Annotated in this window: 51 protein-coding genes (1 of these 51 cut by a window edge); 24 read left to right on the top strand and 27 right to left on the bottom strand. The window is 59.9% G+C overall.

The genetic code is table 11. The annotated features are described in order from the left end of the window. From HBO23_RS31670 to rpsU, 4 genes are all read right to left on the bottom strand, one after another. Positions 1 to 2,174: the 5' portion of an EAL domain-containing protein gene (locus HBO23_RS31670; protein WP_170040786.1), read on the bottom strand. Its footprint begins 1,570 nt before the window's first position; 2,174 of the gene's 3,744 nt are visible here — the first part of the coding sequence; the start codon lies at positions 2,172 to 2,174; its stop codon lies beyond the left edge, outside the window. Between the two features lie 137 nt (positions 2,175 to 2,311). After that, positions 2,312 to 4,162 carry an RNA polymerase sigma factor RpoD gene (gene rpoD, locus HBO23_RS31665; protein ID WP_017138049.1) on the bottom strand — a complete coding sequence of 617 codons (1,851 nt, stop codon included), beginning with the start codon at positions 4,160 to 4,162 and terminating at the stop codon, positions 2,312 to 2,314. Between the two features lie 67 nt (positions 4,163 to 4,229). Next, complete coding sequence (dnaG, locus tag HBO23_RS31660; protein WP_017138050.1) at positions 4,230 to 6,200, bottom strand: DNA primase; 1,971 nt, start codon at positions 6,198 to 6,200, stop codon at positions 4,230 to 4,232. Between the two features lie 452 nt (positions 6,201 to 6,652). Further along, a complete protein-coding gene (rpsU, locus tag HBO23_RS31655; protein ID WP_002551877.1) occupies positions 6,653 to 6,868 on the bottom strand; it encodes a 30S ribosomal protein S21 in 216 nt (71 codons plus the stop codon). Positions 6,869 to 7,071: 203 nt separating this feature from the next. On the opposite strand from rpsU, the gene tsaD reads away from it, so the two are divergent. Then, on the top strand, positions 7,072 to 8,097 hold the full coding sequence (gene tsaD / locus HBO23_RS31650; protein ID WP_017138051.1) for a tRNA (adenosine(37)-N6)-threonylcarbamoyltransferase complex transferase subunit TsaD: 1,026 nt from the start codon (positions 7,072 to 7,074) through the stop codon (positions 8,095 to 8,097). A gap of 34 nt (positions 8,098 to 8,131) precedes the next feature. Here tsaD and plsY read toward each other — a convergent pair whose 3' ends face one another. Next, on the bottom strand, positions 8,132 to 8,701 hold the full coding sequence (gene plsY / locus HBO23_RS31645; RefSeq protein ID WP_170040785.1) for a glycerol-3-phosphate 1-O-acyltransferase PlsY: 570 nt from the start codon (positions 8,699 to 8,701) through the stop codon (positions 8,132 to 8,134). Positions 8,702 to 8,774: 73 nt separating this feature from the next. Between plsY and folB the strand changes: the two genes are divergently transcribed. Next, positions 8,775 to 9,128 (top strand): dihydroneopterin aldolase, encoded by a 354-nt coding sequence (gene folB / locus HBO23_RS31640; RefSeq protein ID WP_017138053.1) that lies wholly within the window; start codon positions 8,775 to 8,777, stop codon positions 9,126 to 9,128. Further along, the gene (gene folK, locus HBO23_RS31635) at positions 9,119 to 9,637 is read left to right on the top strand and encodes a 2-amino-4-hydroxy-6-hydroxymethyldihydropteridine diphosphokinase (RefSeq protein ID WP_138449758.1); all 519 of its coding nucleotides are present in this window, start codon (positions 9,119 to 9,121) and stop codon (positions 9,635 to 9,637) included. The genes folB and folK overlap by 10 nt, the downstream gene beginning before the upstream one ends. Before the next feature lie 180 nt (positions 9,638 to 9,817). Here folK and HBO23_RS31630 read toward each other — a convergent pair whose 3' ends face one another. From HBO23_RS31630 to HBO23_RS31580, 11 genes are all read right to left on the bottom strand, one after another. Further along, positions 9,818 to 11,047: a multifunctional CCA addition/repair protein gene (locus HBO23_RS31630; RefSeq protein WP_170040784.1), complete on the bottom strand. Its 1,230-nt coding sequence runs from the start codon at positions 11,045 to 11,047 to the stop codon at positions 9,818 to 9,820. Positions 11,048 to 11,110: 63 nt separating this feature from the next. Beyond that, positions 11,111 to 12,676: a SpoVR family protein gene (locus HBO23_RS31625; RefSeq protein WP_017138056.1), complete on the bottom strand. Its 1,566-nt coding sequence runs from the start codon at positions 12,674 to 12,676 to the stop codon at positions 11,111 to 11,113. Continuing rightward, entirely contained in the window at positions 12,673 to 13,944 is a 1,272-nt protein-coding gene (locus HBO23_RS31620; RefSeq protein ID WP_017138057.1) for a YeaH/YhbH family protein, read from the bottom strand. The genes HBO23_RS31625 and HBO23_RS31620 overlap by 4 nt, the downstream gene beginning before the upstream one ends. Positions 13,945 to 14,057: 113 nt before the next feature. After that, positions 14,058 to 15,980: a PrkA family serine protein kinase gene (locus HBO23_RS31615; RefSeq protein ID WP_026013778.1), complete on the bottom strand. Its 1,923-nt coding sequence runs from the start codon at positions 15,978 to 15,980 to the stop codon at positions 14,058 to 14,060. 285 nt (positions 15,981 to 16,265) lie between these two features. Then, positions 16,266 to 16,595, bottom strand: coding sequence for a thiosulfate sulfurtransferase GlpE (gene glpE / locus HBO23_RS31610; RefSeq protein ID WP_017138059.1), 330 nt, complete (start codon positions 16,593 to 16,595; stop codon positions 16,266 to 16,268). 9 nt (positions 16,596 to 16,604) lie between these two features. After that, a complete protein-coding gene (locus HBO23_RS31605; protein ID WP_099550419.1) occupies positions 16,605 to 17,453 on the bottom strand; it encodes a symmetrical bis(5'-nucleosyl)-tetraphosphatase in 849 nt (282 codons plus the stop codon). Then, positions 17,453 to 17,833 (bottom strand): Co2+/Mg2+ efflux protein ApaG, encoded by a 381-nt coding sequence (gene apaG / locus HBO23_RS31600; protein ID WP_017138061.1) that lies wholly within the window; start codon positions 17,831 to 17,833, stop codon positions 17,453 to 17,455. Before apaG ends, HBO23_RS31605 begins: the two co-directional genes overlap by 1 nt. Before the next feature lie 231 nt (positions 17,834 to 18,064). Next, the gene (rsmA, locus tag HBO23_RS31595) at positions 18,065 to 18,877 is read right to left on the bottom strand and encodes a 16S rRNA (adenine(1518)-N(6)/adenine(1519)-N(6))-dimethyltransferase RsmA (RefSeq protein ID WP_056857851.1); all 813 of its coding nucleotides are present in this window, start codon (positions 18,875 to 18,877) and stop codon (positions 18,065 to 18,067) included. Further along, positions 18,874 to 19,863 (bottom strand): 4-hydroxythreonine-4-phosphate dehydrogenase PdxA, encoded by a 990-nt coding sequence (pdxA, locus tag HBO23_RS31590; RefSeq protein ID WP_169987480.1) that lies wholly within the window; start codon positions 19,861 to 19,863, stop codon positions 18,874 to 18,876. The genes rsmA and pdxA overlap by 4 nt, the downstream gene beginning before the upstream one ends. After that, positions 19,860 to 21,200, bottom strand: a complete 1,341-nt coding sequence (locus HBO23_RS31585) for a peptidylprolyl isomerase (protein ID WP_017138064.1) — start codon at positions 21,198 to 21,200, stop codon at positions 19,860 to 19,862. Before HBO23_RS31585 ends, pdxA begins: the two co-directional genes overlap by 4 nt. After that, on the bottom strand, positions 21,175 to 24,009 hold the full coding sequence (locus tag HBO23_RS31580; protein WP_170040783.1) for an LPS-assembly protein LptD: 2,835 nt from the start codon (positions 24,007 to 24,009) through the stop codon (positions 21,175 to 21,177). Before HBO23_RS31580 ends, HBO23_RS31585 begins: the two co-directional genes overlap by 26 nt. A 130-nt stretch (positions 24,010 to 24,139) precedes the next feature. Here HBO23_RS31580 and HBO23_RS31575 point away from each other — a divergent pair, with 130 nt between their 5' ends. The 3 genes from HBO23_RS31575 to HBO23_RS31565 are packed head-to-tail and all read left to right on the top strand — an operon-like array spanning position 24,140 to position 26,605. Continuing rightward, the gene (locus HBO23_RS31575; protein ID WP_170040782.1) at positions 24,140 to 25,165 is read left to right on the top strand and encodes a phosphotransferase; all 1,026 of its coding nucleotides are present in this window, start codon (positions 24,140 to 24,142) and stop codon (positions 25,163 to 25,165) included. Further along, positions 25,162 to 25,836 (top strand): N-acetylmuramate alpha-1-phosphate uridylyltransferase MurU, encoded by a 675-nt coding sequence (gene murU, locus HBO23_RS31570; RefSeq protein ID WP_170040781.1) that lies wholly within the window; start codon positions 25,162 to 25,164, stop codon positions 25,834 to 25,836. The genes HBO23_RS31575 and murU overlap by 4 nt, the downstream gene beginning before the upstream one ends. Before the next feature lies 1 nt (position 25,837). Next, positions 25,838 to 26,605, top strand: a complete 768-nt coding sequence (locus HBO23_RS31565) for a TerB family tellurite resistance protein (RefSeq protein ID WP_017138068.1) — start codon at positions 25,838 to 25,840, stop codon at positions 26,603 to 26,605. Between the two features lie 58 nt (positions 26,606 to 26,663). Here the strand turns inward: HBO23_RS31565 and HBO23_RS31560 are convergent, their stop codons facing one another. Continuing rightward, positions 26,664 to 27,638: an alpha/beta hydrolase family protein gene (locus tag HBO23_RS31560; RefSeq protein ID WP_170040780.1), complete on the bottom strand. Its 975-nt coding sequence runs from the start codon at positions 27,636 to 27,638 to the stop codon at positions 26,664 to 26,666. A gap of 77 nt (positions 27,639 to 27,715) precedes the next feature. Here HBO23_RS31560 and HBO23_RS31555 point away from each other — a divergent pair, with 77 nt between their 5' ends. From HBO23_RS31555 to trpE, 10 genes are all read left to right on the top strand, one after another. Beyond that, positions 27,716 to 29,710, top strand: coding sequence for a transporter substrate-binding domain-containing protein (locus HBO23_RS31555; protein ID WP_017138070.1), 1,995 nt, complete (start codon positions 27,716 to 27,718; stop codon positions 29,708 to 29,710). Positions 29,711 to 29,728: 18 nt separating this feature from the next. Beyond that, a complete protein-coding gene (locus tag HBO23_RS31550) occupies positions 29,729 to 30,358 on the top strand; it encodes a response regulator transcription factor (RefSeq protein ID WP_170040779.1) in 630 nt (209 codons plus the stop codon). A gap of 337 nt (positions 30,359 to 30,695) precedes the next feature. Beyond that, a complete protein-coding gene (locus tag HBO23_RS31545) occupies positions 30,696 to 31,808 on the top strand; it encodes an ABC transporter ATP-binding protein (RefSeq protein ID WP_017138072.1) in 1,113 nt (370 codons plus the stop codon). Positions 31,809 to 31,851: 43 nt separating this feature from the next. Then, a complete protein-coding gene (locus HBO23_RS31540) occupies positions 31,852 to 32,892 on the top strand; it encodes an ABC transporter substrate-binding protein (protein WP_170040778.1) in 1,041 nt (346 codons plus the stop codon). A gap of 166 nt (positions 32,893 to 33,058) precedes the next feature. Next, positions 33,059 to 34,291 (top strand): ABC transporter permease, encoded by a 1,233-nt coding sequence (locus HBO23_RS31535; RefSeq protein ID WP_017138074.1) that lies wholly within the window; start codon positions 33,059 to 33,061, stop codon positions 34,289 to 34,291. Between the two features lie 12 nt (positions 34,292 to 34,303). Next, positions 34,304 to 35,128, top strand: coding sequence for an ABC transporter permease (locus HBO23_RS31530; RefSeq protein ID WP_017138075.1), 825 nt, complete (start codon positions 34,304 to 34,306; stop codon positions 35,126 to 35,128). A gap of 196 nt (positions 35,129 to 35,324) precedes the next feature. Continuing rightward, positions 35,325 to 36,473: an iron-containing alcohol dehydrogenase gene (locus tag HBO23_RS31525; RefSeq protein ID WP_017138076.1), complete on the top strand. Its 1,149-nt coding sequence runs from the start codon at positions 35,325 to 35,327 to the stop codon at positions 36,471 to 36,473. A gap of 83 nt (positions 36,474 to 36,556) precedes the next feature. After that, positions 36,557 to 37,231 carry a ribulose-phosphate 3-epimerase gene (gene rpe, locus HBO23_RS31520; RefSeq protein ID WP_017138077.1) on the top strand — a complete coding sequence of 225 codons (675 nt, stop codon included), beginning with the start codon at positions 36,557 to 36,559 and terminating at the stop codon, positions 37,229 to 37,231. After that, positions 37,228 to 38,046, top strand: a complete 819-nt coding sequence (locus HBO23_RS31515; protein WP_017138078.1) for a phosphoglycolate phosphatase — start codon at positions 37,228 to 37,230, stop codon at positions 38,044 to 38,046. Before rpe ends, HBO23_RS31515 begins: the two co-directional genes overlap by 4 nt. 68 nt (positions 38,047 to 38,114) lie before the next feature. Continuing rightward, positions 38,115 to 39,596, top strand: coding sequence for an anthranilate synthase component I (trpE, locus tag HBO23_RS31510; protein WP_017138079.1), 1,482 nt, complete (start codon positions 38,115 to 38,117; stop codon positions 39,594 to 39,596). 75 nt (positions 39,597 to 39,671) lie between these two features. Here trpE and estP read toward each other — a convergent pair whose 3' ends face one another. Beyond that, positions 39,672 to 41,594: an esterase EstP gene (gene estP / locus HBO23_RS31505; protein ID WP_138449309.1), complete on the bottom strand. Its 1,923-nt coding sequence runs from the start codon at positions 41,592 to 41,594 to the stop codon at positions 39,672 to 39,674. A gap of 421 nt (positions 41,595 to 42,015) precedes the next feature. Here estP and HBO23_RS31500 point away from each other — a divergent pair, with 421 nt between their 5' ends. The 4 genes from HBO23_RS31500 (at position 42,016) to HBO23_RS31485 (ending at position 45,354) form a co-directional block, all read left to right on the top strand. Then, a complete protein-coding gene (locus HBO23_RS31500) occupies positions 42,016 to 42,609 on the top strand; it encodes an aminodeoxychorismate/anthranilate synthase component II (RefSeq protein ID WP_053258301.1) in 594 nt (197 codons plus the stop codon). Between the two features lie 9 nt (positions 42,610 to 42,618). Beyond that, positions 42,619 to 43,668 carry an anthranilate phosphoribosyltransferase gene (gene trpD, locus HBO23_RS31495; protein WP_017138082.1) on the top strand — a complete coding sequence of 350 codons (1,050 nt, stop codon included), beginning with the start codon at positions 42,619 to 42,621 and terminating at the stop codon, positions 43,666 to 43,668. Continuing rightward, positions 43,665 to 44,501, top strand: a complete 837-nt coding sequence (trpC, locus tag HBO23_RS31490; RefSeq protein ID WP_017138083.1) for an indole-3-glycerol phosphate synthase TrpC — start codon at positions 43,665 to 43,667, stop codon at positions 44,499 to 44,501. The genes trpD and trpC overlap by 4 nt, the downstream gene beginning before the upstream one ends. A gap of 157 nt (positions 44,502 to 44,658) precedes the next feature. Beyond that, complete coding sequence (locus HBO23_RS31485) at positions 44,659 to 45,354, top strand: lipoate--protein ligase family protein (RefSeq protein ID WP_017138084.1); 696 nt, start codon at positions 44,659 to 44,661, stop codon at positions 45,352 to 45,354. Here the strand turns inward: HBO23_RS31485 and crp are convergent. After that, the gene (gene crp / locus HBO23_RS31480; RefSeq protein WP_017138085.1) at positions 45,351 to 45,995 is read right to left on the bottom strand and encodes a cAMP-activated global transcriptional regulator CRP; all 645 of its coding nucleotides are present in this window, start codon (positions 45,993 to 45,995) and stop codon (positions 45,351 to 45,353) included. The two genes, HBO23_RS31485 and crp, sit on opposite strands and share 4 nt — an antisense overlap. Before the next feature lie 247 nt (positions 45,996 to 46,242). On the opposite strand from crp, the gene HBO23_RS31475 reads away from it, so the two are divergent. Beyond that, on the top strand, positions 46,243 to 46,665 hold the full coding sequence (locus HBO23_RS31475) for an OsmC family protein (RefSeq protein ID WP_017138086.1): 423 nt from the start codon (positions 46,243 to 46,245) through the stop codon (positions 46,663 to 46,665). 60 nt (positions 46,666 to 46,725) lie between these two features. On the opposite strand, the gene coq7 is transcribed toward HBO23_RS31475, so the two are convergent. The 6 genes from coq7 to hemJ all read right to left on the bottom strand — a co-directional run bounded on the left by coq7 (position 46,726) and on the right by hemJ (position 51,202). Next, positions 46,726 to 47,373 carry a 2-polyprenyl-3-methyl-6-methoxy-1,4-benzoquinone monooxygenase gene (coq7, locus tag HBO23_RS31470; protein ID WP_017138087.1) on the bottom strand — a complete coding sequence of 216 codons (648 nt, stop codon included), beginning with the start codon at positions 47,371 to 47,373 and terminating at the stop codon, positions 46,726 to 46,728. 137 nt (positions 47,374 to 47,510) lie between these two features. Beyond that, positions 47,511 to 47,849, bottom strand: coding sequence for a histidine triad nucleotide-binding protein (locus tag HBO23_RS31465; protein WP_003210943.1), 339 nt, complete (start codon positions 47,847 to 47,849; stop codon positions 47,511 to 47,513). A gap of 46 nt (positions 47,850 to 47,895) precedes the next feature. Continuing rightward, entirely contained in the window at positions 47,896 to 48,684 is a 789-nt protein-coding gene (locus HBO23_RS31460; protein WP_017138088.1) for an SDR family oxidoreductase, read from the bottom strand. Between the two features lie 64 nt (positions 48,685 to 48,748). After that, positions 48,749 to 49,714 (bottom strand): DUF805 domain-containing protein, encoded by a 966-nt coding sequence (locus tag HBO23_RS31455; protein WP_138449317.1) that lies wholly within the window; start codon positions 49,712 to 49,714, stop codon positions 48,749 to 48,751. Positions 49,715 to 49,786: 72 nt separating this feature from the next. After that, positions 49,787 to 50,749 carry a nitronate monooxygenase family protein gene (locus HBO23_RS31450; protein ID WP_138449319.1) on the bottom strand — a complete coding sequence of 321 codons (963 nt, stop codon included), beginning with the start codon at positions 50,747 to 50,749 and terminating at the stop codon, positions 49,787 to 49,789. A gap of 24 nt (positions 50,750 to 50,773) precedes the next feature. After that, entirely contained in the window at positions 50,774 to 51,202 is a 429-nt protein-coding gene (gene hemJ / locus HBO23_RS31445; RefSeq protein WP_017138091.1) for a protoporphyrinogen oxidase HemJ, read from the bottom strand. 136 nt (positions 51,203 to 51,338) lie between these two features. Between hemJ and argC the strand changes: the two genes are divergently transcribed. Both argC and erpA read left to right on the top strand, forming a co-directional pair. After that, positions 51,339 to 52,373 carry an N-acetyl-gamma-glutamyl-phosphate reductase gene (argC, locus tag HBO23_RS31440; RefSeq protein WP_017138092.1) on the top strand — a complete coding sequence of 345 codons (1,035 nt, stop codon included), beginning with the start codon at positions 51,339 to 51,341 and terminating at the stop codon, positions 52,371 to 52,373. Between the two features lie 165 nt (positions 52,374 to 52,538). Beyond that, positions 52,539 to 52,889: an iron-sulfur cluster insertion protein ErpA gene (gene erpA, locus HBO23_RS31435; RefSeq protein ID WP_170040788.1), complete on the top strand. Its 351-nt coding sequence runs from the start codon at positions 52,539 to 52,541 to the stop codon at positions 52,887 to 52,889. 78 nt (positions 52,890 to 52,967) lie between these two features. On the opposite strand, the gene HBO23_RS31430 is transcribed toward erpA, so the two are convergent. Next, positions 52,968 to 54,059 (bottom strand): anhydro-N-acetylmuramic acid kinase, encoded by a 1,092-nt coding sequence (locus HBO23_RS31430; protein WP_170040777.1) that lies wholly within the window; start codon positions 54,057 to 54,059, stop codon positions 52,968 to 52,970. 3 nt (positions 54,060 to 54,062) lie between these two features. Beyond that, positions 54,063 to 55,475 carry a peptidoglycan DD-metalloendopeptidase family protein gene (locus tag HBO23_RS31425; protein WP_170040776.1) on the bottom strand — a complete coding sequence of 471 codons (1,413 nt, stop codon included), beginning with the start codon at positions 55,473 to 55,475 and terminating at the stop codon, positions 54,063 to 54,065. 209 nt (positions 55,476 to 55,684) lie between these two features. On the opposite strand from HBO23_RS31425, the gene tyrS reads away from it, so the two are divergent. Continuing rightward, entirely contained in the window at positions 55,685 to 56,884 is a 1,200-nt protein-coding gene (gene tyrS, locus HBO23_RS31420) for a tyrosine--tRNA ligase (protein ID WP_170040775.1), read from the top strand. The last annotated feature ends 237 nt before the right edge of the window (positions 56,885 to 57,121 follow it).

Genomic DNA, 57,121 nt, shown 5'->3' with positions numbered 1-57,121 from the left:
CTACCAAGGGCTTCGGCTTCGCAGTAGCCGGTGATTTCGCTGAAAGCACGGTTGACGGCGCTGATGTTCTGCCGGGTGTCGGTGATCAATACCCCTTCGGCCGTGCTCTCGAACACCGTGGCGGCCTGTTGCAGTTTTTCCTGCATCACTTGGCGTTCGGTGATGTCACGGGCGATGGTCAGCATGCAGTCATCCTCGCCGATGGGCAGCGGCCGGCTGGACACTTCGCACAGGCGAATCAAGCCGTCGGCGCGGCGGATATGGCAGACGAAGTCACGCACAAAACCGTCGCGTTGCATCAGTTCCAGCATGTGCTTGCGTTCGTTGAGGTCGACCCAGATGCCCAGGTCCAGGGTCGACTGGTCGAGCGAGTTCGCACTGCTAAAGCCCGTCAGGCGGGTGAAGCCTTCGTTCACTTCAATCAAAAGCCCATCGCGTTGGCGGCTGAGCAGCAAACCGTCGGGTGAGGCGTGGAAGGCCTTGGCGAATTTCTCTTCGGAGGTTTGCAGCAGTTGCTGGGTTTCCTTGAGTTGGGTGATGTCACGCACCACCACCACCAAGGCTTCTGTGGTGTCGAGTTGGAACGGTTCGGCGGAGATCAGCCCGGTAAACGCCTGGCCATTGCTGCGCAGAAATGGCATTTCCAGGTTGCGGATGCTGGTGGTCTGCACACGTTGCAGCAGGTCGGGGCCGACGCCTTGAATGCCCCAGATGTTCAGCTCGGTGGCGGTTTTGCCCACGACTTGTTCGGCGCTTAGCCCAATCTGGTCCTCGAATGCCTTGTTCACCTCCAGCAGGCAGCCATCAGAGAGGCGGGCGATGACCAGGATGTCCGGGCATTGCTGAAACACCGAGGCAAACTTCTCTTCGGAAAGCTGCAAAGCCTCCTCTGTGCGCTTGGCTTCGCTGATATCGATCATCAAACCGCGCAACACCGGCTCATGGCCGTGCTCGATCAGGCTGACGATATCGCGCACCCACAAGCAACGGCCGTCGGCGGTAATCACTCGATAATCGAGGCTGTGATCGCGGTTGGCGCGGGTTTCCTGGAAGCAGAATGCCTCCGCTCGGGTCAGGTCGGCAGGGTGGATGATGTTGCGCCAGAAGCCTGGAATCAGCCAATGGGCGCGGGGATAGCCCAGCAGGTCTTCGGCGTGGGGCGAAACGTAGCTGTAGGTGAAGTCGGTGATGCTGGCTTCCCAGGCAATCGCGGACAGGCTCTCGACCAGGCCGCGATAGTGGTATTCGCTGCTGCGCAACTCTTGCTCAAGGGCGACTCGCCGGGCAATTTCCGAGCTGAGCCGGCGGTTGATGCGAATCACGATGGCCAACACGGTGCTCAGCAGCAGCACCGCCGGCAGGCCGTACATCAGCAAGTCGGCCCAGAAGGTGCGGTGATCGGTGAAGCTGCCGACCCAGTGTTGCTGGATCGCGTCGGTTTCGTCGGAGCTGAGGTCAGCGAGGACTTTGTCCAGGATGCCCACCAGTATTTTCTGGTCGCGCGGCACGCCCATCGCCAACTGGTACCGATAGGGCGTTTCGCCGCTGACGTATAAACCATCCAGCTTGAGCTGGCGCAGGCTCCAGACGCTGGAGGCGAGGTCGCCGACAACCGCATCCACTTCATCGGTGGCCAGGGCTTGCAGCGTCGAGCTGACGTTCGGCATGGCCACCAGGTTGAGGTCGGGATGGTGGGTGCGCAGTAATTCGTGCGGCGCGTAGTTTTCCACCACGGCGATCTTCAGGCCGTACAGGTCTTTAAGGTTGCGAGGTTTCGCGCCGCCCTCATGGGCGAGGATGACGATCGGGAAATCCAGGTACGGACGTGTAAAGGCCAGGTAATTCTGGCGTTCGGGCGTCGACATGATGCCGGGCAACAGGTCGAGCTGGTTGTTTTTCGCCTGTTCGAGCACGGCGGTCCAGTTTTCCGGCTCGATGAGCTTGATCCGCACGCCCAGGCGGTCCTGGATCAGGCGTACATAGTCGGCTGCGAGGCCTTGATAACGGCCATTTTCATCACGGTATTCGAAGGGCGGCCAAGAAGCGTCCACCCCCAGGCGCAGCTCCTGATGGTCCGCCAGCCAGCCACGCTCATCATCAGTAAGAGTCAACGCGCCAGCCGTTGCGGTCCAGGCGAGCAGCGACAGCAGTATCACGGTCGGCAGTCTGGGCATAACGGTCTCGTTATGGCACGGGGAATGTTTCGAGTGTAGACGGGCATTGCGGGGGAGGGGGTGTTGCGGGGGAAGTTAATCCATAGAAAGTAATCTATGGAAAACAAAACCCCCGGCCTGGGCCGGGGGTTCTGGTATCACTCGTCGAGGAAGGAGCGCAGATGCTCGCTTCGCGTCGGGTGGCGCAACTTGCGCAGTGCCTTGGCTTCGATCTGACGGATCCGCTCGCGGGTCACGTCAAACTGCTTACCGACTTCCTCAAGGGTGTGGTCGGTATTCATGTCGATGCCGAAACGCATGCGCAGTACCTTGGCTTCACGGGCAGTGAGGCCGGACAGTACGTCGCGAGTCGCTTCTTTAAGGCTCTCAACAGTGGCGACATCGATTGGCGACTGCATGGTCGAGTCTTCGATGAAGTCACCCAGGTGGGAGTCTTCGTCATCACCAATCGGCGTTTCCATGGAGATCGGCTCTTTAGCGATCTTCAATACCTTGCGGATTTTATCCTCAGGCATTTCCATGCGTTCGCCCAGCTCTTCCGGGGTCGGTTCGCGACCCATTTCCTGCAACATCTGCCGGGAAATACGGTTGAGCTTGTTGATCGTCTCGATCATGTGCACCGGAATACGGATGGTGCGAGCCTGGTCGGCGATCGAGCGAGTGATCGCCTGACGGATCCACCAGGTGGCATAAGTCGAGAACTTGTAGCCGCGACGGTATTCGAACTTGTCCACCGCCTTCATCAAGCCGATGTTGCCTTCCTGGATCAGATCGAGGAATTGCAGACCACGGTTGGTGTACTTCTTGGCGATCGAGATCACCAGACGCAAGTTCGCTTCAACCATCTCTTTCTTCGCGCGGCGGGCCTTGGCCTCACCGATCGACATGCGACGGTTGATGTCTTTGATTTCAGCAATCGTCAGACCGGTTTCGGTCTCAAGCGCGGTCAGCTTCTGCTGGCAACGGATGATGTCCGGCTGCAGGCGACCAATGGCTTCGGCGTATTTCGCCTTGCCTTTGGCCAGTGCGTCGGTCCAGCTTTCGTCTACTTCGTTGCCCGGGAACTGGCGCAGGAAGTCAGCCCGCGGCATACGTGCATCACGTACACACAGCTGCATGATTGCGCGTTCTTGCGCACGCAGACGTTCAAGGGCACTGCGAACACGCTCAACCAAGCCTTCGAATTGCTTCGGTACCAGCTTGATCGGCATGAACAGCTCAGCCAGGGCCACCAGCTCGGCAATCGCCAGCTTGTTGGAGCGACCGTGCTTTTTCAGGGCCTTGCGGGTGATTTCCATTTGATCGGAAACCGCACCGAAACGCTGGGCTGCGATGATCGGGTCCGGGCCGCTTTCAACTTCATCTTCGTCGTCGCTGCTGGCTTCAGCATCGTCGTCTTCGGTGTCGTCGTCAGCCTTCGCGGCTTTCGCATCGACGGGCGGCGGTACTTCGGCGGCAGGCGGCGCAATGCCGTCGTCCGGGTCGATGTAGCCGCTCAGAACGTCAGACAGGCGGCCACCTTCGGTGGTGACGCGAGTGTACTCGGAGAGAATGTGGTCAACCGTGCCTGGGAAGTGCGCGATTGCGCCCATCACTTCACGGATACCCTCTTCAATACGTTTGGCGATTTCGATTTCGCCTTCACGTGTCAGCAGCTCGACGGTACCCATTTCACGCATATACATGCGCACAGGGTCAGTCGTACGACCGATGTCGGTCTCCACCGCTGCCAGCGCAGCAGCCGCTTCTTCAGCAGCTGCCTCGTCGGTATCGGAGTCGGCCAACATAAGGGCGTCCGCATCCGGAGCACTCTCGTGTACGGGGATCCCCATGTCATTAATCATGCGGATGATGTCTTCCACCTGCTCAGGATCTGAAATATCCTCAGGCAGGTGATCGTTGACCTCTGCGTAAGTCAGATATTTCTGCTCACGACCAAGGGTGATCAACTCTTTAATACGAGACTGTTGTTGCGCTTTTCCGGACATAACACCCTATCCACTGAAGGTCTTGGCGGGCAAAAAACAAGCCGAGGATTATACCCGAGCTATGACCTCACACGCCAGCTGAGGTCGGGTTAGATGTACAAACATTCTGTTTTAAGAGGTCGCGCATCTGTTTTGCTATCTGAATTTGCTCTTCAGCCGACAATCCCGGCTGCCTTGCACGCTTGATCAGCTCATCCAGGGTCTGCGTGTGCTGACCTGCGGATAACCTAGTAATGGTGTCTAAAAACTGTTGTTCAAGGTTGTCGCCGTCAATTAGCCACTCCTTTTCCGCCAGTGCTTTAAGCAAGCGTCCTTGTTCGGTGCCGTGCCAACGAGCCATCAATTGAATTGAGTTTAGCTTAGGATTTTTCTGTACCGCCTCAATCAAGGCGATCAGTACCTGAGCATACGTGTTGCTCTCGTTGGCAAAGTGATCGGCGCTCTCAACTTTTTTTGCCAATTGCGGGTGGTGAATAAGTGTTCGCAGCGCAATGAGCGTTGGAGCTTCGACGGCGACAGGAGTTCGCGGCGCGTATGCCTCGTCGCGGTCACCGCGTTTGCCGTTCTTGTTCCAGGGTTTCTTGTCCCATTTTTTACCGCCGGCGCCGGGTTTCTTCGGTGTCCACTCCTGCTGGGGCGCATAGGCCTCCTGCGGTTGGTGGAAGTCGGAATAGTCCGGCATGGCGTCGTAATCCATGCCTGGGTCGTAGGCCGGTGGGGCTTCCTGCGGTGCGCTATGCACCAGCTGGCTGACGGCCTCGCCACTCAGGCCGGTGATTTCCAGCAGGCGCATGCGCATCAGTGACTTCAGGTTGGCGCCTGGCACTTTGTCGATCAGCGGCGCTGCGAGGGTGGCCATGTGGGCCTTGCCTTCGAGGGAGCGCGGGTCGGCTTCTTCGGTTAACTGCTGGAAGAAATAGTCCGCCAGCGGCTGTGCGTGTTGATTGATGCGGGCGCGGAAGGCGTCGGTGCCTTCGGAGCGCACCAGGGTGTCCGGGTCTTCGCCTTCGGGCAGGAACAGAAAGCGCGCGCGGCGCCCGTCCTGCAGGCTCGACAGCGTGGCTTCGAGCGCACGCCAGGCGGCGTTACGGCCGGCCTGGTCGCCGTCAAAACAGAACAGCACGCTGGGCACCACGCGAAAGAGGCGCTTCATGTGCTCTTCGCTGGTGGCGGTGCCCAGGGTAGCGACGGCATTGCGCAGGCCTTGCTGCGCCAGGGCAATGACGTCCATGTAGCCTTCCACCACGATGATTTCATCGAGGTTGCGATTGTTTTTGCGCGCTTCAAACAGGCCGTAGAGTTCCTGGCCCTTGTGAAATACCGGCGTTTCCGGGGAGTTCAGGTATTTAGGCTTGTCGTCCCCGAGCACGCGGCCACCAAAAGCGATGATGCGGCCACGGCTGTCGCGGATCGGAAACATCACGCGGTCGCGGAAGCGGTCATAGCGCTTGCCGGTCTCGGCGTTTTCCACGAGTAGACCGGCATCGATCATGGCCTTCTGCTGCAGCGTATCGCTGCTCAGATGCTTGTACAGGTTGTCCCAGCCCGGCGGGGCGAAGCCCAGGCCAAAATCCCGGGCGATCTCACCGGTGAGGCCGCGACCCTTGAGGTACTCGACGGCGGCCTTGCGCTGCGGATGGCTTTTAAGCGCCTGACGGTAGAAGTCGGCAGCGGCCGTCAGCAGCGGGTACAGCGGCGAATCAGTGGGTTGACGCGGTTTGTGCGAGCGGCCACTTTCTTCGCGGGGGATTTCCATGCCGGCGGCTTTGGCCAGTTCCTCGACAGCCTGGGGGAAGTCCAGGTTGTCGTGGTCCATGATAAAGCCGAGGGCATTGCCGCCCGCGCCGCAACCGAAGCAGTAGTAGAACTGCTTGTCGGGGCTGACGCTGAATGACGGGGTTTTTTCTTTGTGGAACGGGCAGCAGGCGGTGTAGTTCTTGCCGGCCTTCTTCATTTGCACGCGCGAGCTGACAACATCGACGATGTCGGTGCGGTTAAGAAGGTCGTCAATAAAACTCTGGGGAATCAGCCCGGCCATGGCGTTCTCGTCATCACTGCGTGTAAATGAGGGCCCGTGAAGTGATCAAGCGCACGTATCGAGTGCTCGAACATCTATCGTTTGCATGGGGAGTGTATCTGCCGAGCATTCACTGACGTTAGTTTGTATCAGTCTTCGGCTTGGAAATGTTGCCCTGACGTCCGGTGTTGGCCAATAGCAGCCTCGGAAAAGCCTTGATGGGCACAGCCGACACAGTCGATCGTCTGTTTGTAGAATCTGTGTTGCAAGAAAAAGGGGTGTGCTCGTCAGTAGCCTTGTTAGGCTCGTCAGAAGAGACGCGCACCGCTGGCAGAAGAGCCAGTCCTGACGTGTGAAGCAGTGTCTCGGTCGCGTGTGCGGCGTCGACGGTGAAGCATCAAGCGATATCCGCAAATGCCAACAGCCCGGCTGAGGGCCGGGCTTGGCAGAAGCTTGCTACGTAAGTCTGTGTATTAGTACAGACGAACGGCGCGGCGCTGTTCGCGCTGAACTTTCTTGGCGTGACGCTTAACAGCGGCTGCTGCTTTACGCTTACGCTCAGAAGTTGGCTTCTCATAAAATTCGCGGCTACGAACTTCAGCCAGAACACCGGCTTTTTCGCAGGAGCGCTTGAAACGACGCAGAGCTACGTCGAAGGGTTCGTTCTCTTTTACTTTGACGGCTGGCATCCAGAGCTACCTTCTTTCATTACCGGGAATCAACGTTCTCGTCGCAAAAAATTCGCGGCTGAGGTCGTCGGTTTTTAAGGGTTGCGGATGTTAACCCCTCATTGACCGGAATGCAAAGCCTCTGATCGAAAACCGCTAGTCGGGAGGGGGAGTGGCGACTATTATGCGCGCCTTCGAATTCAGCCTCTACAAGGCGCAAACCCATGCTAGTACTGGGACTTGAAACCTCCTGCGACGAAACCGGTGTCGCACTTTACGACAGTGAACGCGGGCTTTTGGCCGATGCACTGTTCAGTCAGATCGACCTGCACCGCGCCTATGGCGGGGTGGTGCCGGAGCTGGCCAGCCGAGATCACGTCAAGCGCATGCTGCCCTTGATTCGCCAGGTGTTGGACGAGGCCGGCTGCGTGCCGACCGAGATCGACGCGATCGCCTATACCGCAGGCCCCGGATTGGTTGGAGCCCTTCTGGTTGGGGCCTCTTGCGCCCAGGCGCTGGCATTTGCCTGGGGTATTCCAGCCCTCGGCGTGCACCATATGGAAGGCCATTTACTGGCACCGATGCTGGAAAAAACACCGCCGCAGTTCCCGTTCGTCGCTTTGTTGGTTTCCGGTGGCCACACGCAGTTGGTTCAGGTGGATGGAATCGGCCAATACACGCTTTTGGGTGAGTCGCTGGACGACGCCGCCGGCGAAGCTTTCGACAAAACCGCGAAGATGATGGGCCTCAATTATCCCGGTGGCCCGGAAATCGCGCGGCTGGCCGAAAAAGGTGTGCCGGGCCGCTACACCTTCCCGCGCCCGATGTGCGACCGCCCAGGCCTGATGTTCAGTTTCAGCGGCTTGAAAACCTCCGCACTGAACACCTGGCAGCAAAGCGTCAGCGCCGGGGACGACAGTGAACAAGCCCGTTGCGACATCGCGCTGGCGTTCCAGCAGGCCGTGGTGGAGACTTTGACCATCAAGTGCAAGCGCGCCCTCAAACAGGCAGGCATGCAGCGTCTGGTGATCGCAGGCGGCGTCAGCGCCAACAAGGCGCTGCGTACCTCGCTGGAAAAAATGCTCGGCGACATGAAGGGTGACGTGTTCTACGCGCGCCCTGAGTTTTGCACCGACAACGGCGCAATGATTGCCTACGCCGGTTGCCAGCGCTTGCAGGCCGGGCAGCACGAAAGCCTGGCGATCAGCGTGCAGGCACGCTGGCCGATGGAGCAGCTTTCACCGCTTTAAGTGGCTTGGCTTGCGCGGGGCTCATCAACGGTATTTAAAAATGCCGTTCGCGCCCGGCAAACAGGTCGCGTAAATTGCCGCGGTGGCGCCACACGATCAGCAGTGTCAGTACGCTCATCGGCAGCAACGCCGCCGGTGCCTGCCAGGCGAGCAGCGGCAGGGTGAGTGGCGTGGCGATCAGTGCGGCCAGCGAGCTGGTGCGGGTCAGGTAGAACGTCAGCAGCCAGGCCAGCACGGCCAGCAGCGCTGCCGGAGGGTAAACCCCCAGCAGCATGCCGGCCGCGGTCGCGACGCCTTTGCCGCCGCGAAAACGGAAGTACAGCGGAAACAGATGGCCCAGGACGGCGCACACGCCCACCCAGGCCTGCTGTTGCAAGGTAAGACCGGCGAAGCTGGCGATCAGTACGGGCAACAAGCCCTTGCAGACGTCACCCAGCAGCGTCAGTACGGCGAGTTTCTTGCCGGCCAGGCGCAACATATTGGTGGCGCCGGCATTGCCTGAGCCACTCATTCGCGGGTCGGGATTTCCCGTCAGGCGGCTGAGCAAAATGGCGAAGGACAGCGAGCCGAGCAGGTAGGCGAGAATCGCCAGTAACCAAAACATGCTAACTATTCCGGGCGAGGACGCCCTGATTCTAACCGGGGCAATGCGCCCTTGTCGTGCTGCGGAGAAGAGCTTGGACAGAGTGTTTATCGAAGGCCTGGAAGTCGACACCGTAATCGGGGCCTACGACTGGGAGCGCGGCATCAAGCAATGCCTGCGCCTGGACCTTAGCTTCGCCTGGGACAATCGCCCGGCGGCCGCCGGTGACGACCTGACCCTGGCGCTGGATTACGCCAGTGTGTCCACGCGTATCCAGGCCTTTGCCGAGCAATCCCAATACCAGTTGGTGGAAACCTTTGCCGAGCGGTTGGCCGAAGTGCTGATGAACGAATTCCAGATTCCCTGGCTGCACCTCAAATTGACCAAGCCCGGCGCCGTACCGGCTGCCAAAGGCGTGGGCGTGGAGATCGAGCGCGGATGTCGCTAACTCAGGTTTACCTTGGCCTTGGCAGCAATATCGAGCGCGAGCCGCACCTGTGTGCCGGCTTGGACGCGTTGGCGAGTTTCTTGACCGATGTACGCTGCTCCGCGGTGTTTGAAAGCCAGCCGGTGGGCATCAAGAGCGGGCCATTCTTCAACCTTGTTGTGTCGGCGTATACCGACCTGCCGTTGATGGAGCTGGATCGTCGGTTGAAATTCATCGAGGCTGACAATGGTCGTTATGCCCCGGACCGCAAAGGGCTGCCGTTGGATATCGACGTGCTGCTGTACGGTGACCTGGTGGGGAATTTCGATGGTTTGATCCTGCCCCGCGCAGAGATCCTGAAGAATGCTTTTGTGCTGTGGCCGTTGTCGTTGATGGCGCCGGATCGCGTGCACCCTGAAGTCGATAAGACAATGGCCGAGTTATGGCGCGATGCCCAGATCGACCAGGTGCTGGCGCCAGTTGCGTTTGAATGGCGGGGCCAGCAGTTGACCCCGGCGGATCTACTGTAGCCGCCGATGCGCCTGGCTTGACCGGATTCAACTATGGGAGCGGGCTTGCCCGCGAAAGCGGTGGGTCAGTCAGCATCAATGTTTACTGTGCCGATGTCTTCGCGGGCGAGCCCGCTCCCACACGTTTTGCGTTTAACTGAACGGCATTGATGCAAACCCGTCTGCCACAAAGAGTAACGACTACAGGTTGTATTGCTCTTTGTAGGCTTTGAGCACCTTGAGTCGCTCACGCTTGAGCGCCTCGCCCAGCTCCGGGCCTTTGAAACCTTTCTCCAGCAAGGGCGCCACCGGTACTTCGCGAGCGGCCTTGGCTGCGCCGCGTAAATAATCCGCCTGTGGATAACTTCTCTGCTCCAGGCCCTTGCGGCCCCGGGCGTCCATTTCGCAACTCACCACAAACTCTTCAAAGCGCTGCGGCCGGCGATACACGTCAAAACTTTGCAGCAACTCCAGCAGCGTCGAGGCTTTCAGCTCCAGCGCACGGTGGCCGTGGGTGTGGTATTGGCCGACCAGCAGGGCCAGTTCCTGGCAATCCTTCGGCACCTTGAAGCGTTCATTGACCGCCTTGATCAGCTTCAAGCCCGTGTGTTCGTGGGCAATATGCTGCGGCAACTTATCCACAGGCGTCAGGCCTTTGCCCAGGTCGTGCAGCAGGCAGGCCCAGCGCACGGTCAGCGGCTGCTGATGCAAGGCGGCTTGCTCGAGCACGCTAAGGGTATGGATGCCGGTGTCGATTTCCGGGTGATGAGCCTCGGGTTGTGGCACGCCAAACAGTGCATTCACTTCGGGCATCAGGGTTTTCAGCGCGTTGCAGTCGCGCAGTACCTGAATAAACACCTGCGGCTGATCCTCCATCAGCGCCCTGGAAATTTCTTTCCAACTGCGCTCCGGGGTCAAGGCTTGCAGTTCGCCAGACTCGCTGAGTTGGCGCATCAGTTCCAGGGTTTGCGGGGCGACGGTAAAATTCAAGCGAGCGTAACGCGCAGCAAAGCGTGCAACACGCAGCACTCGCAGGGGATCTTCGGCGAACGCGGGAGAAACGTGACGCAGAATCCGTGCTTCAAGGTCGCTCTGGCCACCATAGGGATCGGTCAGGTTGCCGTCATCATCCTCGGCCATGGCGTTGATGGTCAGGTCACGGCGAATCAGGTCTTCTTCCAGCGTGACCTCGGGGCTTGCGTGAAACACAAAGCCGCCATAACCCCGGCCACTCTTGCGTTCGGTGCGGGCGAGGGCGTATTCGTCGCCGTTCTTTGGGTCCAGGAATACCGGGAAGTCAGCACCGACTGGCTTGTAGCCTTTAGCGAGCATTTCTTCAGTGGTCGCACCGACCACGACGCGGTCGATGTCGGTGACCTTGAGGCCGAGCAGGCGATCACGCACCGCACCGCCGACTGTGTAGATTTTCATGAAAAAGCCTCCATTAGCGGCACAGGATACCGCCTGAGCCGGACCAATGGAGGCTTTGCTGTTTCAGAGATGTACGACGGCCAGGTCCAGGCGGCCGTAGTCGTTATCGTTGTGGTCGGTGCGTGGCGGCACGTGGTGGGTTTTCATCACCTGATCGCCCTGCAGGGTTTCCAGGTGAATGTCGAAGCCCCACAGCCGGTGCAGGTGTTTGAGCACTTCCTCGGTGGACTCGCCCAAAGGTTTGCGGTCGTGCTGCTGGTGACGCAAGGTCAGCGAACGGTCGCCGCGCACATCAATGCTGTAGATCTGCACGTTTGGCTCACGGTTGCCCAGGTTGTACTGCGCTGCCAGGGTTTCACGGATGGTGCGGTAGCCGGGCTCATCGTGGATGGCAGGCACCACCAGATCATCCTTGAGGTCGTCATCGAGAATGCTGAACAGCTTCAGGTCGCGAATCACCTGAGGTGACAGGTACTGCAGGATGAAACTCTCATCCTTGAAGCTGCTCATGGCGAACTTGATGGTCGACAACCAGTCGCTGCCGGCGATTTCCGGGAACCAGCGGCGGTCTTCTTCGGTGGGGTGTTCACACATGCGCCGGATGTCCCGGTACATGGCAAAGCCCAGCGCGTAGGGGTTGATGCCGCTGTAATACGGGCTGTCAAAACCGGGCTGGAACACCACGCTGGTATGGGAGGTGAGGAACTCCATCATGAAACCGTCGGTGACCAGGCCTTCGTCGTACAGGTCATTCATCAAGGTGTAGTGCCAGAACGTTGCCCAGCCTTCGTTCATCACCTGGGTTTGGCGCTGTGGATAAAAATACTGGGCGATCTTGCGCACAATGCGCACGATTTCTCGCTGCCACGGCTCCAGCAACGGCGCGTGTTTTTCCAGGAAATACAGGATGTTTTCCTGAGGTTCGGCGGGGAAGCGAGCATTGTCCTTGTCGCTGTTTTTGCCGGCCTTTTTAGGAATCGTGCGCCACAGGTCGTTGATCTGCTTTTGCAGGTGCTCCTCACGCTCCTTCTGGCGCAGGCGTTCTTCCTCGGCGGAAATCGGATACGGGCGTTTGTAACGGTCGACGCCGTAGTTCATCAGCGCGTGGCAAGAGTCGAGCAAGTCCTCTACCGCATCGATGCCATGGCGTTCCTCGCATTGCATGATGTACTGCTTGGCGAACACCAGGTAATCGATGATCGAGCTGGCATCGGTCCAGGTGCGGAACAGGTAGTTGCCCTTGAAAAAACTGTTATGCCCGTAGCACGCGTGGGCCACCACCAGCGCCTGCATGCAGATGGTGTTTTCTTCCATCAGGTAGGCGATGCACGGGTCGGAGTTGATCACGATCTCGTAGGCCAGGCCCATCTGCCCACGGGTGTAGGACTTCTCGGTGCTGAGGAAGTGTTTGCCATAGGACCAATGGTGGTAGCCCAAGGGCATGCCGACCGAGGCGTAGGCATCCATCATCTGCTCGGCGGTGATCACTTCGATCTGGTTGGGGTAAGTGTCCAGGGCATAACCCGCCGCGATGCGGCTGATTTCCCGGTCATAGGCCTGGATCAGTTCAAAGGTCCACTCGGAGCCGGTGGAAATGGGTTGGCGCTTATGCTCTTTTTTGGCGGTCATGTCACTAACCTGCGCTGGAAGAGTTCACGGAAGACCGGGTAGATATCGCCGGCCGAGACCAGTTGCTGCTGGGCGAACGTATCGGCAAAGGCTTCGCCGATGCGCTCGTATTCGAACCACAGTGCCTGGTGCTCACGAGGGGTAATTTCAACGTAGGTGTAGTACTGCACGAACGGCATGATCTGGTTGATCAGGATATCGCGGCAGATCGGCGAGTCATCGTTCCAGTTATCGCCGTCGGAGGCTTGCGCGGCGTAGATGTTCCACTCATTGGCAGGGTAGCGCTCGGCCATGATCTCCTGCATCAGCTTCAAGGCGCTGGACACAATGGTGCCGCCGGTTTCCCGCGAGTAGAAGAACTCTTCTTCGTCCACTTCCCGGGCGCTGGTGTGATGGCGGATGAACACCACGTCGATCTTGTCGTAGTTACGCTTCAGGAACAGGTACAGCAGGATGAAAAAGCGCTTGGCAATGTCCTTGGTGGCCTGGGTCATGGAGCCGGACACGTCCATCAGGCAGAACATCACCGCCTTGGAGCTGGGGTTGGGTTGTTTCACCAGCAAGTTGTATTTGAGGTCGAAGGTGTCGAGGAACGGCACGCGGTGAATACGCGCGCTGAGTTTCTCGATTTCCGCCTCGATTTGCTGGATATCGCCGAAGTTATCCGGCTCTTCGCGCTTTAAGCGCGCCAGTTCTTCCTTGGCTTCCTTCAGTTTGGCGCGGCTGCTACCGGACAGTGCGATACGGCGTGCATGGGCCGAGCGCAGCGTGCGAATGATATTGATGCGGGACGGGTTGCCCTCGTTACTGATCCCTGCGCGCACGGTCTTGAAGGTGTCGGTGCCGGTCAGGTTGCGTTTGACCAGGTTAGGCAATTCCAGGTCTTCAAACATGAATTCCAGGAATTCTTCCTGGGTGATCTGGAACACGAACTCGTCCATGCCCTCGCCGGAATTGCCGGCTTTGCCGGGGCCTTTACCGCCACCACCGCCTTGGGGGCGCTGGATATGCTCGCCGGTGGTGAACTCCTTGTTGCCGGGGTGCACGACGGTCTGTTTGCCGCCCCGGCCGTGGTGCAGCACCGGTTCGTCGATGTCGCGTCCAGGAATGCTGATTTGCTCGCCATGCTCCATGTCAGTAATGGAGCGGCGGCTGACGGCCTCTTCAACGGCCTTTTTGATGTGGTCACGGTAACGCCGCAGGAAACGCTGACGGTTTACCGTGCTCTTGTTCTTGCCATTGAGGCGTCGGTCGATCACATAGCTCATGGGGAGCCCTCCGGGCAGCTTCACGTTACAAGCTTCAAGCCGCGAGCTGGAAGCTTAGAGACAAGCGGTCGGCTGCCGGGCCAGAAGCCCGGCAGCACGCGCCTGTCGCTGCCTTACTGTGATTTACGCACCCGCAGGTACCACTCGGAAAGCAGGCGTACCTGTTTGTCGGTGTAGCCGCGTTCGACCATGCGCGTAACAAAGTCGTTGTGTTTTTGCTGGTCCTCCTTGCTGGCCTTGGCGTTGAAGCTGATAACCGGCAGCAGGTCCTCGGTGTTGGAGAACATTTTTTTCTCGATGACCACCCGCAGCTTCTCGTAGCTGAGCCAGGTAGGGTTCTTGCCGTTGTTGTTGGCACGGGCGCGCAGCACGAAGTTGACGATTTCGTTGCGGAAATCCTTCGGATTGCTGATGCCGGCCGGTTTTTCGATCTTCTCCAGTTCCTCGTTGAGGGCCACGCGGTTGAGGATCTCGCCGGTTTCCGGGTCGCGGTATTCCTGGTCCTGAATCCAGAAGTCGGCGTACAGCACGTAGCGGTCAAAGATGTTCTGGCCGTACTCGCTGTAGGACTCCAGGTATGCAGTCTGGATTTCCTTGCCGATGAACTCGATGTAGCGCGGCGCCAGGTATTCCTTGAGGAAGCGCAGGTAACGTTCGCGGGTTTCGGCCTGGAATTGCTCCTGTTCGATCTGCTGTTCCAGCACATAGAGCAGATGCACCGGGTTGGCGGCGATCTCGTGCGGGTCGAAGTTAAAGACCTTGGAGAGGATCTTGAACGCGAAACGGGTGGAAAGGCCGTTCATGCCCTCATCCACGCCCGCCGTGTCGCGATATTCCTGGATCGACTTGGCTTTGGGGTCGGTGTCCTTGAGGTTTTCGCCGTCGTACACGCGCATTTTCGAGTAGATGTTCGAGTTTTCCGGCTCCTTGAGGCGCGAGAGCACGGTGAATTGCGCAAGCATCTTCAGGGTGTCAGGCGCGCAATGGGCCTTGGCCAGGGAGCTGTTGAACAGCAGCTTGTCGTAAATCTTGATTTCATCACTGACCCGCAGGCAGTACGGCACCTTGACGATGTAGATCCGGTCGATGAAGGCTTCGTTGTTCTTGTTGTTGCGGAAGGTATGCCATTCCGATTCGTTGGAGTGAGCCAGCAGGATCCCGGTGAACGGAATCGCGCCCAGACCTTCGGTACTGTTGTAGTTGCCTTCCTGGGTGGCGGTAAGCAGTGGGTGCAGCACCTTGATCGGCGCCTTGAACATTTCCACGAACTCCATCAGGCCCTGGTTGGCCCGGCACAGTGCGCCCGAGTAGCTGTAGGCGTCGGCGTCGTTCTGTGGGAACTCCTCGAGTTTGCGGATATCGACCTTGCCCACCAGCGCCGAGATGTCCTGGTTGTTCTCGTCACCTGGCTCGGTCTTGGCCACGCCGATCTGGTTGAGGATCGACGGGTAGAGTTTCACCACGCGGAACTGGCTGATGTCGCCGCCAAACTCCGACAGCCGTTTGGTGGCCCACGGCGACATGATGGTATTGAGGTAGCGGCGTGGGATGCCGAAGTCTTCTTCGAGGATCGCGCCATCTTCCGTGGCGTTGAACAACCCCAAAGGCGACTCGAACACCGGCGAGCCCTTGATGGCGTAGAAGGGCACCTTCTCGATCAGTTGTTTGAGCTTTTCCGCCAGGGACGACTTACCGCCGCCGACCGGGCCGAGCAGGTAGAGGATCTGTTTCTTCTCTTCCAGGCCTTGGGCGGCGTGGCGGAAGTAGGAGACGATCTGGTCGATGCATTCTTCCATGCCGTGGAAGTCTTCAAAGGCCGGGTAGCGCCGGATCACCTTGTTGGAGAATATTCGCGACAGGCGCGAATTGTTCGAGGTGTCTACCAGCTCCGGCTCACCAATCGCCAGCAGCAGGCGTTCGGCGGCAGATGCGTAGGTGCTGCGGTCCTTTTTGCACAGCTCGAGATACTCCTGCAGGGTGAGTTCTTCCTGCTGGGTGGACTCGAAGCGTTGTTGGAAGTGGCTAAAGATACTCATGACGTCGTCACCTCGCTCGATACGTGGAGCCGACGCCGGATCAATCAGTCGATGCTGGCAGCCATTGGCGATCGCCACTGGCTGTTTTCCCCCCAGAACACCCTGAAACGCTACCGATGACCCGCACGCCGGTGTACCGGCTCTCCCCTGATTCGGATGGCCTGCGCTTAAGGATAGTTCGGAATCCGGGAGGTCAAGGCGCGATGCGCAATTAGTTTGGCTGCGCCGTTCGTCAGAAACGGCGCAAGCCCAAGCGTCACGCGGGGTGGCGGGGTGTGAAAAAAATTATTGCGAATTGTCGGAGGCAATTTCTGCAGGATAGGTCGTACGCCACAGCTCGAAGCCACCGTCCAGGCTATAGACGTCGGAGAAGCCCTGGCTGATCAGATAGGCCGCTGCGCTCTGGCTGGAATTGCCGTGGTAGCAGGCCACGATCACCGGTGCATCGAGGTCGGCGGCACGGATGAAGTCTTGGATGTTGTGGTTGTCCAGATGCTGCGCGCCGCTGATGTGGCCTGCTGCATAGGTCGGCTGGTCGCGGATGTCGACCACCACGGCGCCTTGCTCGCGCAGGGCCTGGGCTTGTTCGGGAGGGATACGTTTGAATTCGCTCATGGCGGGCTCCTAGGGCTTGGCGCCCGGCAGTGTTACAGAAGGGGGAGGTTCACACTGGCAGCTCAGGCGCTCGCCGGTGTCGATGTTCATCAGGGTCATGGCGCCGCCCCACACGCAACCGGTGTCGAGGGCGAACACGCCAGGTTCTTCGCATTTGCCTTCCAGGGCCGCCCAGTGACCGAAGATGATCTTCATGTCACGGGTCTTGCGTTCCTTGTGGGCAAACCATGGCTTATAACCGGGCAGCGCAGTGTCGGCGCCTTCCTTGCTCTTGAGGTCCAGCTTGCCTTCGGCGGTGCAGAAGCGCATGCGTGTGAAGTAGTTGGTGATCACGCGCAGGCGGGCCACGCCGGTGAGGTCATTGTCCCACTTGACCGGCTCGTTGCCGTACATGCCGTCGAGGTAGGCGGTGTACAGGTTGTCATCGGCCAGGGCGCTTTCGACTTCGGCGGCGCCCTTGAGGGCTTTCTTCAGCGTCCATTGGGGCGGGATGCCGGCATGCACCAAGGCCATGTTGCGGCCTTCGTCGTAATGCATGAGCTTTTGGCGGCGCAGCCAGTCCAGTAATTCAGTCCTGTCCGGCGCTTCCAGGATCTCGCGCAGGGTGTCGCCTTTTTTCAGGCGTTCGATGTTATTGCCGGCCGCCAGCAGGTGCAGGTCATGGTTGCCCAGCACGCACACCAATGAATCGCGCATCTTATAAAGAAAGCGCAGGGTCTCCAGGGACTCGGGGCCGCGATTGACCAGGTCGCCGACCAGCCACAAGCGGTCGCTCGCCGGGTTGAAGGCTACGCGCTCCAGCAGGCATTTGAGGGGTTCCAGGCAGCCTTGCAGGTCACCGACTGCGTACGTCGTCATCAGTGCAGGGCTCCGGGCACTGCGAGGCGAAACGGCGCGATGATGGCGTCGAACAGTTTTCCGTCGGTGGCTTTCATCTGATACGAGCCCTGCATGGTGCCGACTTTGGAGGTCATCACCGTGCCGCTGCTGTAAGTATGGCTGGCGCCGATGTCGATCAACGGCTGCTGACCAACCACGCCGGCACCACGCACTTCCTCGACCTGGCCGTCGCCATCGGTAATTACCCAGTGGCGCGACAGCAGTTTGGCCGGCACCTGCCCGTTGTTCTTCACCGTGATGGTGTAGGCGAAGGCATAACGGTCGTGTTCAGGTTGCGATTGGTCCGCGAGGAAGCGGGTGACGACGCTGACGTCGATCTGGTAGCGAGGATCGGACATGCAAGAGGCCTTAAGAGCAAAAGCGGAGGACAGCAGATGCGGATCAGTCTAGGCCATGAGCGGGGCACTAGGCCAGACATGTGTCGGGCAGGCGGCAAGCGCTATCGGTATAACGCGGAGCAACTGTGGGGGCGGGCTTACTCGCGAATGCAGTGTGTCAGTCACTGAATGTGTCACTGATGCACCGCCATCGCGGGCAAGCCCGCTCCCACAGTTGTATCGAGTTACAGCTTATTCCACGGTCGGCGCAGGCTGGATCGCAAGCTGATCAGCCAGACGCACAAACGCGGCCAGGTCCAGTTGCTCGGGGCGCAGGCCACCGTCGACACCGGCGGCTTCGATCTCGGCGTTGCTCAGCAGCGCCTTGAGCGTGTTGCGCAGGGTCTTGCGGCGTTGGTTGAACGCTTCGCGTACCACGCGCTCCAGCAACTTGTGGTCCTTGGCCGGATGCGGCAGCACCGCGTGCGGCACCAGGCGCACGATGGCCGAGTCGACCTTCGGCGGCGGGTTGAAGGCGCCAGGGCCGACGTTGAACAGGTGCTCTACGCGGCAATGGTACTGAACCATGATCGACAGACGGCCCCAATCACCACCGCCTGGGCCTGCGGCCAAACGCTCAACCACTTCTTTTTGCAGCATGAAGTGCATGTCGCGGATGATCCCGGCATTGTTCAGCAGGTGAAAAATCAGCGGCGTAGAGATGTTGTACGGCAGGTTGCCGACCACCCGCAGGCTGTTGGGCGCGGCGTTGAGGCTGTTGAAGTCAAACTTCAGCGCATCGCCCTGGTGCAGGTTGAAGTTGGGCATACCGGCGAACTGCTGGTTGAGGATCGGGATCAGGTCCTTGTCCAACTCCACCACGTCCAACTGGCCGCCACTGTTGAGCAGGCCTTGGGTCAATGCGCCCTGGCCCGGGCCGATTTCCAGCAAGCGGTCTTCTGGCTTGGCATGGATGGAACGCAGAATACGGTCGATCACGCCAGCGTCGTGCAGGAAGTTTTGCCCGAAGCGCTTGCGCGCCCGGTGTTGGTAATGCTCAGTCATATACGGGTCTCGGCCATCTGATAGGCGGTTTCCAGGGCCACGTGCAGGCTGCCGGTATCGATCTTGCCGCTGCCCGCCAGGTCCAGGGCAGTGCCATGGTCGACGGAGGTGCGGATGATCGGCAGGCCCAGTGTCACGTTGACTGCGGCGCCGAAGCCTTTGTACTTCAGCACGGGCAGCCCTTGGTCGTGGTACATCGCCAGCACTGCGTCGCAGTGCTCCAGATATTTGGGGGTAAACAGAGTGTCTGCAGGCAATGGGCCGCGCAGGTCCATGCCTTCTTGGCGCAGACGCTCTAATGTCGGTTCAATGATGTCGATTTCTTCATGGCCCAAATGACCGCCTTCACCGGCATGCGGGTTGAGCCCACAAACCAGGATGCGTGGTTGGGCAATGCCGAATTTCTGTTGCAGGTCGGTGTGCAGGATGCGTGTAACGCGCTCCACACGCTCGGCAGTGATGGCGTCGGCGATATCGCGCAACGGCAAGTGCGTGGTCACCAGCGCTACCCGAAGGCCGCGAGTGGCCAGCATCATCACCACTTGTTCGGTATGGGTTAGTTCGGCGAGGAATTCGGTATGGCCGGAAAAGGCAATGCCGGACTCGTTGATCACGCCCTTGTGCACCGGGGCGGTGATCATACCGGCGAAGTCGCCGTCGATGCAGCCTTGGCCTGCGCGTGTCAGGGTTTCCAGCACAAACGCGGCATTGGCCTTGTTCAGTCGCCCGGCAACCACCTTGGCTGCCAGCGGGGTGTCCCACACATACAGGCTACCGGCCGGGGCGGGCAGGTCGGGCCAGTTGCCCGGCGCCACGTCCAGCAAGGTGACAGCCACACCCAGCTGCGCGGCCCGCTCAAGGAGCAGGTCGCGACTGGTAATGGCAATCAGGGGGTGTGGCTGAGGGTGCGAGGCGAGCAGCAGGCACAGGTCTGGACCAATGCCGGCCGGCTCGCCGGGTGTTACCGCGAAACGCTGGGGTTTCACTGTGCTGCCTGGTCGGTGCCTGTTTGCTCGGCGCCTGGCAGCTTGTTCTCTACGTAGGCTTCGTCACGGATCTGACGCAACCAGGTTTGCAGCTCTTCGTCGTACTTGCGGTTACGCAGCACGGTCAGGGCTTGTTGCTCGCGGGCCTGGGTGGTGTTGTCGGTGGCGCGGCGGCCAAGGACTTCCAGGACGTGCCAGCCATATTGGGTCTTGAACGGCTTGGACAGAACGCCTTGCGGGGTCTTGGCCATGACGTCCTGGAACTCCGGCACCAGCGCTTTCGGATCGATCCAGTTCAGGTCGCCACCGTTGAGGGCGGAACCCGGGTCTTCCGAGAAGCTCTTGGCCAGGGTGGCGAAGTCTTCACCGCCTTCGATGCGGTCATAGATCTTCTGGGCCAGCTCCTTGGTTTGCGCCTCGGTACGGATTTCGCTTGGTTTGACCAGGATGTGACGAACATGCACTTCGTCTTTCAGCGAGGTCTCGCCGCCGCGTTTGCCGAGCAACTTGAGGATGATGAAGCCGCCTGGCGTACGCGCTGGCTGGGTGATTTCACCCACATTCATGGCGCTCAGCTCACGGTCGAACGGAGGTGGCAGTTGCGCGGCTTTACGCCAGCCCATGTCACCGCCGTCCAAGGCGTTGTCGCTGCCGGACATGGCAATGGCCGTTTGGGCAAAGTCAGCACCGGCTTTCAGGCGATCATAGATAGCCTGGGTTTTCGCCGCAGCGGCATTGAGCTGCTCGGAGCTGGCGCTGTCTGGGGTTGGAACCAGGATATTGGCCAGGTGCAGTTCTTCGGAGAGCTGCATCTTGCCGAGGTCCGAGGCCAGGAAGTTCTTCACTTCCTGCTCAGACACCTGAACGCGCTCCGCTACACGGCGCTGACGCACACGGCTGATGATCATTTCACGCTTGATCTGGTCACGGGCGTCTTCATAAGACAAACCATCGTGGGCCAGGGCAGCCTTGAACTGGTCAATGCTCATGTTATTGCGCTGAGCGATGGTGCCGACGGCCTGGTTCAGTTCTTCGTCCGAAATACGGATGCCGGAGCGCTCGCCGATCTGCAGTTGCAGGTTTTCGACGATCAGGCGCTCAAGTACCTGTGGGTCCAGCACGCTGGTAGGCGGTACGCCGCCGCCACGCTTGGCGATGGTTTGCTGAACTTCCTTGACCCGTTGGTCGAGTTGGCTCTGCATGATCACGTCGTTATCGACGATGGCCACTACCTTGTCCAGCTGTTGAACCGCAGCGTGTGCCGATGCGGCCCCCAGGAACAGCGCGCCCAGCACTAGCGGGCGCAAGCAATCAGAAAGCTTGGTCTTCACGTTCACGATAACCTTCAATGCCTTTGTCGAGGAAGCTCTCTACCTTGGCGCCGGTCAGGCCGCCGAGTCCTTTGAGGACGATCTGGAAGAAGAGCCCGTGGTCACCCTTTTCGTTAAGCGGGGCGATCTGGCTGTATTCGTCGTTGGAAACCCAGTAACGGTTGATGACGCGCAGTTTCCAGCAGCAGTTGTCGTACTCGAAACCACCGAAGGCTTCCAGGGTACGGTTGCGGGCATAGTCATACTGCCAGCGGGTGATCAGGTTCCACTGCGGAATGATCGGCCACATCATCGAGAAGTCGTGTTGCTGGATTTTGTAGTAATCCTTCACGAAGTTCGCATCGCCTGGTTGCCCGTAGTCACCACCGAACTGCCATTTGCCGGTCAGCTGGTTGTAGACAACCTGGTCGTTACGATAGCGATAACCGACGTTGATGATCTTGTTCGGGTTGTCTTCCGGCTGGTAGTGAAGCATTGCACTGCCGGAGCGGGTGCTATGTTCTTCGGTGTCCCAGTTGAAGTCGGCTGTCGCGCGCCAATCGCGGTTGTAGCGGTATTCGTATTCCAGGGCAACAGGCGACACGTCGGACTGTGCGTCGGAGCGGTCGGAAGCAAGGACACCCGGCAATTGAACCTGGCGATCCTTGAAGTACACCGCCTGACCCACGGACACGCGCTGACGTTCGAAGCCGTTGTCTTCAATCCAGCGGCTGGTCACGCCCAGGGACAGCTTGTTCTCATCGCCAATCCGGTCAGTGCCGCTGAAGCGGTTGTCGCGGAACAGCGAGGAGTAGCTGAACGAGTATTCACTGGTGTCGAATACCGGGATATCGCTCTGGTCCTTGTTAGGCACATAGAGGTAAAACGCGCGCGGTTCCAAAGTCTGGCGATAGTCTTTGCCGAACCAGTTGGTATTGCGGTCGAAATACAAGCCGCTGTCGATACTGGCGATCGGGACTGCGCGGTCTTGGGAGCTTTTGAAGACACCGCCCGCGTAGGGATTAGCTGCGGTAGCGTTCGTTTGTGCAACAACGATATCGTTTTTGCCCTTGCCATCAAGGTCAAGATCGTACTTGGTGTAGACGTACTTGAGTTTCGGCTTAATAAAGCCGTAGGTCCAGTTCATCGGGTATTCGACGGCCGGTGCTGCGTTCAGGCGAGTACCGTTGGCGCGGGTTAGGCCATTGACATATTCGTCTAGGCGCTTCTCGCCTAGAGTGCCATCCGGATTAACTGGGCCGCCATTCTCGTCTAGAACGTTGCCGCTTCTGAGATCGCGATCAAATCGAACTGCTTCAGTCTCGTAGGTAAAGTTAACCCCACCCGGATGATACGGCAGCGTCCCGTTGAAGGTGAGCTGCGGCAGCCTGTCATACGGAGTGATTTGGGAGATCGTCGCCAGTTGGTAGGCCTGCACGTTCAGCCGAGCCTGGAAACTGTCACCGCGATAGGCCACTGAACCCTGCTGGTTGACGAAGTCCTGAGTCTTGATACCTTCCTGATAGGACTTCAAGTCTTGGTAGTAAAAAGGATCGCTGATCTTGGTGTAGTCGACCTGGGTCGACACCCGCGAATCCAACCCACCTTTATGCTGCCAATTGAGCATGTAACGGGTTTTTTCGTAATCAGTTTGTTTCTTACGCTCGTCGCTGTCGTCGTTCAGGTACGCGCCACCGAACTGGCCCTCGCTGGATTTGGTGAGGTAGCGGAATTCGCCTTCCATCAACAAACCGCGCTTGGTCATGTATTGCGGGTACAACGTGGCGTCATAGTTTGGCGCCAGGTTGAAGTAGTACGGCGTGACCAGTGTGAAGCCGGTTTCGCTGCCGGTGCTGAAGCTTGGCGGCAGGAAGCCGGATTGACGACGGTCGTCGATCGGGAAGTAGATGTACGGGGTGTAGAGGATCGGGATGTTCTTGATCCGCAACGTCGCGTTGGTGGCCGTACCGAAACCGGTGGCCGGGTTCAACGTGATGTTGTTGCCCTTGAGCTGCCAGGCGTTGCTGTCCGGCTCGCAGGTGGTGTACGTACCGTCCTTGAGACGGATGATCGCGTTTTCGGCACGCTTGGCGTACAGGGCGTTACCGCGAATGCGCGACTTGTGCAGCACGTATTCGGCATTGTCGATCTGGGCCGCGCCGGTATCGAGCTGGACCTCGGCGTGGTCGCCGACGATCAGGGCGCCGTTGTCGCGCAGACGCACATCGCCGTTCAGCTCGCCACGGTTCTCGGCTTGGTACAGGCTGGCTTCCTGAGCCTCCATCTGCATGCTGCCCTGGCGCATGACGACGTCACCGGCCAGGGTCGCAACCTGCTGTTCCTGCTCGTAACGAGACACCTTGGCACCGATGAAGGTCGGCGAATCGCTTTTGTCCGTCTTGTCGTTCATGCCAGGACGGGTCGGCTCGATGTACGCGCCGGAGCAATACGGGCCGGTCTCAGCCAGTTGGGCTGCGGTCAGCTTGTCGCGAGGCACCCAGTCCAGGTGGCTGTAGTCGGCACTGCGCGAACGCAGGCCACGGCCCTTGGACTCGGTGACCAGGGTGGTCTTCGGCTCGGCCGCAGCGGTGCCGCCAGCATCGGCTTGCGCCGTGCTGCCAGCGGCGCTGACGGCTGCACCGTCGTGCACCGGGCGCGGTGGTAACGGGGCTGCGGCGGTTTTTGGCGCGCAATCCCAGGCACCCGAAGCAGAGACTGAGCAGTCATACTGTTCCGCGGCGACCACGAATGAGGTGGCGAAAGGTTGCATGGCCAGCAGACTGCCGGTTACCAGCAACGGAAATTTTCTACGAAACGCGGGGGATTTCAATGCCATCTTATTAGTCCGGGCTTCCTGCGTGCCATCTGCCCGCGGTTTGGGCCGCACGCCTCTCGATGGTCTGAAAAAGATGCGTGATAATAAAGCATGACCCGCTTGACGGCTAGCGCCGTCGGAGACCCTTGTAATGCCCGAGCAAGATCTACGTTTACAACAGCTGAAAGTTTGGCTGGATGAGCAGTTGCCGATCCTTTTCAACGCTCAGGACTGGGGTGTCGTACCTCCGGCCACATTGACCGCGGCCAGCAGCGACGCGAGTTTCAGGCGTTATTTCCGGTGGGAGGGCGGCGGTCGCACGTTCGTCGTCATGGACGCTCCACCGCCCCAGGAAAACTGCAAACCTTTCGTCGATATCGCTGATTTACTCGCGAAATCGGGAATAAATGTGCCAAAAATTTATGCAGAAGATTTGCCGCGCGGCTTTCTTTTGCTCAATGACCTGGGCAGAAAAACCTATCTGGACGTGATTGACGCGCAAAACGCCGATCAATTGTTTGCCGATGCCATCGACGCGTTGCTGGCTTTTCAGCAATTGCCGATGGACGCGCCGCTGCCCAGCTATGACGTGGCCTTGTTGCGCCGTGAGCTGGAATTGTTTCCGGAGTGGTACGTGCGCCGGCATTTGGGTATCGAATTCGACACCCGGCAGCAGGCCTTATGGCAACGCGTCAGCGATCACCTGATCGACAGTGCCCTGGCCCAGCCCAAAGTGCTGGTGCATCGCGACTATATGCCGCGCAACCTGATGATCAGCGCGCCGAACCCCGGCGTGCTGGACTTCCAGGACGCGGTCTACGGCCCGGTCACCTATGACATCACCTGCTTGTTCAAGGATGCGTTCCTCAGCTGGCCCAAGGCGCGTGTGCAGGCGTGGCAACGCGGCTACTGGGAGCGTGCCACCGCGTTGGGCATCCCGGTGCAGGCGGATTTCAACGAGTTCCTGCGGGCCAGTGACCTGATGGGCGTGCAGCGTCACCTCAAGGTCATCGGCATTTTTGCGCGCATCTGCCATCGCGATGGCAAGCCACGCTACCTGGCCGATGTGCCGCGTTTCTTTGCTTATATAGAAGCGGTACTGGCCGACCGGCCGGAGCTGGACGAGTTGGGCGAGCTGCTCGCCAGCCTGCGTGAACCAACCGAGGCGGGCGTATGAAGGCGATGATCCTGGCAGCAGGCAAAGGTGAGCGGATGCGCCCGCTCACGTTGCACACGCCCAAACCACTGGTGCAGGCGGGCGGCAAGCGTTTGATCGAGTATCACCTTGAAGCGCTGGCCAAGGCCGGCTTCACCGATATCGTGATCAACCATGCCTGGCTCGGCCAGCAGATTGAAAGCTACCTGGGCGATGGTGCGCAGTTTGGCTTGCGCATTCAATATTCAGCCGAGGGCGAGCCGCTGGAAACCGGTGGCGGAATTTTCCAGGCGCTGCCGTTGTTGGGCGACGAGCCTTTTCTGGTGGTCAATGGTGATATCTGGACCGACTACGACTTCAATCTCCTCAAGCAACCGCTCAAGGGCCTGGCTCACCTGGTGATGGTCGATAACCCGGCGCATCACCCTTCTGGCGGCGATTTCTACCTGGACGAAGGTCTGCTTCATGATGCCGCGCCCGGTGCCGATAACCTGACCTTCAGTGGCATTTCAGTTCTCGACCCGAAGTTGTTCGCGGGTTGCAGCGCCGGTGCCTTCAAACTGGCGCCGCTGTTGCGGGAGGCCATGGCCAAAGGTCTGGTAACGGGAGAGCACATGACAGGACGCTGGATTGATGTCGGCACGCTGGAGCGTCTGGCGCAGGTTGAAACCCTGCTGACTGCGGGGCAATAAGATGTTGTGGCCAGGGACACTGATCGGTGCCGGGGCTGGCTTTGCCATTGCCAGTATTCCGGGGGCCTTGTTGGGCGCATTGCTGGGGCAGGCACTGGATCGCCGCCTGCAGTTGCACAGCTGGGCGCAATTGCGCGAGCGCCTGGGCGGGCGCCCGGCGTTGCGCAACGACGAATTGCTGTTTGTTTTGTTGGGGCGCCTGGCCAAGAGTAATGGCCGGGTGGTGGAGGGGCATATTCAGCAGGCGCGCCAGGAGATGCGCTCGCTGGACATGAGCGAGCCGGCCCAGCGTCGGGCGATTACCGCGTTCAATCGTGGCAAGTCGGGATCCGACCGAGTGCGCAATTACCTGCGCGTACTCAAAGCCCAACCCCATGCGGCAGAAGGTGTATTGCGTGCATGCTGGCGCATGGCCTGGGCGGACGGCAGGGCCGATGACGCCGAGCGCGACCTGATTGACCTATGGGGCAAGTGGCTGGGGTGGACGCCGCAACAGCTGCAGGCGCTGGCGTCTGATTACGCCCCCGAACGCAAGCCATTAGCCAGTCGTGGCGGGGCGTATCAGGAGGCGTTGCGGATTCTGGGGGTGACGTCCACCAGCGAACCGGCGGCGATCAAACGTGCCTATCGCCGCCTGCTCAGCCGCCATCACCCGGACAAGATCGCCGGCAGTGGCGCGAGCCTGGCGCAAGTGCGTGAGGCCACCGAGCGCACCCGCGAGCTGCACAATGCTTATGCGTTGATTCGCGAACGGCGGGATTTCAGGTAGCCACCACCATTTGGAAGTGACAACCCAATCAGTGTGGGAGCTGGCTTGCCAGGCTGGATTAGTTGGAGGTCGGCTCCGGGCTCAACCACCCGCGAACCCGCCGATACAGCTGCTCTTGCTCAGCCGCACTGTTGCCCGGCAAGGTCTTGAGTGACACCTGTTTATAGCTGTCATTCTTCGCCCGCTTGGCGGCCTGCATGCGTTCCAGGGCGTTTTTGCGCTCTTGAGCGCCGTCCTGGTAATACACATCCGCCGTCGGCACCTTCAGCGCCGGTGCCAGTTTTTGCAGGTCCGGCTGCCTGGCCGCTGGCGTCTTGCCATCCACCATCACCAACTTCTGCACTTGGGACGGCTGTTTCTCGCTCAGGTAGCGCGCAGCCCACCAGGCGCCGGTGCCGTGGCCGAGCAGTACCACACTGCGGGCGCTCTGGGTTTGGGCAAAGGCAACGGCGGCGTCAATGCGATCAAAGATGCGCTTGGCGTCGGTCTTGTCTTGTTCATCAGCACCAGGCACCACCGCCGGGTCAGTGCCTTCGGCTTCGGCGCTGGCGGCTTGTTCGATCGGTTTGGCGGCCGTGCTGCCGTCTTTGCTGCTGGTGTCGACGGCGGCTTTAGGTGGCTCCATGACCCGTGGCGGCAAGGTGTCGAGGTTCACATCCGGCAGCGACAAACTGAGGGTGCCCCAATTGGCATCGGGCAGCTTGCGCCGTAAGGGCGCGATTGCTTGCGGCCAGTCAGCACTTTCCCCTGCGCCCGGTACGATAATCACCACCCCTTCGGGCTCGGCGCTGTTGGCAGGTTTCCACAGCGCCAGAAATGAGTCGGTGCCGGCCTGCAACTGTTGTTGTTCCTGGCGTGGAAGTTGTCGCTCAAGGGCGTTGGCTTCTTCCTGGCTGCGCTCGGGCAGGGCTTGGCGTTCAGCCGGTTTTTCGGCGGTGGGCGCAGGCGCGTCGGCGGCTTGAACAGAAAAGGCGCTGGTAAATAGCAGCGATAGGCACAATGCTGGCAGTGCCGAACGGTGGGTAAAGGGCATCGTTAATTCCCGGCCAGAAGTGATTCCAGCAGCCTAATGGGTTGGTCAGTGTTTGTCAGTGATGTGAGACGTGGATCATGGGTTTTCGCTGTCTGCTGGTTATCGGCTGTGTGTGCTTTGCCTTGATGGCGAATGCCGCGCCTGCGCCTATCGCGCCGCAGGCGCAGCTCAATGCTCAGCAGCGTGAATGGCTGGCGCAGCACCCGCAGTTGCGCGTGGGCCTGGTATTGCAGGCACCGTACGCCCAATACGATCGGCGCCTGCAGCGCTTGTCCGGGGCGAATGTCGAGTTGATGCAATGGCTGGCCAAAGCGCTGAATATCGACCTGACCTGGCGCAATTTCCCCAGCCAGGAGCAACTGGAAGCTGCCGTGCGCGATGGCGAGGTGGATATCGCCCCGGGCCTGCAGCAAACCCCGGCCGGTTTGCGTTTGTGGTTATTCAGCGACCCTTACATGCGCGTGCCTCAGCATATCGTCGGCATTCGCGAGGGCGGCGGCGCGGTGGAGCTGGAAAAGCTTGACGAGCTGTCCCGCGTCGCCGTGCGCATGCCCAGCGCTGTCGCCGATTACCTGCGCAGCAATTATCCCAACCTCAACCTGCAAGGCGTCCCTTTGGAGCGTCAGGCCTTGCAATTGTTGGTGAGCCAGCAGGCGCGTTATGCCGTGGTGGATGAGGCGCAATTGAGCCGATTGTCCGGCGAGGCGGAGTTTGCCGGGCTGGCGGTGGTCGGCGATATCGGCCTGCCGCAATTGCTGCGTGTGGCCACGCGCCGTGAGTGGCCGGAACTGGCGAGCATCATGCAAAGTGCCTTGCGCGCGATACCCGCCCGCGACCTCGACCAATTGCACAGCCGCTGGCTGCAACCCAAATACCCACGGCTGACGGAATCGCCGGGCCTGTGGCAAAACCTCAGCCTGCTCTTGGCGATGTTCCTGCTCGCCAGCCTCGCCGTGGTGGTTTGGCAGCGCCGCCACCAGCGAGTGCTGGAACACAGCTTACTGGCCGCCCGAGAAGAAAGCGCCGCGCGTGCGGCCGGTGCCGAAGCGTTGCGGCTGACGCAGTTCTCCATCGATCAAAGTACGGTCGGCATTCTTTGGGTCAATTGGGACAGCCACGTGCGTTACGCCAACCGCGCCGCCGAGACCATGCTGGGCTACGCCGCGGGCGCGCTGATCGAGCGACCGCTGATCGATTTTGACCCGACCTTGAACATGGACCGCTGGCTCGACGTGTGGAAGCGTGCGCGCGCCAGCGAAGAAGGCCCGCAGACCTTCGCCGCCGATTGCGTGCGCGCTGACGGCAGCATCCTGCCGGCGGATGTGTCGTTGAGCTTCCTGCGCTTTGCCGAGGGCGAATACCTGGTGGTTTATCTCAACGACGTCACCGAGCGCCGTCGTTACGTGGCCGCCTTGCAGCAAAGCGAAACACAGCTGCGCGAGCTCTCTGCCCACCTTGAAACCGTGCGCGAAGAGGAAAAGGCGCGCATCGCCCGTGAAGTGCATGACGAGTTGGGTCAGATGCTCACGGTGCTCAAGCTGGAGACCTCGATGTGCGAGCTGGCCTATGCGCAATTGGACCCGGGCTTGACCGAGCGCCTGAACAGCATGAAACGCCTGATCGCCCAGCTGTTCCAGCTTGTCCGGGATGTGGCGACCGCGCTACGCCCGCCGATTCTCGACGCTGGCATCGCCTCGGCGATTGAATGGCAAGCCCGCCGCTTCGAAGCGCGCACGCACATTCCCTGTCTGGTACAAGTCCCGGATAACCTGCCGGCCCTCAGCGATGCCAAGGCAATTGGCCTGTTCCGCATCCTGCAGGAGGCGCTGACCAATGTGATGCGTCATGCCCAGGCGCATACTGTCGAACTGACCCTGACAGTGGAAAGCGCCGACTTGCGGCTGACCATCAGCGATGACGGCGTCGGTTTCGTCGAGAACCCCGGCCGCCCGGTATCCTTTGGCGTAGTCGGCATGCGTGAGCGGGTGCTGATGATGGGCGGGCAATTGAGCCTGCACAGCGAACTGGGGGAGGGCACCACCTTGAGTGTCACGGTGCCGTTGGATGCATAACGATAGGAGCAAGCCCCTGTGATTCGCGTATTGGTAGCCGAAGACCACACCATTGTTCGTGAAGGCATCAAGCAATTGATTGGCCTGGCCAAAGACCTGCTGGTGGTCGGCGAGGCCAGCAATGGCGAGCAGTTGCTGGAGACCTTGCGCCATATCGCCTGTGAGGTGGTGTTGCTGGATATCTCGATGCCGGGCGTGAATGGCCTGGAAGCGATTGCGCGCATCCGTGCATTGAGTAACCCGCCCGCGATTCTGGTGCTGTCGATGCACGATGAAGCGCAAATGGCTGCCCGCGCCCTGAAAGTCGGGGCGGCGGGGTATGCCACCAAGGACAGTGACCCGGCGCTGTTGCTGACGGCGATTCGCAAGGTGGCGTCGGGCGGGCGTTACATCGACCCGGACCTGGCGGACCGCATGGTCTTTGAGGTCGGCCTCACCGATACGCGGCCGTTGCACTCGTTACTGTCGGAGCGCGAGTTCTCAGTGTTCGAGCGCCTGGCCCAGGGCGCCAACGTCAATGACATCGCCCAGCAACTGGCGCTGAGCAGCAAGACCATCAGCACCCACAAGGCGCGGTTGATGCAAAAGCTCCATATCACCTCCCTGGCCGAACTGGTGAAGTACGCCATGGAACACAAACTCTTGTAACCCCCTCGATCGTTCCCACGCTCCGCGTGGTAACACCTCTTGTGACGCTCTGCGTCACGCTTTAGGACGCAGAGCGTCCTGGGCTGCATTCCCACGCGGAGCGAGGGAACGATCAAGCCGGGCTCCTCCAGGTGCGCGTATCTGTTTACGACATAGGCTTTGCCGGCAGACGCTGACGATTGCCACCGCACTGTTCTCTGCCCGCCATCCGTGTAGGGCAATCCCTACCCCCAACCTTCCATCCTGCTGATGTGATTCTCTCCTCGCCCCCGATTTCCGGGGGCTCGCGCCTGGACTACGCTTTGTGCCACAGCAGTCCAAAACAAAAGGTGCGGGTATGAGCGAGGTGGATTCAAATGATGTGCTGGTCAGCTTTCGTGGCGTGCAGAAGAGCTACGACGGCGAGAACCTGATCGTCAAAGACCTCAACCTGGAGATTCGCAAGGGCGAGTTCCTCACCCTGCTCGGGCCGTCCGGTTCGGGCAAGACCACCAGCCTGATGATGCTCGCCGGTTTCGAGACGCCGACCGCCGGGGAAATTTTGCTCGCCGGGCGCGCTATCAACAACGTGCCGCCGCACAAGCGCGACATCGGCATGGTGTTCCAGAACTACGCGCTGTTCCCGCACATGACGGTGGCAGAGAACCTGGCCTTCCCCTTGTCGGTGCGCGGCTTGAGCAAGACCGATATCAGCGAGCGGGTCAAACGCGTGCTGAGCATGGTCCAGCTGGATGCCTTCGCCCAGCGTTACCCGGCGCAACTCTCCGGCGGTCAGCAACAGCGCGTGGCCTTGGCCCGCGCGCTGGTGTTCGAACCGCAGCTGGTGTTGATGGACGAACCCCTCGGCGCCCTCGATAAACAACTGCGCGAACACATGCAGATGGAGATCAAGCACCTGCACCAGCGCCTCGGCGTGACCGTGGTGTACGTGACCCACGACCAGGGCGAAGCCTTGACCATGTCCGACCGCGTGGCGGTGTTCCACCAGGGCGAGATCCAGCAGATCGCCGCGCCGCGCACGTTGTACGAAGAGCCAAAAAACACGTTCGTCGCCAACTTCATCGGTGAGAACAACCGACTCAATGGCCGCTTGCACAGCCACACCGGCGAACGCTGTGTGGTGGAGTTGGCGCGCGGTGAAAAGGTTGAGGCGCTGGCAGTGAATGTCGGCCAGCTCGGCGGCCCGGTGACCCTGTCAGTACGCCCGGAGCGCGTCAGCCTCAACGGCTCCAGTGAATCCTGCGTCAACCGCTTCTCTGGGCGGGTGGCGGAATTTATCTACCTGGGCGACCACGTGCGTGTGCGCCTGGAAGTCTGCGGCAAGGCCGATTTTTTTGTGAAACAACCGATCGCTGAGCTGGACCCAGCGCTTGCGGTCGGCGACGTGGTACCGATTGGCTGGCAAGTCGAGCACGTTCGCGCACTCGACCCACTTCTAGAGGCGAATTAATCGCCCCATGGCTTCACCAACCCTGCACGTGGAGAGAACAACAATGTTGAGATCCCTTAAATATTCCGCCTTGGCCATCGGCTTGATGGGCGCGACACAGGCCATGGCAGGCCCGGACCTGACGGTCGTATCCTTCGGCGGCGCGAACAAGGCGGCTCAGGTCAAAGCCTTTTACGCACCGTGGGAAAGCGCGGGTAATGGCAAGATCGTCGCCGGTGAGTACAACGGTGAAATGGCCAAGGTCAAAGCCATGGTCGATACCAAGAGCGTGTCATGGGACTTGGTGGAAGTGGAGTCGCCGGAACTGTCCCGTGGCTGTGACGAAGACATGTTCGAACCGCTCGACCCGAAACTGTTCGGCAATAGCGCCGATTACGTGAAAGGCGCGATTCAGCCCTGCGGCGTGGGCTTCTTTGTGTGGTCCACCGTGCTGGCGTACAACGCCGACAAGCTGACCACTGCACCGACCAGTTGGGCGGATTTCTGGGATACCAAGAAATTCCCAGGCAAGCGCGGCCTGCGCAAAGGCGCCAAGTACACCCTGGAATTCGCCTTGATGGCGGACGGCGTGGCCCCCAAAGACGTGTACAAAGTGCTGGCTGGCAAAGACGGCCAGGATCGCGCGTTCAAGAAACTCGACGAACTCAAACCGTCGATCCAGTGGTGGGAAGCCGGCGCACAACCGCCGCAGTACCTGGCCTCGGGTGATGTGGTCATGAGCTCGGCCTACAACGGCCGCATCGCTGCCGTGCAAAAAGAAAGCAACCTGAAAGTGGTGTGGAACGGCGGCATCTACGACTTTGACGCCTGGGCCATCCCTAAAGGCCTGGCCAAGGACCGTGCCGAAGCGGCGAAGAAATTCATCGCCTTCTCGGTGCAGCCGCAACAGCAGAAGACCTACTCGGAAAACATCGCCTACGGCCCGGCCAATACCCAGGCTGTACCGTTGCTGGCCAAGGATGTGTTGAAAGACATGCCGACCACCCCGGAAAACATCGCCAACCAGGTGCAGATCGATGTGAGCTTCTGGGCGGATAACGGCGAGCAGCTCGAGCAGCGCTTCAATTCCTGGGCGGCCAAGTAACACCGCATATTCCTCTGTGAAAGCAGGCTGGTGTGGGAGCTGGCTTGCCTGCGATGGGATCGACTCGGTCTTTGAGTGACACCGAGGCGATGCCATCGCAGGCAAGCCAGCTCCCACAAAAAAGCACCGCTCACAGGGAACTCTTAGAAGATTTCCGGAGTTTGCCATGGTTATCGCCATTCCCAGCCCCACCCTCAAGCAGCGCCTGGCGCGTGCCGAGCGGCTCAACCGCTGGAAGGCCCAGGCCTTGATTGCGCCGCTGGTGCTGTTTTTGCTGCTGGTGTTCCTGGTGCCGATTGTTGCGCTGCTTTACAAAAGCGTCGGCAACCCGGAAGTGGTGGGCGGTTTGCCGCGTACCGTGGTGGCGGTCAAGACCTGGGACGGTCGCGGCCTGCCGGGTGAACCGGTGTATCAGGCGCTCAGCGAAGACCTGGGTGAAGCGCGTAAAAACCAGACGCTGGGCGACTTGTCCAAACGCTTGAACATGGAACTGGCCGGCTACCGCAGCCTGTTGACCAAAACCGCGCGGGCGCTGCCGTTTACCGAAGCGCCCGCCTCTTATAAGGAAGCGTTGGAAAACCTCGACGAACGCTGGGGCGACCCGGCGTACTGGCAGGCGATCCGGCGTAATACCAGCAGCCTCACGCCGTACTACCTGCTGGCGGCTGTCGATCACCGTATCAATGACCTTGGCGAAGTGGCCCCGGCCACGCCTGACCAGGCCATCTACCTGGACATCTTCGCCCGCACGTTCTGGATGGGCTTGGTAATAACCTTCATCTGCCTGCTGCTGGCCTACCCGTTGGCCTATTTGCTGGCCAACCTGCCGGCACGCAAAAGTAACCTGCTGATGATTCTGGTATTGCTGCCGTTCTGGACCTCAATCCTGGTAAGGGTGGCGGCGTGGATTGTATTGCTGCAGTCCGGTGGGCTGATCAACAGCGCATTGATGGGCATGGGGCTGATCGATAAACCCATGGAGCTGGTGTTTAACCGCACCGGGGTTTACATCTCGATGGTGCACATCCTGTTGCCCTTCATGATTTTGCCGATTTACAGCGTGATGAAAGGCATCTCGCCCACGTATATGCGTGCAGCGATTTCCCTGGGTTGCCACCCGTTTGCCAGTTTCTGGCGTGTGTACTTCCCGCAGACTTATGCCGGTGTCGGCGCCGGTTGCCTGCTGGTGTTTATCCTGGCGATTGGTTACTACATCACCCCGGCGCTGCTCGGCAGCCCGAACGACCAGATGGTCAGCTACTTCGTCGCGTTCTACACCAACACCAGCATCAATTGGGGTATGGCCACGGCGTTGGGCGGCTTGCTGCTGCTGGCGACCGTCGTGCTGTACCTGATCTACAACCGTCTGGTCGGCGCCAGTCGCCTGCGCCTGAGCTGAGGAGAGTTGGCGATGCTGAGCCCTTATATGTCACCCGTGGAGCGGGTGTGGTTCTACAGCTTGCGGATCCTGTGTGGCTTGATCCTGCTGTTCCTGATCTTGCCGGTGCTGGTGATTATCCCGCTGTCGTTCAACAGCGGCAGTTTCCTGGTGTACCCGCTGCAAGGCTTCTCGTTGCACTGGTATCAGGATTTCTTCGCCTCCGCCGAGTGGATGCGTGCATTGAAGAACAGCATCATTGTGGCCCCGGCGGCCACGGTGCTGGCGATGGTGTTCGGTACGCTGGCGGCGATTGGCCTGACGCGCGGCAACTTCCCCGGCAAGGCGTTGGTCATGGCCTTGGTGATTTCGCCGATGGTGGTGCCTGTGGTGATCATTGGCGTGGCCAGCTATCTGTTCTTTGCGCCACTGGGGCTGGGCAACAGCTTCCTCTCGCTGATTGTGGTACATGCCGTGCTGGGTGTGCCGTTTGTGATCATCACCGTGTCGGCCACGTTGCAGGGCTTCAACCACAACCTGGTGCGGGCGGCGGCCAGCCTGGGCGCCTCGCCGCTGACCGCGTTTCGCCGTGTGACCTTGCCGTTGATCGCGCCGGGGGTGATTTCCGGGGCATTGTTTGCCTTCTCGACGTCCTTTGATGAAGTGGTAGTGACGCTGTTTCTCGCCGGCCCCGAGCAAGCGACTTTGCCGCGCCAGATGTTCAGCGGCATCCGCGAAAATTTAAGCCCGACGATTGCCGCAGCGGCAACCTTGCTGATTGCGTTCTCGGTGCTGCTGTTGCTGACCCTTGAGTGGCTGCGAGGCCGCAGCGAGAAACTGCGCACCGCGCAAGTCTAAAGGCCGAAACCGGATCAAATGTGGGAGCTGGCTTGCCTGCGATAGCATCAACTCGGTATGTCAGGAAAACCGAGGCGGTCGCATCGCAGGCAAGCCAGCTCCCACACCGACCGAGCCATTCAGTGCGTGAATGCTGGGCAACCTGAAATACCCGGCTATTCTTGTGCCAGCCCATCATTAATAAGAGGCCGCGCACATGAGTACTTCCTCATTCAAGATCGCCCACAAACTGCTGACCGGCGCTGGCGCCATCGAACAACTGGCCGCCGAGCTCACGCGTCTTGATGTGGATAACCCGTTGATCGTTACCGATGCCGCGCTGGTCAAGTCCGGCACCGTGGCGCTGGCGCTCGAGCACCTGGGCGAGCGCACTTATGAGATTTTCGACCGTGTGCTGCCCGACCCGGAAATCGCGATCGTCGAGGACTGCATGCGCGTGTACCGCGAGGGCGGGCATGACGGCCTGATCGGCGTGGGCGGTGGCAGTGCCATCGACATCGCCAAGAGTGTCGCGGCCTATGCCGGTTACCACGGCGCGCTGGCGGACTTGTTCGGCGTCGACCAGGTGCCGCGCAAAGGCCCGCCGCTGATCGCCATCCCGACCACGGCCGGCACCGGTTCGGAGGTGACCAATGTGGCGATTCTCTCCGACAAGGCCGCACAACTGAAAAAAGGCATCGTCAGCGATTACTTATTGCCGGATGTTGCGCTGATCAGCCCGCAAATGACCCTCACGTGCCCGCGCAGTGTCACCGCCGCCAGTGGCGTGGATGCGCTGGTGCATGCCATCGAGTCCTACCTGTCGCTGAATGCCTCGCCGATCACTGACGCGCTGGCCATCGGCGCGATCAAGCTGATTGCCAATGCGCTGCCCAAGGCCTACGCCAACCCTGCCAACCTGCAGGCCCGCGATGATATGGCCACCGCCAGCCTGATGGCCGGCATGGCGTTCGGCAATGCTGGCGTCGGTGCAGTGCATGCCTTGGCGTACCCGCTGGGCGGGCGATTCAATATTGCTCACGGCGTGAGCAATGCGCTGTTGCTGCCCTACGTGATGCACTGGAACAAACTGGCCTGCGTGGAGCGCATGCAGGACATTGCCCAAGCCATGGGCGTGAATACCGCCGGGCTCAGCGTCAACGACGCCGCCGATCAGGCGGTCGAGGCGATGACGCGGCTGTGTGCCGCCGTGGAAATCCCGGCAGGGCTGCGCAGCTTTGGTGTGCCGGAAGACGCGATCCCCGCCATGGCGACGGAAGCGGCGGGCATTGAACGCCTGATGCGCAACAACCCGCGCAAGCTCAGCGCAGCGGATATCGAGAAAATCTACCGGGCGGCTTACTGACCATTGAGTTAGGTCACGGTGTGCTGGGTAAAGCATGAGGTATACAATGCGCGCCATCGTGATTTAGCTCAAAAAGGTGCGTCATGCAGCCCTTCGTTATCGCTCCATCGATTCTCTCCGCCGACTTCGCCCGCCTGGGTGAGGAAGTGGACAAGGTATTGGCCGCCGGTGCCGACTTCGTGCACTTCGATGTCATGGACAACCACTATGTGCCCAACCTGACCATCGGCCCGATGGTCTGCGCGGCACTGCGCAAGTACGGCATTACTGCGCCGATCGATGCGCACCTGATGGTCAGCCCGGTGGATCGCATCGTCGGTGACTTCATCGAGGCCGGCGCCACCTACATTACCTTCCATCCGGAAGCCACGCTGCACGTCGACCGCACCCTGCAACTGATCCGTGAAGGCGGTTGCAAGGCCGGCCTGGTGTTCAACCCGGCCACGCCGTTGAGCGTGCTGGAGTACGTGATGGACAAGGTCGACATGGTCTTGCTGATGAGCGTCAACCCAGGCTTCGGCGGGCAGAAGTTCATCCCCGGCACGCTGAACAAGCTGCGCGAAGCCCGTGCGCTGATCGATGCGTCGGGCCGTGATATCCGCCTGGAAATCGACGGTGGGGTCAACGTCAACAATATTCGCGAAATCGCCGCCGCTGGCGCTGACACCTTTGTGGCTGGCTCGGCGATCTTCAACGCCCCCAACTACCAGGAAGTCATCGACAAGATGCGGGCCGAACTGGCGCTGGCGCGTCCATGAGCGGTTTTGAGCAGTTGTTCCCCGGCAAACTGCCACGACTGGTGATGTTCGATCTGGACGGTACATTGATCGATTCGGTGCCAGACCTGGCGGCGGCGGTGGACGAGATGCTGCTCAAGCTGGGGCGAAAGCCAGCGGGCATCGAGGCGGTGCGTGAGTGGGTCGGCAACGGCGCGCAGATGCTGGTGCGTCGGGCCTTGGCCAACCATATTGATGCCGAAGGTGTGGATGAGGTTGAGGCCGAGCACGCCCTGGAACTCTTCAATGTTGCCTATGAAAGTAGCCATGAGCTCACCGTGGTTTACCCCGGCGTGCGCGACACGCTCAAGTGGCTGCACAAGCAAGGCGTGGAGATGGCGCTGATCACCAACAAGCCGGAGCGCTTTGTCGCGCCGCTGTTGGACCAGATGAAAATCGGCCGGTATTTCCGCTGGATCATCGGCGGCGACACCTTGCCGCAGAAAAAGCCTGACCCGGCGGCGCTGTTCTTTGTGATGAAAATGGCCAATATTCCGGCCTCGCAATCGTTGTTTGTCGGCGATTCGCGCAGTGATGTGCAAGCCGCCAAAGCCGCTGGCGTGCAGTGTGTGGCGCTGAGCTACGGCTACAACCACGGCCGACCGATCGCCGAGGAGTCGCCGGCGCTGGTGATTGATGATCTGCGACTGCTAATCCCCGGTTGCTTGGGAGCGGGCGCTGAGATAACGTTGCCCGACATCGAATCAACCCCTTCTGGAAATTCCATCGTGGTGGTCACTCGCAAACTCTGGATGAAAGTCATCAAGGCCCTGGCCCGCTGGCGTTGGCGCGCCTGACTGATCCTGGCCGCGTTGCGGCACGTTTGCACACCTGACCGTTTGACCCTCAAGCCACGAGGCACCTCATGATCCGCGAAGAATTCCTGCGTTTGGCCACTGCCGGCTATAACCGTATCCCCATGGCCTGCGAAACCCTGGCTGACTTCGATACGCCGCTGTCGATCTACCTCAAACTGGCCGACAAGCCCAATTCCTACCTGCTTGAATCGGTGCAGGGCGGCGAGAAGTGGGGCCGTTACTCGATCATCGGCCTGCCGTGCCGCACCGTGCTGCGTGTGCATGACCACCATGTGAGCATCACCCATGATGGCGTCGAGATCGAAAGCCATGACGTGGAAGACCCGCTGGCGTTCGTCGAAACCTTCAAGGCGCGCTACAACGTGCCGACCATTCCCGGTCTGCCGCGTTTCAACGGTGGCCTGGTGGGGTATTTCGGCTACGACTGCGTGCGCTACGTAGAAAAACGCCTGGGCAAATGCCCGAACCCGGACCCGCTGGGCGTGCCGGACATTCTGCTGATGGTCTCCGACGCGGTGGTGGTGTTCGACAACCTCGCCGGCAAGATGCACGCGATTGTCCTCGCCGACCCGTCCCAGGCCGATGCCTTCGAGCAAGGCCAGGCTAGCCTTGAGGCATTGCTGGAGAAACTGCGTCAGCCGATCACCCCACGCCGTGGCCTGGACCTCAGCCGTCCGCCGGCCGCCGACCCGATCTTTCGTTCAAGCTTTACCCAGGATGACTACGAGCGCGCGGTCGACACCATCAAGGAATACATCCTTGCCGGTGACTGCATGCAGGTGGTGCCGTCGCAACGCATGTCCATCGACTTCAAGGCGGCGCCAATTGATCTGTACCGCGCGCTGCGGTGCTTCAACCCGACGCCGTACATGTACTTCTTCAACTTCGGAGACTTCCACGTGGTGGGCAGTTCGCCGGAAGTGCTGGTGCGGGTCGAAGACAACCTCATCACCGTGCGCCCGATAGCCGGCACACGCCCGCGTGGCGCGACCGAAGAGGCCGACCTGGCGCTGGAAGAAGACCTGCTGAGTGACGACAAGGAAATTGCCGAACACTTGATGCTGATCGACCTGGGCCGCAACGACACCGGGCGGGTTTCGGAAATCGGTTCGGTGAAGCTCACCGAGAAGATGGTCATCGAGCGGTATTCCAACGTGATGCACATTGTGTCCAACGTCACCGGCGAGCTGAAAGCCGGGTTGACCGCGATGGACGCACTGCGGGCGATTCTGCCGGCGGGCACTTTGTCGGGCGCGCCGAAGATTCGCGCGATGGAGATCATCGACGAACTGGAGCCGGTTAAACGAGGTGTGTATGGCGGCGCCGTGGGGTATTTCGCCTGGAACGGCAATATGGACACTGCGATTGCGATCCGCACCGCCGTGATCAAGGACGGCGAGCTGCATGTGCAGGCGGGTGGCGGGATTGTGGCTGACTCGGTGCCGGCCCTGGAATGGGAAGAAACCCTGAACAAACGCCGCGCGATGTTCCGGGCTGTGGCGTTGGCAGAGCAAACGCCGCAAAGCTAAAGTCAGACATTGGACAACCTGTGGGAGCAGGCAAGCCAGCTCCCACAGTTGTTTTGTGGGGCGTTTAAGATCCGCTTAGAAATCCAGACTCACCCCCACACTGACGCCTTGCTGGGTAAAACTGTCATCCTTCCTCACGTTATACGCCGCCCGTAGCGCCAGCTCCTGAGTCAGCTTGTGGCTGACCCCCAGACTCAATCGGTCCGAATTGCTGCGCGGCGTGTAGCCGTCCAGCTTGAAGTCGATCCCGGGCACGCTGTTGAGCGACATCTTTACCTTCTGGGTGTCGTTTTCGAACTCATGCTCGTGGGCCACTTCGCCAAACACTTGGGTTTGCGGCGTAATCCGGTAGCTGCCCTGCAGGCCGACGCCCAGGCGTTTGGAGTCGCGTTGCTGGTCATCGAAGGTCAGCGCGGTGGAGCGGTTGTCCTTTTCCGAATAACCATCGACTTCGACCCGCGAATAGTCCGCGCTGATGAACGGTGACAAATGCCAGTCGCTGCCGGCGCCGGCAATGTCATAACCCAAACGGCCGCTCAAGGCCCAGAGCCAGCCATCGGTGTCGCCTTTTTCGGCGCCTTCGCTGACGCCCAGGGCGAACTTGCGCTTGAGGCTGTCGAAGTCCAGCTTGCCGCCGGTCAGCGCCGCATCGGCCCACCAGTGGTTTTGCTGATATTGCGCGAAGGCGGTGCCCATGTAGCTGTTGAGCTTGTAGTCCGAATCGCGGGCGCCGGCTTCGAGTGTCTGGCGATACAAGCCGGCGGCCACGCCGACGCGCCAGTTTTCGTCGAGGCGATAGCTGCCGCCGACGTTCACGTTGTAGCCACTGCCGTCGCCGCTGGCCGAACTGCGTTGATCATCAAAGTCCAAATGCTGGCCACCACCGGCGACAATCGCGCGCCATTGGCCGACGGCCTGCCAGTTGCCATTGTCGGCTTGCCACTGGTTGCGCAGCTCATCCTGGTGGGCGCGCAAGGTGCCCTGGGCCATCTCCGGCAGCAAGGTCACTTCCCACGGCGCGGCGAGCAGCGAGTAGGCGTAGTCGGCGATCAACTGTTGCCCGGCGATGGTGGGGTGCACCGAGTCGTTATAGATCAGCTTGGTCGGGTCCGGGGTGGCGCCGCCAATGCCATACACCGGGTTGGCGGTGCAGCCGTTGCCGCTGAAGCAGGTGCCTGTGAGGTTTTGCCCGGTGGCCAGGCCAAAGCGCGCAGGGTTGGCGAAGGTTTCATTGAGCAGTAACGGGATGTTCAGCGGGATGACCTGGGCGTCGATCTGCGACAGGCGCTGCACCAGCGCCTGGTTGAAAATGCTGCTCAGGGCCGAGCTGGCGCCTTGCGCGGGCGTGCCGTTGATGGCGGGTGTCAAGCCCAGGTCGGGCAGCATCCACACCATGATGTAGCGCGCGCCGGCCTGTTGCAGGGCTTGGGCGCTGTCGGCCAGGCGCCCGCCGGCGGCCACGGCCTGGCCCGGGCTGAGGACGCGCCCTTGCAGAAAGTCATTACCGCCACCGGATAGGAAATACAACGCGTTCGGGTCAGCCCGCCCGCCGTTGGCCGGCAGATAACCCTGACGGCTGCGCAGTACGGTGCCACCACCGGCGTTGCCGGGCGGGATCGCCGCATTGGAGACCGAGGTGATGGAATCGAGGATATTGTCGGTACGGTAGCCGCCGACCGCCCAGTTATTACCATCCGGCAAACCTTGGGCGGCACGTACCGGCGAGGTGGAGGCGTTCAGGTCGTTGGGTGCCACGCCCAGCTTGCCGCCCAAAAGCGTAGATGACACCAGGCCATAATCGCCCTGGAATGTCGGCCCGGTGCGGTTGGTAAAGCGCAAGGTGGCGCCGGCCGAGCCATCGGGGAATTGGCCGGCGTCGGCCAGGCTGTCGCCGAACACGACCATGGTTGAGTAAGGTGAAGGTGCTGCAAACGCCTGCGCGCAGGCCAGTGACAGGAGGCAGCCGGCAAGGGGCGCAAAAAACGGTGGTCTGAGCATGCGAAATTCCATTTAGTTGTTTTTGTGTCGGAAGCGAAACACTAGCAATGTAGTGAGGGTTTTATTCGAAGAAAACAGTTTTTTCTTACAAATACTCGGTGGTGACCCCCGGAATCGCTGCTCCATATTGCACCGCTGGCGAGGCTACGTTACTGTGCCTGAACGTATGAATGAGACCCTCCCCGTGTTGATCATCAGCAAACTCTTGATGCGAGTAGTCAAGGCACACGCCCGTTGGCGTTGGCGCGCCTGACATTTTTCTCTGCCGGCTCGGCCGGACCTGTACCGATTTGCCTTCTTCACCCTTTGTTTGACGCCCCTTGCCGGCTCACCCTGGCAACCGGAACGTGCGTCTGGCAGCGGGACACTCTCTTGGAAGGCGGTCATTCGAAATCAGTGAATTCAAGAGGTTTGAACCCACATGTTGCTGATGATTGATAACTACGATTCCTTTACCTACAACGTTGTGCAGTACCTGGGCGAACTCGGCGCCGAGGTCAAGGTGGTGCGCAACGACGAACTGACGGTCGCCGAAATCGCTGCCCTGAACCCGGAGCGCATCGTGGTTTCGCCTGGCCCGTGCACGCCGACCGAAGCGGGCATCTCCCTCGAAGCCATCCAGTATTTCGCCGGTAAATTGCCGATCCTGGGCGTGTGCCTGGGTCACCAGTCCATCGGCCAGGCGTTTGGTGGTGACGTGGTGCGTGCGCGCCAAGTGATGCATGGCAAAACCAGCCCGGTGTTCCATAAAGACCTCGGCGTATTCCACGGCCTCAACCTGCCGGTGACAGTCACTCGCTACCACTCGCTGGTGGTCAAGCGTGAAACCCTGCCCGAGTGCCTGGAGCTGACCGCCTGGACTCAGCTGGAAGACGGCTCGGTCGACGAGATCATGGGCCTGCGTCACAAGACACTGAATATCGAAGGGGTGCAATTTCACCCCGAATCAATCCTGACCGAGCAGGGCTACGAGCTGTTCGCCAACTTTCTCAAGCAGAGCGGCGGCACGCGCTAAGGACTTTCCATGGATATCAAGACTGCCCTGAGCCGTATCGTCGGCCATCTGGACCTGAGCACCGCTGAAATGAGCGATGTGATGCGCGAGATCATGACTGGCCAATGCACTGACGCGCAGATCGGCGCGTTCATGATGGCGATGCGCATGAAGAGCGAGAGTATCGACGAAATCGTCGGCGCCGTGTCAGTGATGCGTGAGCTGGCCGACAAGGTTGAGCTCAAGACCCTCGACGGCGTGGTCGATGTGGTCGGTACCGGCGGCGACGGTGCGAATATTTTCAACGTGTCGACGGCTTCCTCCTTTGTGGTGGCGGCAGCCGGTTGCACCGTGGCCAAACACGGTAACCGTGCGGTGTCGGGCAAAAGCGGCAGCGCCGACTTGCTGGAGGCGGCTGGTATTTATCTGAACCTGACGCCGGTGCAAGTGGCGCGCTGCATCGACAGCGTGGGCATTGGCTTCATGTTTGCCCAGTCCCACCACGGCGCCATGAAACACGCCGCCGGCCCGCGCAAGGACCTTGGCCTGCGCACCCTGTTCAACATGCTTGGCCCGCTTACGAATCCGGCCGGTGTGAAACATCAGGTGGTCGGTGTGTTCAGCCAGGCGCTGTGCCGGCCGTTGGCCGAAGTGTTGCAGCGTCTGGGCAGCAAGCACGTGCTGGTGGTGCATTCCAAGGATGGCCTGGACGAATTCAGCCTGGCGGCACCGACCTTCGTGGCGGAGCTGAAGAATGACCAGGTCAGCGAATATTGGGTCGAGCCCGAAGACCTCGGCATGAGAAGCCAAAGCTTGCATGGCCTGTCGGTGGAAAGCCCGGCGGCCTCGCTGGAGTTGATCCGTGATGCCTTGGGGCGCCGCAAGACAGAAAACGGCCAGAAAGCCGCAGAAATGATTGTTCTGAATGCTGGCGCGGCACTTTACGCGGCGGACCACGCCTATAGTCTTAAGGAAGGTGTCGCCTTGGCCCACGATGCGTTGCACACCGGTCTGGCTCGCGAAAAGCTCGAAGAACTGGGAGCCTTTACCGCTGTGTTCAAAATGGAGAATGAAGGATGAGTGTCCCGACCGTTCTGGAAAAAATCCTCGCGCGCAAGGCTGAAGAGGTGGCCGAGCGCCGTGCCCGTGTGAGCCTGGCTGAGCTGGAGGGCTTGGCAAAAAGCGCCGACGCGCCGCGTGGTTTTGCCGCTGCGCTGATCAAGCAGGCGAAGGAAAAGCAGCCTGCCGTGATTGCCGAGATCAAAAAAGCTTCGCCCAGCAAAGGCGTGATTCGCGAAGTTTTCATTCCTGAAGACATTGCCAAGAGCTATGAGAAGGGCGGCGCAACCTGCCTGTCCGTGTTGACCGATATCGACTTCTTCCAGGGTTCCGACCTGTTCCTGCAACAGGCCCGCGCCGCGTGCAAGTTGCCGGTGATCCGCAAGGACTTCATGGTTGACCCGTACCAGATCGTCGAAGCCCGCGCCTTGGGCGCCGATTGCGTGCTGCTGATCGTCTCCGCGCTGGACGACGTGAAGATGGCCGAGCTGGCGGCCGTGGCCAAAAGCGTAGGCCTGGACGTACTGGTAGAAGTGCACGATGGCGATGAGCTGGAGCGCGCGCTGAAAACCCTCGACACGCCGTTGGTGGGGGTTAATAACCGTAACCTGCACACCTTTGAAGTCAGCCTGGAAAATACCCTCGACCTGTTGCCGCGTATTCCGCGTGATCGGTTGGTGATTACCGAGAGCGGCATCGTCAACCGCGCCGACGTAGAGCTGATGGAAATCAGCGGTGTGTTTTCGTTCCTGGTGGGTGAGACATTTATGCGCGCCGAGAACCCAGGTGCGGAATTGCAGCGTCTGTTCTTCCCGGAGCGTGGCGTGGCGGTGAGTGGTTCCACCCTCGACTGATTTGAAATACGGTCAAAAATGTGGGAGCTGGCTTGTGTGGGAGCTGGCTTGCCTGCGATAGCATCACCTCGGTGTTTCTGGAAGACCGCGGTGCCTTTATCGCAGGCAAGCCAGCTCCCACATTTGGTTTTGTGTTTGTTCAGATGATAGGTGTCCGATGATCGAGCCGGTGTCGATGACAGTTGAAGCAGGACTTGCCGCCGAGCAAGACTTGCTCGCGGCCGTTTGCGCCGGTGAACAGGCATTCGGGCTACTGTTCTGGCAGCCAAATGACCAGGCTTTGGTGATGCCGCGCCGTTTGAGCCGCTTGCCGGCTTTTGACGCGGCCAGCCAGGTTTCGGCTGCTGCCGGTTGGCCGGTGCTACTGCGCGAGACCGGCGGAGAGCCGGTGCCGCAGTCGGCCGCCACGGTCAATATCGCGCTGGTTTACGCGCCGCCACGCAGCGAAGGTGATCAAGGCCGCATCGAAACCGGTTATCAGCGTTTGTGCCAGCCGATCTGTGATTTGCTGATTGAGTTGGGCGGTGACGCTTCTGTTGGCGAAATCGACGGCGCCTTTTGCGACGGTCGCTATAACGTCAACCTCAACGGCCGCAAGATGGTCGGCACTGCCCAGCGCTGGCGACAAAGTGGCGGCCGCCCAGTAGGTTTGGTGCACGGTGCATTGTTGCTGGATAACGACCGCGATGAGCTGATTGCGGCGGTCAATCGTTTCAATGAGGCCTGCGGCCTCGACCAGCGGGTGCGTGCCGACAGCCATATCGCGTTGCACGAAGCCTTTCCCGCACCGGATGCCATCACCCGACTGGACGTGTTGTACCGTCAGATGCTGGCCGGATTCCTGCCGGCTTAACGCGTACCGAACACCACCATCGTCTTGCCTTTGACGTGTACCAGGTTGCGCTCTTCCAAGTCCTTGAGCACACGACCGACCATTTCCCGTGAACACCCGACAATGCGTCCGATCTCCTGGCGCGTGACTTTGATCTGCATGCCGTCAGGGTGGGTCATGGCGTCGGGCTGTTTGCACAGTTCCAGCAGGCAACGGGCTACGCGGCCGGTGACATCAAAGAACGCCAGGTCACCCACTTTGCGCGTGGTGTCGCGCAAGCGCTGGGCAATCTGACCGCTTAAGGCGTAGAGAATGTCGGGATCATGTTGGGCCAGTTCGCGAAACTTGGCATAGCTGATCTCGGCGACTTCACACTCAACCTTGGCCCTCACCCAGGCACTGCGCTCCTGCTCTTTGCCCGCTTGTTCAAACAGCCCCAGCTCACCGAAGAAATCCCCGGTATTGAGGTACGCGATGATCATCTCGCGGCCGTCTTCATCTTCAATCAGGATGGTGACCGAGCCCTTGATAATGAAGAACAGCGTCTCGGAGCGTTCGCCAGCGCAAATGATGTTGTGCTTGGCCGGGTAACGCCGGCGCTGGCAATGCATCAACAATTTGTCGAGGTTCTTGATCTTGGGTGTGGGAGCAAGAGCAACCATGGTTGTATCCCGAAAAGACTGCACGGTGTGGTTGGAATTATTTTTATCCAGCGGTAATGGCATTGATACACGCTGTACAAAGGATGGCAATGCGCCATTGAATTGGCGCCAGCTTAACAGACACATTCTGCCTCGATTAAGGAATTTAGCGGGCAAACGTTGTCATTGATCGTTTTCATACCGGGCGCTGCGGGTTCAAGACCCTGTGCTAAGCTGGCGACCCTTTTTTAGCAGTGGAGTCTGGGCGATGAAGGCACGCATCCAATGGGCGGGTGAGGCCATGTTCCTCGGTGAGTCGGGCAGTGGCCATGTGGTAGTTATGGACGGCCCGCCGGACGCCGGTGGCCGTAACCTGGGTGTACGCCCGATGGAAATGCTCCTGCTCGGTGTTGGCGGTTGCAGCAATTTCGACGTGGTCAGCATCTTGAAGAAGTCCCGCCAGGCCGTCGAAAGCTGCGAAGCCTTCCTGGAAGCGGAGCGGGCCACTGAAGACCCCAAGGTGTTTACCAAGATCCACATGCATTTCGTGGTCAAGGGCCGGGCGTTGAAGGAAGCTCAGGTCAAGCGTGCCATCGAGCTGTCGGCCGAGAAGTATTGCTCTGCATCGATCATGCTTGGCGCGGCCGGCGTGGCCATCACCCATGATTACGAGATTATCGAGCTGGGTTGATTGCCAGTCGACAATAGAAAAGGGCGCCTGTTGAGGGCGCCCTTTTTTGTGCGGCATTGTTTAAATTCGATAGGTGCTTTTGGTCATGACCTTGGCCAGTACGCTCATGCCAAACCTCACGGGCGCCGGGAAGCGGAAGCCGCCTGCATCCAGTGCGCTTTCTGCGTGGTGTTCTTCATCAATGCGCATCTGTTCAAGAATCGCCCGCGACTTTTCGTCTTCGGCCGGCAGTTGTTCCAGGTGTTCATCCAGGTGTTTGCACACCTGATGCTCGGTCGCAGCCACAAAACCGAGGCTGACCTTGTCGCTGATCAGGCCGGCAGCGGCGCCGATACCGAACGACAAACCATAAAACAGTGGGTTGAGCACGCTGGGATGGCTACCGAGCTGGCGAATGCGCTGCTCGCACCAGGCCAGGTGGTCGATTTCTTCTTCGGCCGCATGTTCCATCGCTGCGCGTACTTGCGGCAGCTTGGCGGTCAGCGCCTGGCCTTGATACAGCGCCTGGGCACAGACTTCACCGGTGTGGTTGATGCGCATCAGGCCGGCGACGTGGCGGGTGTCGGTCTCGCTCATCTGCGCGTCGGGCTGCACGATGGCGGGCGAAGGCCGGTACGGTTGGCCGCTGAAGGGCAGCAGTGTGCGCATGGCCATGTCGGCTTGCAGCAACAGACGGTCAATCGGCGAGTAGTGACGTTGGGTAGTCATGCTGACCTCCGGGAAGAATCTCGGCGGCCAGTTTACCGCAAGAGAAGGCGATGCGTTTGCGCTGTGTCAATTTGCCCCTGTGGCGAGGGAGCTTGCTCCTGCCCGACGGCGTAGCCGTCGCAAACTCCCCGCAACAATCAGCCCGGCGGCCAGTTCATCTGGCGCTGACCCAGCACGTGCATATGGATGTGATAAACAGTCTGCCCGCCATCCTCGTTGCAGTTCATCACCACGCGAAAGCCCTTCTCGCAGCCTTGCTCTACGGCCAGCCGTTGAGCGGTGAACAGAATATGGCCAGCGAGGGCTTTGTCTTCTTCGGTGAGGTCGTTGAGGGTACGGATCGGCTTTTTCGGAATGACCAGAAAATGCACGGGTGCCATTGGGGCAATATCGTGGAAGGCGAGGACTTGGTCATCTTCATAGATGATCTTCGCAGGTATTTCTCTGTTGATGATCTTGGTGAACAGAGTATCCACAGCTGTTTCTCCATTATGAAAGTGTAGAACGAGTGTACCGAGGCCGTCAGCGCGGGCAATAGGCCTTGTTGATGGCGCCGGCAATCTTGCGGGTCAGCCAGCGTGGGCTCAAGCGCGGGCTGAAGGCCAGCCAGCGGTTGCGTCGCCCGGGAATAATGATGGCTTTGTTCTTTTCCAGCGCGCGCACGGTGTAGAGCGCCACTTCTTCCGGGCTCATCAGTTGACCACTGCGGTCGAGCTTGGCGGTGTCCATTTGCGCGGTGCCGAAGAATGCCGTGCGCGTGGGGCCGGGACACAGCACCGAGACCTTGATACCGCAGGTCTTCAACTCTTCGCGCAAGCCTTCGGAGAAGTGCAGCACATACGCCTTGCTGGCGTAATAGCTGCTCATCCAGGGGCCGGGCTGGAAGGCTGCGACCGAGGCCACGTTGAGAATCTGCCCGCCGCCATGCAGCGCCATGGCGTTGCCTAGGGCGTGGCACATGCGGGTGAGGGCCAGGATGTTGACTTCGATCAGGTCCTGCTCGGTCATCCAGTCCTGGGCAAGGAACGGCCCGCTGGTGCCCATGCCGGCGCAGTTGACCAGCAGGTCGATCTGCCGCTCGCCTTCTTCAAGTTCCAGCAGGAACCCGGACAAACGCAGGGGTTCGCCCAGGTCGCAGGCACGAAACAGCACCTCGACGCCGAAACGCTGAGTCAATTCAATTGCAATGCTTTCCAACTGATCACGCTGGCGGGCCACCAGAATCAAGCTACGGCCGCGACGGGCCAGTGCTTCGGCCAAAGCCAGGCCGATGCCACTGGAGGCGCCGGTGATCAGAGCGTAACGGGTCATGCCTTTCTCCATCGCAACGCCGCCGAGCCTGTGACAGAGGCATCACAGGCGGCGGGGCGTTTCTTCACTGTTCTGGAGAGTCTACAGGTTCGGCTGCGTCCTCAGCACTTTGCACGCTTTCTTCTTCATCTACGGTGACGCTTTGATCGGTGGCGTCATCGGCGGTGATGGAGCTGCTTTCGTAGCTGCTGTCCATATTGGCTTCGAGTTGGTTCAGGTAGCCGTTCATGCCCAGCGTCACCACAATGGCGAGCATCACCGGAATAAACGCCAGCCACAGGGTCGCCAACACTTTGACTGCCGTGGAGTTGCGCGGCGGCGGCGGGCCATATTGGTTGGCGCCTGCATTGCCCGGCAATACCAGCAGCAAGATTGGGAAGATGCTGTTGACCACTGGCACAAGGTTGAGGAAGTACAGCCAGCCGGACCAGCCCAGGTCGTGCAGGCGTTGCACACCGATTTGCACGCTCACCCACACCAGTGCAACAAACAAGGCCAAGCCCAGCAGCACCCCGAGGATGGTGCCGGCAGTCGGCGAGGCGGTTGCCACGGCGAAGCTCGCGGTACTGATGATGCCACCGGCCACCAACAGCGCCAGGGTCAATACCAGCGTCCAGGCCAGATAACGCAAGCGGCCGATGCGACCGTGGATGGTGAACACTTTAAGGGTTGAGTATTCCTCGGTGTACTCACCCACGGCAGCACGCGGTGGTGCATAGGGCGAAGCCGCAGGGCGCGAGAAGTCTGCAGTGCTGGCGTCGGTTTCGTGGGTTTCGGCCAGGTTGAAGGTTACCGGCTGCTCGGCTTCGATACGTGCATCGATGCCGGCGTTTTTCAGCGCTGTAAGGTAGGTTTCGGCATCGGCACGGGAAAGGTCGCGCTTGAGTGCGACCGGGCGGCCGGTGAAAAGCTTTTCGATGGCTGCCACATCACTTTTGAACAGCTCGGCGAGGTTCAGCTTGGCGGTGGTGCTTTCGACACCCGGGAGCAGGGCTCCGTCAAACACAATCTTGAAACGGCTGTCGCTCATGCGGGCATCCTTGTCACTTGTTCAGGGAGGGGGTTTGCAGGCCTGCACACATGGGCAGGCCTGCTATTGAGTTTAACGGGGCCAGCGCAACTGCGCTGCCTTCTCGCGTGCCTTGCGGTATTCGGCATCCAGGCGGGCAATCAGTTCATCGACGCTGGGCAAATCATCAATCTGGCCGACACCTTGGCCGGCTGACCATACGGTTTTCCAGGCCTTGGCCTCATCGCTTAACGGCTTGAGCTTGGAGCCGAAGTTGACTTCGCCTTTGCCCTGCAGGGCGGCGAGGTCGAAACCGGCGTTTTCCAAACTCTGGCGCATGAAGCTTGCGGGTACGCCGGACACCGCAGGAGTGTGCACGATGTCGGCGGCGCGCGATGTGAGCAGCATCTCTTTATAAGCGTCCGGGGCGTGGCTTTCGGTGGTGCCGATAAAGCGCGTGCCGAAATACGCCAGGTCTGCGCCCAGCAGTTGGGCTGCGAGTATCTCATGACCATGGTTGAGGCAGCCGGCCAACAGCAGGGTTTTATCAAAGAACTGGCGAATCTCGGCGATCAGCGCGAACGGGCTCCAGGTACCGGCATGGCCACCGGCGCCCGCTGCCACGGCGATCAGGCCGTCAACACCGGCTTCTGCGGCTTTCTCGGCATGTCGGCGGGTGGTGACGTCGTGAAACACCAGGCCACCGTAGCTGTGGACCGCATCCACCAGCTCCTTGACCGCGCCCAGGCTGGTGATGACGATCGGCACCTTGTGCTCGACGCAGATCGCCAGGTCGGCCTCAAGCCTTGGGTTGCTGTTATGCACGATCAGGTTGACGGCATAGGGCGCGGGGTTGTCCAGCTGTGCCAGGCCCGCTTCGATTTCCTCCAGCCAGGCCTTGAAACCGCTGCTTTCGCGCTGGTTAAGTGCCGGGAAACTCCCAACCACGCCATTGCGACAGCACGCCAGCACGAGTTGCGGGTTGGAAATCAGAAACATCGGCGCAGCCACCACGGGTAGGCGCAGACGTTGTTCGAGCGAAGCGGGCAGTGACATTGGAGGTTCCCCGAGTAATTGAAATTAGAACGGTTTGACCACGACCAAAATTACGATAGCCAGCAATATCAGAACCGGCACTTCATTGAACCAGCGATAAAAGACATGGCTGCGGGTATTTTCGCCACGGGCGAAACGTTTTACTTGGGCGCCGCACATATGGTGGTAGCCGATCAGCAGCACCACCAGGGTAAGTTTGGCGTGGATCCAGGCACCGGATTGAAAAATGGCCGGGTTCAGGTAGATCAGCCAGCCGCCGAATATCAGGGTAGCGATCATTGCCGGCCCCATGATGCCGCGGTACAGCTTGCGCTCCATGACGCTGAAGCGTTCTTTGCTGACGGTGTCCTCACTTTGCGCGTGGTAGACGAACAGGCGTGGCAGGTAAAACAGCCCGGCAAACCAGCAGACGATACTGACGATATGGAAGGCTTTGATCCATAGATAGAGCATTTCTAGTTATTCCCAGGTTCACGGTAACTGAAGATAGTAGTGGCTCATGCGCCTGTACGTCACGTTGACGGTTGTCGCAGGACGATACGGCCCCTATTATCGACGGCTTTCCAGTGGGTTCGTTGAGGGCAGGTTTATGGTCAAGGTCGGTATCGTCGGCGGCACGGGTTACACCGGTGTCGAATTGCTGCGTCTGTTGGCTCAGCATCCGCAAGCTGAGGTGGTGGTCATCACTTCCCGATCCGAGGCCGGGTTGGCCGTGGCCGATATGTACCCGAACCTGCGAGGCCACTATGACGGCCTGGCGTTCAGCGTGCCGGACATCAAGACCCTGGGCGCGTGCGATGTGGTGTTCTTCGCCACGCCTCACGGGGTTGCGCATGCACTGGCCGGCGAATTGCTGGCGGCGGGTACCAAGGTCATCGACCTGTCAGCCGACTTCCGCTTGCAGGACGCCGATGAGTGGGCCAAGTGGTACGGCCAGCCACACGGCGCGCCTGAGTTGCTGGAAGAGGCGGTGTACGGTCTGCCGGAAGTCAATCGTGAGCAAATCAAGCAAGCACGCCTGATTGCCGTGCCAGGTTGCTATCCGACCGCAACGCAGCTGGGGTTCCTGCCGTTGCTGGAAGCGGGTCTGGCCGACACTTCGCGCTTGATCGCCGACTGCAAGTCGGGTGTGAGTGGCGCCGGCCGTGGTGCAGCTGTAGGTTCGCTGTACTCCGAGACGTCGGAAAGCATGAAGGCCTACGCGGTTAAAGGGCATCGTCACTTGCCGGAAATTCGCCAGGGGCTGCGCCGCGCGGCCGGTAAAGACGTGGGCCTGACCTTCGTGCCGCACCTGACGCCGATGATTCGTGGCATTCACTCCACGCTCTACGCCACGGTTGTCGACCGTTCGGTAGACCTGCAGGCGCTGTTCGAAAAGCGTTATGCCAATGAACCGTTCGTCGATGTGATGCCGGCCGGCAGCCACCCGGAAACCCGTAGCGTGCGCGGTGCGAACGTATGTCGCATTGCCGTGCACCGTCCACAGGATGGCGATTTGGTGGTGGTGTTGTCGGTAATCGATAACCTGGTCAAGGGCGCGTCGGGCCAGGCGGTGCAGAACCTGAACATCCTCTTCGGCCTGGACGAGAAGCTGGGCCTGTCCCACGCGGGCATGCTGCCTTAAGGCGGTTTAGCGGTTAAGCAAAAGGCCCGTTGATCGGGCCTTTTGTGTTTTTAATGGCGGCAGCGCAGATTGATATACCGTAACAATAGTTGACCGCTTTTCTAGGAGAAGCGGATAATGCTCGCCATTACGCATATGGCGGCGCTACGCCGGGAGATTATCAGCATGAGCGTTGAATCCTTCACCCCCACGGCTTTGCAATTCACCCACGGTGCTGCGCACAAGGTGAAGAACCTGGTCGATGAAGAGGGTAATGATCGCTTGAAGCTGCGCGTATTCGTTACGGGCGGCGGTTGTTCAGGGTTTCAGTACGGTTTTACCTTTGATGAAGATGTGGCCGACGATGACACCATCGTCGAGCGCGAGGGCGTCAGCCTGGTCGTGGACCCGATGAGCTTCCAATACCTGGCGGGTGCCGAGGTGGATTATCAGGAAGGTCTGGAAGGGTCGCGTTTCGTGATCAAGAACCCTAATGCCACCACGACCTGTGGTTGCGGGTCTTCTTTCTCGATCTGATCAGCAGCCTGATCTTCAGCAAATAAAAAAACGCCGCTTGGCTTTGATAGGCCAAGCGGCGTTTTGCTGCCTGCAGGTTTAGGCTGGGTAGATCGCGCCTAATACCCGAAGCCCGCGCGCGCCAGTGACACTTGGGCGGTTGGCGGCGATGCCCTCAAGGCAGCAATGGGCCAGCCAGGCGAAGGCCATGGCTTCAACCCAATCGGGGTCCACGCCGTAAGTGGCGGTGCTGCTGACCTGAGTGGACGGCAACAACGCTGCCAAGCGCTTCATCAGCGTGGCGTTATGCGCGCCGCCGCCACAGACCAGCAGGGTTTCGGTGTCGGTTTGTGCGGATTGCAGGGACTCGACGATGGTCAGCGCGGTCAGTTCAAGCAGGGTCGCTTGCACATTCTCTGCCTGAAACGCTGGCAATCTGGCCAGGTGGTGTTGCAGCCATCCCAGGTTGAATACTTCGCGGCCAGTGCTTTTCGGGCCTTTGGTCAGGAAGAACGGGTCGCTGAGCAGTGCGTTGAGTAGTGCAGGCTCGACCTGGCCACCGGCCGCCCATTGGCCATCGCGATCAAAGTGCTCGCCACGTTGATTGTGGATCCACGCATCCAGCAGCACGTTGCCCGGGCCGCAATCGAAGCCAGCTACGGGCTTGTCGGTCTCGATCAGGCTGAGATTGCTGAAGCCGCCGACATTCAGCACGGCGCGGTTGCCGGCACGTTCGCCGAACAAGGCTTCATGAAAGGCGGGCACCAAGGGGGCGCCTTGACCGCCGGCGGCCACATCGCGGCTGCGGAAATCACTGACGACGGTAATGCTCGTCAGCTCTGTGAGCAGGGCAGGGTTGCCGATTTGAACGGTAAAGCCTCGAGCGGGTTCATGGCGGATCGTCTGGCCGTGGCTGCCGATCGCGCGTATGTCCTGAGGCTTGAGGGCGTGTTGTTCCAGTAAGGCATGGATGCCTTTGGCCGCCAGTGTCACCCAGTGTTGCTGGGCGAGCGCCGAACGGGCGATCTCATCCGGGCCGCTGGCGCACAGGCTTAACAGCTCAGTGCGCAGATCGTCCGGCATGGGGATGTAGTGCGTGCCGATCAAGTTGATCGCCGGGTTCTGTTCGATCAGGGCGATATCCAGGCCATCAAGACTGGTCCCGGACATCACACCTATATAGAGCGGCATACCTTAGCGCTTCGCCGAGGCCAGCAGGGTGGAGCGCTCCTGGTCCATGCGTGCCATCAATGGCTGGCTTTGTTGCAGGAAGCGCGCGCGCTCGGCTTTGGCTATCGGGTCGGCCATTGGCAGCTTTTGGCCCAGTGGGTCGACGTGGACGCCGTTCACCTGGAACTCATAGTGCAAATGCGGGCCGGTGGACAGGCCGGTGGTGCCGATATAGCCGATAACCTGGCCCTGCTTCACGTTGCTGCCGGTCGAAACGCCTTTGGCGAACCCCTGCATGTGGCCATAGAGGGTACGGTAGGTATTGCCGTGCTGGATGATCACGGTATTGCCGTAGCCACCGCGGCGGCCGGCGAGCAACACTTTGCCATCACCGGCGGCCTTGATCGGCGTACCACGAGGGGCGGCATAGTCGACGCCTTTGTGGGCGCGGATCTTGTTGAGGATCGGGTGCTTGCGGCCCATGGAGAAGCGCGAACTGATGCGGGCAAAGTCCACCGGCGTGCGGATGAAGGCTTTGCGCATGCTGTTGCCATCGGCGGTGTAGTAGCTGGTGTTGCCTTGTTTGTTGGTGTAGCGCACTGCGGTGTAGGTCTTGCCACGGTTGGTAAACCGCGCAGATAGAATCGCACCGGTCCCGACGACTTTGCCGTTGGCGACTTTCTGCTCGTAAATCACGTCAAATTCGTCACCCTGACGGATGTCCTGGGCGAAGTCGATGTCGTAGCCAAACACGCTGGCCATGTCCATGGTCATGCTGTGGGACAAGCCGGCACGCGCAGCCGACTGTGACAGCGAACTGTTGATGACGCCATGCACGTAGGCGGAGCGCGTCACCGGCTTGGTGGTGATGCGGTTGAACGCAAAGCCTTTGGTGCCTTTAGTCAGGGCAATGCTTTCTAGGTCGCTGACAGTGCTATGCAGGCTTTTGAGCTGACCGTCGGCAGCCAATTCGAATTCAAGCTTCTGGCCATGTTTGAGCTGGGTGAATTGTTTGGCTTGTTTATCGCTGGCCAACACCTCATTAACCGTAGCAGCGGGCAGACCAACCTTTTCAAACAGCGTTGAAAGGGTGTCGCCTTTAGCGACGGTCACTTCGCGGTGCAGCGGATTTTTTGGAGTGACTGGCGCAGGCGGCTCCTGAGTCGCCTGCCGGGTGTCTTCCGGGGTGGTTTCTATCTGTGCAAATGGAGATTGTGTCGGTGCGTTTGTGGCTTGTTGTGCGTCGGAAGCGTCTTGATCTTGTGTCAGTTGTTCAACTGGACTTTCCAGGTCAAGGCTCAGGGATGTTCGTTTGGCTTCTACGTCACTGGAAGGGAATACCAGGAGTGCCAGGCTGAGAAGGGCGGCGATACCACTTGCGGCGAGCAGGTGGGTCTTCGGGTAAAGCGGCGGCGCTTTAGACGGTTCTGTGGTCATAGGTAATTTTGACTTTGAAGATGAAATGGAAAAGATGAATGACATGATGAAGATGAAATAACTGTATAAAATATAACCAAATCATCTGTGGCGCAAGCTCGCGAACGCTGGGCTTGCTGAACGGTGTCCGTGCGCGGGACAAAACTTGTAATTAGTCCCTGATCTTGTATGGTTGGTTCCCTTTTGAATCTGAGCCTTGCGGGTCTGTTATGAAGTCGGTTGAAGAGCAGCTAGCGCTGATAAAACGTGGTGCGGAAGAACTGTTGGTCGAGGCCGAGCTGATCGAAAAGCTCAAGCGTGGCCAACCCCTGCGTATTAAGGCTGGCTTCGATCCGACCGCGCCGGATCTGCACCTGGGTCATACCGTGCTTATTAATAAGCTGCGCCAGTTCCAGGAGCTGGGGCATCAAGTCATCTTCCTTATAGGTGACTTCACCGGGATGATCGGTGATCCGAGCGGCAAAAGCGCAACGCGTCCGCCGCTGACCCGTGAGCAGGTTCTCGATAATGCCGAGACCTACAAGACTCAAGTGTTCAAGATTCTTGATCCGGCCAAGACCGAGGTGGCGTTCAACTCCACCTGGATGGATCAGATGGGGCCGGCCGACTTCATTCGCCTGACTTCCCAATACACCGTGGCACGCATGCTTGAGCGTGATGACTTCGATAAGCGTTATTCCACCAATCAGCCGATCGCGATTCACGAGTTCCTCTACCCGCTGGTGCAGGGCTATGACTCGGTGGCATTGCGCGCGGACGTCGAGCTGGGCGGCACTGACCAGAAGTTCAACCTGCTGATGGGGCGCGAGCTGCAGCGTGCGTATGGGCAAGAAGCTCAGTGCATTCTGACCATGCCGTTGCTGGAAGGGTTGGATGGCGTCAAGAAGATGTCCAAGTCCCTGGGTAACTACGTCGGTATCCAGGAAGCGCCGGGTGTGATGTACGGCAAGCTTGTGTCGATTCCTGATGCGCTGATGTGGCGTTATTTCGAGCTGTTGAGCTTCCGCTCGATGGATGAGATCAATGCGTTGCGCGCTGAAGTCGAGGCGGGTGCGAACCCTCGTGACGTGAAGATCAAGTTGGCGGAAGAGATCGTCGCGCGCTTCCATGGTGAAGAGGCTGCGGCCAGTGCTCACCGCGCGGCTGGTAACCGCATGAAGGATGGCGAGCTGCCGGATGATCTGCCAGAGATCGAATTGGCTGCGGCTGAGGCGATGCCGATTGCTGCTGTACTTAATAAGGCGGGCCTGGTTAAGAACTCCGCGGTCGCGCGCGACCTGTTGGGTTCCGGTGGTGTGCGTATAGATGGTGAGGTTGTCGATCGCACCTTTATCTACGAGCTGGGCGCTACCCACGTTTGTCAGGCTGGAAAGAAGGCATTTGCGCGTATTACGCTCAAAGCCGAATAAAACTGAAATGAGGGATTGACGGCGTTTTATATCTGTCTATAATTCGCCCCACTTCCGGCGCAGTCGAAACGGAAAACTCCTTGGTAAACAACGAGTTACGAAGTTTTCGGCAGCAAGTTGCTTCAGTTCATCGAAGCCAAAAGGAAGTTGAAAAAGAGGTGTTGACAGCAGCGTGTAACGCTGTAGAATTCGCCTCCCGCTAACGAGAGATCGTAAGCGCAAGTGGTTGAAGTTGTT

This window comes from Pseudomonas sp. WS 5532 (genome assembly GCF_012985445.1).
GTDB classification, from domain to species: domain Bacteria; phylum Pseudomonadota; class Gammaproteobacteria; order Pseudomonadales; family Pseudomonadaceae; genus Aquipseudomonas; species Aquipseudomonas edaphica.
This window is presented reverse-complemented; position numbering and strand designations above follow the sequence as displayed.

Coding starts and splice junctions, on each gene's coding strand:
- rpoD (WP_017138049.1), bottom strand. CDS start 4,162: ATGTCCGGAAAAGCGCAACAACAGTCTCGTATTAAAGAGTTGATCACC.
- dnaG (WP_017138050.1), bottom strand. CDS start 6,200: ATGGCCGGGCTGATTCCCCAGAGTTTTATTGACGACCTTCTTAACCGC.
- rpsU (WP_002551877.1), bottom strand. CDS start 6,868: ATGCCAGCCGTCAAAGTAAAAGAGAACGAACCCTTCGACGTAGCTCTG.
- tsaD (WP_017138051.1), top strand. CDS start 7,072: ATGCTAGTACTGGGACTTGAAACCTCCTGCGACGAAACCGGTGTCGCA.
- plsY (WP_170040785.1), bottom strand. CDS start 8,701: ATGTTTTGGTTACTGGCGATTCTCGCCTACCTGCTCGGCTCGCTGTCC.
- folK (WP_138449758.1), top strand. CDS start 9,119: ATGTCGCTAACTCAGGTTTACCTTGGCCTTGGCAGCAATATCGAGCGC.
- HBO23_RS31630 (WP_170040784.1), bottom strand. CDS start 11,047: ATGAAAATCTACACAGTCGGCGGTGCGGTGCGTGATCGCCTGCTCGGC.
- HBO23_RS31625 (WP_017138056.1), bottom strand. CDS start 12,676: ATGACCGCCAAAAAAGAGCATAAGCGCCAACCCATTTCCACCGGCTCC.
- HBO23_RS31620 (WP_017138057.1), bottom strand. CDS start 13,944: ATGAGCTATGTGATCGACCGACGCCTCAATGGCAAGAACAAGAGCACG.
- HBO23_RS31615 (WP_026013778.1), bottom strand. CDS start 15,980: ATGAGTATCTTTAGCCACTTCCAACAACGCTTCGAGTCCACCCAGCAG.
- glpE (WP_017138059.1), bottom strand. CDS start 16,595: ATGAGCGAATTCAAACGTATCCCTCCCGAACAAGCCCAGGCCCTGCGC.
- HBO23_RS31605 (WP_099550419.1), bottom strand. CDS start 17,453: ATGACGACGTACGCAGTCGGTGACCTGCAAGGCTGCCTGGAACCCCTC.
- apaG (WP_017138061.1), bottom strand. CDS start 17,833: ATGTCCGATCCTCGCTACCAGATCGACGTCAGCGTCGTCACCCGCTTC.
- rsmA (WP_056857851.1), bottom strand. CDS start 18,877: ATGACTGAGCATTACCAACACCGGGCGCGCAAGCGCTTCGGGCAAAAC.
- HBO23_RS31580 (WP_170040783.1), bottom strand. CDS start 24,009: ATGGCATTGAAATCCCCCGCGTTTCGTAGAAAATTTCCGTTGCTGGTA.
- HBO23_RS31575 (WP_170040782.1), top strand. CDS start 24,140: ATGCCCGAGCAAGATCTACGTTTACAACAGCTGAAAGTTTGGCTGGAT.
- murU (WP_170040781.1), top strand. CDS start 25,162: ATGAAGGCGATGATCCTGGCAGCAGGCAAAGGTGAGCGGATGCGCCCG.
- HBO23_RS31565 (WP_017138068.1), top strand. CDS start 25,838: ATGTTGTGGCCAGGGACACTGATCGGTGCCGGGGCTGGCTTTGCCATT.
- HBO23_RS31560 (WP_170040780.1), bottom strand. CDS start 27,638: ATGCCCTTTACCCACCGTTCGGCACTGCCAGCATTGTGCCTATCGCTG.
- HBO23_RS31555 (WP_017138070.1), top strand. CDS start 27,716: ATGGGTTTTCGCTGTCTGCTGGTTATCGGCTGTGTGTGCTTTGCCTTG.
- HBO23_RS31545 (WP_017138072.1), top strand. CDS start 30,696: ATGAGCGAGGTGGATTCAAATGATGTGCTGGTCAGCTTTCGTGGCGTG.
- HBO23_RS31540 (WP_170040778.1), top strand. CDS start 31,852: ATGTTGAGATCCCTTAAATATTCCGCCTTGGCCATCGGCTTGATGGGC.
- HBO23_RS31535 (WP_017138074.1), top strand. CDS start 33,059: ATGGTTATCGCCATTCCCAGCCCCACCCTCAAGCAGCGCCTGGCGCGT.
- HBO23_RS31530 (WP_017138075.1), top strand. CDS start 34,304: ATGCTGAGCCCTTATATGTCACCCGTGGAGCGGGTGTGGTTCTACAGC.
- HBO23_RS31525 (WP_017138076.1), top strand. CDS start 35,325: ATGAGTACTTCCTCATTCAAGATCGCCCACAAACTGCTGACCGGCGCT.
- rpe (WP_017138077.1), top strand. CDS start 36,557: ATGCAGCCCTTCGTTATCGCTCCATCGATTCTCTCCGCCGACTTCGCC.
- HBO23_RS31515 (WP_017138078.1), top strand. CDS start 37,228: ATGAGCGGTTTTGAGCAGTTGTTCCCCGGCAAACTGCCACGACTGGTG.
- trpE (WP_017138079.1), top strand. CDS start 38,115: ATGATCCGCGAAGAATTCCTGCGTTTGGCCACTGCCGGCTATAACCGT.
- estP (WP_138449309.1), bottom strand. CDS start 41,594: ATGCTCAGACCACCGTTTTTTGCGCCCCTTGCCGGCTGCCTCCTGTCA.
- HBO23_RS31500 (WP_053258301.1), top strand. CDS start 42,016: ATGTTGCTGATGATTGATAACTACGATTCCTTTACCTACAACGTTGTG.
- trpD (WP_017138082.1), top strand. CDS start 42,619: ATGGATATCAAGACTGCCCTGAGCCGTATCGTCGGCCATCTGGACCTG.
- trpC (WP_017138083.1), top strand. CDS start 43,665: ATGAGTGTCCCGACCGTTCTGGAAAAAATCCTCGCGCGCAAGGCTGAA.
- HBO23_RS31485 (WP_017138084.1), top strand. CDS start 44,659: ATGATCGAGCCGGTGTCGATGACAGTTGAAGCAGGACTTGCCGCCGAG.
- crp (WP_017138085.1), bottom strand. CDS start 45,995: ATGGTTGCTCTTGCTCCCACACCCAAGATCAAGAACCTCGACAAATTG.
- HBO23_RS31475 (WP_017138086.1), top strand. CDS start 46,243: ATGAAGGCACGCATCCAATGGGCGGGTGAGGCCATGTTCCTCGGTGAG.
- coq7 (WP_017138087.1), bottom strand. CDS start 47,373: ATGACTACCCAACGTCACTACTCGCCGATTGACCGTCTGTTGCTGCAA.
- HBO23_RS31460 (WP_017138088.1), bottom strand. CDS start 48,684: ATGACCCGTTACGCTCTGATCACCGGCGCCTCCAGTGGCATCGGCCTG.
- HBO23_RS31455 (WP_138449317.1), bottom strand. CDS start 49,714: ATGAGCGACAGCCGTTTCAAGATTGTGTTTGACGGAGCCCTGCTCCCG.
- HBO23_RS31450 (WP_138449319.1), bottom strand. CDS start 50,749: ATGTCACTGCCCGCTTCGCTCGAACAACGTCTGCGCCTACCCGTGGTG.
- hemJ (WP_017138091.1), bottom strand. CDS start 51,202: ATGCTCTATCTATGGATCAAAGCCTTCCATATCGTCAGTATCGTCTGC.
- argC (WP_017138092.1), top strand. CDS start 51,339: ATGGTCAAGGTCGGTATCGTCGGCGGCACGGGTTACACCGGTGTCGAA.
- erpA (WP_170040788.1), top strand. CDS start 52,539: ATGAGCGTTGAATCCTTCACCCCCACGGCTTTGCAATTCACCCACGGT.
- HBO23_RS31430 (WP_170040777.1), bottom strand. CDS start 54,059: ATGCCGCTCTATATAGGTGTGATGTCCGGGACCAGTCTTGATGGCCTG.
- HBO23_RS31425 (WP_170040776.1), bottom strand. CDS start 55,475: ATGACCACAGAACCGTCTAAAGCGCCGCCGCTTTACCCGAAGACCCAC.
- tyrS (WP_170040775.1), top strand. CDS start 55,685: ATGAAGTCGGTTGAAGAGCAGCTAGCGCTGATAAAACGTGGTGCGGAA.